41 protein-coding genes (2 of these 41 cut by a window edge) are annotated in these 57,671 nt (G+C 60.7%); 28 read left to right on the forward strand and 13 right to left on the reverse strand.

The window, feature by feature from the left end; genetic code table 11:
- The 4 genes from ISP18_RS10200 to ISP18_RS10215 all read left to right on the forward strand — a co-directional run.
- Positions 1 to 1,399: the end of a GH36-type glycosyl hydrolase domain-containing protein gene (locus ISP18_RS10200; protein WP_380010380.1), read on the forward strand. Its footprint begins 7,217 nt before the window's first position; only the last 1,399 of its 8,616 coding nucleotides appear in the window; the start codon falls outside the window, past its left edge; it ends in the stop codon at positions 1,397 to 1,399.
- The gene (locus ISP18_RS10205) at positions 1,396 to 2,082 is read left to right on the forward strand and encodes an HAD family hydrolase (protein ID WP_380010383.1); all 687 of its coding nucleotides are present in this window, start codon (positions 1,396 to 1,398) and stop codon (positions 2,080 to 2,082) included. Before ISP18_RS10200 ends, ISP18_RS10205 begins: the two co-directional genes overlap by 4 nt.
- 225 nt (positions 2,083 to 2,307) lie before the next feature.
- Entirely contained in the window at positions 2,308 to 3,957 is a 1,650-nt protein-coding gene (gene pgm, locus ISP18_RS10210) for a phosphoglucomutase (alpha-D-glucose-1,6-bisphosphate-dependent) (RefSeq protein WP_380010386.1), read from the forward strand.
- 309 nt (positions 3,958 to 4,266) lie between these two features.
- On the forward strand, positions 4,267 to 5,289 hold the full coding sequence (locus ISP18_RS10215; RefSeq protein ID WP_380010389.1) for a cupin-like domain-containing protein: 1,023 nt from the start codon (positions 4,267 to 4,269) through the stop codon (positions 5,287 to 5,289).
- Between the two features lie 93 nt (positions 5,290 to 5,382).
- Here the strand turns inward: ISP18_RS10215 and ISP18_RS10220 are convergent, their stop codons facing one another.
- Positions 5,383 to 6,951 carry a DUF2334 domain-containing protein gene (locus ISP18_RS10220; RefSeq protein WP_380010392.1) on the reverse strand — a complete coding sequence of 523 codons (1,569 nt, stop codon included), beginning with the start codon at positions 6,949 to 6,951 and terminating at the stop codon, positions 5,383 to 5,385.
- A gap of 632 nt (positions 6,952 to 7,583) precedes the next feature.
- On the opposite strand from ISP18_RS10220, the gene wecB reads away from it, so the two are divergent.
- The 4 genes from wecB to ISP18_RS10240 are packed head-to-tail and all read left to right on the forward strand — an operon-like array spanning position 7,584 to position 14,754.
- Complete coding sequence (gene wecB, locus ISP18_RS10225) at positions 7,584 to 8,696, forward strand: non-hydrolyzing UDP-N-acetylglucosamine 2-epimerase (RefSeq protein WP_380010395.1); 1,113 nt, start codon at positions 7,584 to 7,586, stop codon at positions 8,694 to 8,696.
- A 27-nt stretch (positions 8,697 to 8,723) separates the two neighbouring features.
- Positions 8,724 to 10,949, forward strand: coding sequence for a glycosyl transferase family protein (locus ISP18_RS10230; RefSeq protein WP_380010398.1), 2,226 nt, complete (start codon positions 8,724 to 8,726; stop codon positions 10,947 to 10,949).
- A complete protein-coding gene (locus ISP18_RS10235; RefSeq protein WP_380010401.1) occupies positions 10,946 to 13,858 on the forward strand; it encodes an NfrA family protein in 2,913 nt (970 codons plus the stop codon). Before ISP18_RS10230 ends, ISP18_RS10235 begins: the two co-directional genes overlap by 4 nt.
- A complete protein-coding gene (locus ISP18_RS10240) occupies positions 13,855 to 14,754 on the forward strand; it encodes a DUF4434 domain-containing protein (RefSeq protein ID WP_380010403.1) in 900 nt (299 codons plus the stop codon). The genes ISP18_RS10235 and ISP18_RS10240 overlap by 4 nt, the downstream gene beginning before the upstream one ends.
- Positions 14,755 to 14,830: 76 nt before the next feature.
- On the opposite strand, the gene ISP18_RS10245 is transcribed toward ISP18_RS10240, so the two are convergent.
- Positions 14,831 to 15,811, reverse strand: a complete 981-nt coding sequence (locus ISP18_RS10245) for a hypothetical protein (RefSeq protein ID WP_380010406.1) — start codon at positions 15,809 to 15,811, stop codon at positions 14,831 to 14,833.
- Between the two features lie 583 nt (positions 15,812 to 16,394).
- On the opposite strand from ISP18_RS10245, the gene ISP18_RS10250 reads away from it, so the two are divergent.
- Complete coding sequence (locus tag ISP18_RS10250) at positions 16,395 to 17,393, forward strand: LLM class flavin-dependent oxidoreductase (RefSeq protein WP_380010409.1); 999 nt, start codon at positions 16,395 to 16,397, stop codon at positions 17,391 to 17,393.
- A gap of 47 nt (positions 17,394 to 17,440) precedes the next feature.
- On the opposite strand, the gene ISP18_RS10255 is transcribed toward ISP18_RS10250, so the two are convergent.
- A complete protein-coding gene (locus ISP18_RS10255) occupies positions 17,441 to 18,841 on the reverse strand; it encodes an MFS transporter (RefSeq protein ID WP_380010412.1) in 1,401 nt (466 codons plus the stop codon).
- A gap of 349 nt (positions 18,842 to 19,190) precedes the next feature.
- Between ISP18_RS10255 and ISP18_RS10260 the strand changes: the two genes are divergently transcribed.
- Positions 19,191 to 19,850, forward strand: coding sequence for a response regulator transcription factor (locus tag ISP18_RS10260; RefSeq protein WP_380010415.1), 660 nt, complete (start codon positions 19,191 to 19,193; stop codon positions 19,848 to 19,850).
- Complete coding sequence (locus ISP18_RS10265) at positions 19,847 to 21,253, forward strand: HAMP domain-containing sensor histidine kinase (protein ID WP_380010418.1); 1,407 nt, start codon at positions 19,847 to 19,849, stop codon at positions 21,251 to 21,253. Before ISP18_RS10260 ends, ISP18_RS10265 begins: the two co-directional genes overlap by 4 nt.
- An 82-nt stretch (positions 21,254 to 21,335) precedes the next feature.
- Here ISP18_RS10265 and ISP18_RS10270 read toward each other — a convergent pair whose 3' ends face one another.
- Positions 21,336 to 24,299, reverse strand: a complete 2,964-nt coding sequence (locus tag ISP18_RS10270; protein WP_380010421.1) for a TonB-dependent receptor plug domain-containing protein — start codon at positions 24,297 to 24,299, stop codon at positions 21,336 to 21,338.
- A gap of 146 nt (positions 24,300 to 24,445) precedes the next feature.
- Positions 24,446 to 26,275 carry a YncE family protein gene (locus ISP18_RS10275; RefSeq protein WP_380010423.1) on the reverse strand — a complete coding sequence of 610 codons (1,830 nt, stop codon included), beginning with the start codon at positions 26,273 to 26,275 and terminating at the stop codon, positions 24,446 to 24,448.
- A 439-nt stretch (positions 26,276 to 26,714) separates the two neighbouring features.
- On the opposite strand from ISP18_RS10275, the gene ISP18_RS10280 reads away from it, so the two are divergent.
- The 5 genes from ISP18_RS10280 to ISP18_RS10300 are packed head-to-tail and all read left to right on the forward strand — an operon-like array spanning position 26,715 to position 32,039.
- Positions 26,715 to 27,206, forward strand: a complete 492-nt coding sequence (locus ISP18_RS10280; RefSeq protein WP_380010426.1) for a MarR family transcriptional regulator — start codon at positions 26,715 to 26,717, stop codon at positions 27,204 to 27,206.
- Between the two features lie 13 nt (positions 27,207 to 27,219).
- Entirely contained in the window at positions 27,220 to 29,346 is a 2,127-nt protein-coding gene (locus tag ISP18_RS10285) for an FUSC family protein (RefSeq protein ID WP_380010429.1), read from the forward strand.
- A complete protein-coding gene (locus ISP18_RS10290; protein ID WP_380010432.1) occupies positions 29,336 to 29,533 on the forward strand; it encodes a DUF1656 domain-containing protein in 198 nt (65 codons plus the stop codon). Before ISP18_RS10285 ends, ISP18_RS10290 begins: the two co-directional genes overlap by 11 nt.
- A gap of 27 nt (positions 29,534 to 29,560) precedes the next feature.
- Entirely contained in the window at positions 29,561 to 30,583 is a 1,023-nt protein-coding gene (locus tag ISP18_RS10295; protein WP_380010435.1) for a biotin/lipoyl-binding protein, read from the forward strand.
- A gap of 7 nt (positions 30,584 to 30,590) precedes the next feature.
- On the forward strand, positions 30,591 to 32,039 hold the full coding sequence (locus tag ISP18_RS10300) for an efflux transporter outer membrane subunit (protein WP_380010438.1): 1,449 nt from the start codon (positions 30,591 to 30,593) through the stop codon (positions 32,037 to 32,039).
- Between the two features lie 203 nt (positions 32,040 to 32,242).
- Here ISP18_RS10300 and ISP18_RS10305 read toward each other — a convergent pair whose 3' ends face one another.
- The 4 genes from ISP18_RS10305 to ISP18_RS10320 all read right to left on the reverse strand — a co-directional run bounded on the left by ISP18_RS10305 (position 32,243) and on the right by ISP18_RS10320 (position 36,481).
- The gene (locus ISP18_RS10305; protein ID WP_380010442.1) at positions 32,243 to 33,685 is read right to left on the reverse strand and encodes a hypothetical protein; all 1,443 of its coding nucleotides are present in this window, start codon (positions 33,683 to 33,685) and stop codon (positions 32,243 to 32,245) included.
- Between the two features lie 31 nt (positions 33,686 to 33,716).
- A complete protein-coding gene (locus tag ISP18_RS10310) occupies positions 33,717 to 34,289 on the reverse strand; it encodes an acetate uptake transporter (RefSeq protein WP_380010445.1) in 573 nt (190 codons plus the stop codon).
- Positions 34,290 to 34,754: 465 nt separating this feature from the next.
- On the reverse strand, positions 34,755 to 35,390 hold the full coding sequence (locus ISP18_RS10315; protein ID WP_380010448.1) for a nucleotidyltransferase family protein: 636 nt from the start codon (positions 35,388 to 35,390) through the stop codon (positions 34,755 to 34,757).
- Positions 35,390 to 36,481: an XdhC family protein gene (locus ISP18_RS10320; protein WP_380010451.1), complete on the reverse strand. Its 1,092-nt coding sequence runs from the start codon at positions 36,479 to 36,481 to the stop codon at positions 35,390 to 35,392. The genes ISP18_RS10315 and ISP18_RS10320 overlap by 1 nt, the downstream gene beginning before the upstream one ends.
- A gap of 259 nt (positions 36,482 to 36,740) precedes the next feature.
- Between ISP18_RS10320 and ISP18_RS10325 the strand changes: the two genes are divergently transcribed.
- The 4 genes from ISP18_RS10325 (at position 36,741) to ISP18_RS10340 (ending at position 43,178) form a co-directional block, all read left to right on the forward strand.
- Positions 36,741 to 37,244 carry a (2Fe-2S)-binding protein gene (locus tag ISP18_RS10325; RefSeq protein ID WP_380010454.1) on the forward strand — a complete coding sequence of 168 codons (504 nt, stop codon included), beginning with the start codon at positions 36,741 to 36,743 and terminating at the stop codon, positions 37,242 to 37,244.
- Positions 37,241 to 39,517, forward strand: coding sequence for a xanthine dehydrogenase family protein molybdopterin-binding subunit (locus tag ISP18_RS10330; protein ID WP_380010457.1), 2,277 nt, complete (start codon positions 37,241 to 37,243; stop codon positions 39,515 to 39,517). Before ISP18_RS10325 ends, ISP18_RS10330 begins: the two co-directional genes overlap by 4 nt.
- Entirely contained in the window at positions 39,514 to 40,818 is a 1,305-nt protein-coding gene (locus ISP18_RS10335; RefSeq protein WP_380010460.1) for a c-type cytochrome, read from the forward strand. Before ISP18_RS10330 ends, ISP18_RS10335 begins: the two co-directional genes overlap by 4 nt.
- Positions 40,819 to 41,129: 311 nt before the next feature.
- On the forward strand, positions 41,130 to 43,178 hold the full coding sequence (locus ISP18_RS10340; RefSeq protein WP_380010463.1) for a M13 family metallopeptidase: 2,049 nt from the start codon (positions 41,130 to 41,132) through the stop codon (positions 43,176 to 43,178).
- A gap of 129 nt (positions 43,179 to 43,307) precedes the next feature.
- Here the strand turns inward: ISP18_RS10340 and ISP18_RS10345 are convergent, their stop codons facing one another.
- From ISP18_RS10345 to ISP18_RS10355, 3 genes are all read right to left on the reverse strand, one after another.
- Positions 43,308 to 44,333: a glycoside hydrolase family 16 protein gene (locus ISP18_RS10345; RefSeq protein WP_380010466.1), complete on the reverse strand. Its 1,026-nt coding sequence runs from the start codon at positions 44,331 to 44,333 to the stop codon at positions 43,308 to 43,310.
- A 160-nt stretch (positions 44,334 to 44,493) separates the two neighbouring features.
- Positions 44,494 to 45,852 carry an alkaline phosphatase family protein gene (locus tag ISP18_RS10350; protein WP_380010469.1) on the reverse strand — a complete coding sequence of 453 codons (1,359 nt, stop codon included), beginning with the start codon at positions 45,850 to 45,852 and terminating at the stop codon, positions 44,494 to 44,496.
- A 143-nt stretch (positions 45,853 to 45,995) separates the two neighbouring features.
- Positions 45,996 to 47,339, reverse strand: a complete 1,344-nt coding sequence (locus ISP18_RS10355; protein WP_380010472.1) for a hypothetical protein — start codon at positions 47,337 to 47,339, stop codon at positions 45,996 to 45,998.
- A gap of 186 nt (positions 47,340 to 47,525) precedes the next feature.
- Between ISP18_RS10355 and ISP18_RS10360 the strand changes: the two genes are divergently transcribed.
- From ISP18_RS10360 to ISP18_RS10390, 7 genes are all read left to right on the forward strand, one after another.
- A complete protein-coding gene (locus ISP18_RS10360) occupies positions 47,526 to 48,086 on the forward strand; it encodes a hypothetical protein (protein ID WP_380010475.1) in 561 nt (186 codons plus the stop codon).
- 225 nt (positions 48,087 to 48,311) lie between these two features.
- On the forward strand, positions 48,312 to 49,421 hold the full coding sequence (locus ISP18_RS10365) for an S-(hydroxymethyl)glutathione dehydrogenase/class III alcohol dehydrogenase (protein WP_380010478.1): 1,110 nt from the start codon (positions 48,312 to 48,314) through the stop codon (positions 49,419 to 49,421).
- Positions 49,422 to 49,431: 10 nt separating this feature from the next.
- Positions 49,432 to 50,265 (forward strand): S-formylglutathione hydrolase, encoded by an 834-nt coding sequence (gene fghA, locus ISP18_RS10370; RefSeq protein WP_380010481.1) that lies wholly within the window; start codon positions 49,432 to 49,434, stop codon positions 50,263 to 50,265.
- 203 nt (positions 50,266 to 50,468) lie between these two features.
- Positions 50,469 to 51,887, forward strand: coding sequence for a GGDEF domain-containing protein (locus ISP18_RS10375; protein WP_380010484.1), 1,419 nt, complete (start codon positions 50,469 to 50,471; stop codon positions 51,885 to 51,887).
- Between the two features lie 89 nt (positions 51,888 to 51,976).
- Complete coding sequence (locus ISP18_RS10380) at positions 51,977 to 52,384, forward strand: GFA family protein (protein ID WP_380010487.1); 408 nt, start codon at positions 51,977 to 51,979, stop codon at positions 52,382 to 52,384.
- Positions 52,385 to 52,758: 374 nt separating this feature from the next.
- Positions 52,759 to 54,966, forward strand: a complete 2,208-nt coding sequence (locus tag ISP18_RS10385; RefSeq protein WP_380010490.1) for a penicillin acylase family protein — start codon at positions 52,759 to 52,761, stop codon at positions 54,964 to 54,966.
- Positions 54,967 to 55,087: 121 nt separating this feature from the next.
- The gene (locus ISP18_RS10390; RefSeq protein ID WP_380010492.1) at positions 55,088 to 55,930 is read left to right on the forward strand and encodes a class I SAM-dependent methyltransferase; all 843 of its coding nucleotides are present in this window, start codon (positions 55,088 to 55,090) and stop codon (positions 55,928 to 55,930) included.
- A gap of 373 nt (positions 55,931 to 56,303) precedes the next feature.
- Here ISP18_RS10390 and ISP18_RS10395 read toward each other — a convergent pair whose 3' ends face one another.
- On the reverse strand, positions 56,304 to 57,203 hold the full coding sequence (locus ISP18_RS10395) for a LysR family transcriptional regulator (RefSeq protein WP_380010495.1): 900 nt from the start codon (positions 57,201 to 57,203) through the stop codon (positions 56,304 to 56,306).
- Between the two features lie 119 nt (positions 57,204 to 57,322).
- Between ISP18_RS10395 and ISP18_RS10400 the strand changes: the two genes are divergently transcribed.
- A protein-coding gene (locus ISP18_RS10400) for an NmrA/HSCARG family protein (protein ID WP_380010498.1) crosses the window boundary here: on the forward strand, positions 57,323 to 57,671 show its 5' end (the start). Its footprint extends 533 nt past the window's final position; the window shows 349 of its 882 coding nt (coding positions 1–349); its start codon is at positions 57,323 to 57,325; the stop codon falls past the right edge of the window.

Below are 57,671 nucleotides of genomic sequence, written 5' to 3' on the forward strand. Positions count from 1 at the left end.
CTTCTGGGGGCGCAGCGGTTATTACCAATCCGGCGGCGCATTCGGCTTTCGCGATCAGCTGCAGGATTCCATGGCGATGATCCACGCAAGCCCGTACAGCGCGCGGCAGCATTTGCTGCTGTGCGCGGTACACCAGTTTGTGGAGGGCGATGTGCAGCACTGGTGGCATCCGCCTTCGGATCGCGGCGTGCGCACGCATTGCTCCGACGATTACCTGTGGCTGCCGCTGGCGCTCAGCCGCTACGTGCATACCACGCACGACACCGGCGTGATGGACGAACGTATTGGCTTCATCGAAGGCCGCCCGGTGCGGCCCGACGAAGAATCCTATTACGACCTGCCGCTGCGTTCGCAACAGAGTGCCACGCTGTACGAGCACTGCGTGCAGGCGATCGAGCGAGGCATCAAGGCGCATGGCCCGCATGGTTTGCCGCTGATCGGCACCGGCGACTGGAACGACGGCATGAACAAAGTCGGCGAGAAGGGTACCGGTGAAAGCATCTGGCTGGGCTTCTTCCTGTGCGAGGTGCTGAGCTCGTTCGCTGAAACCGCGCGCCGCCATGACGACGAAGCATTCGCACAACGTTGCGAAGACGAGTCCCGCAAGCTCGCTGCCGCGCTGGATGAACACGGCTGGGACGGCGAATGGTACCGCCGCGCGTATTTCGACGACGGCACGCCGCTCGGTTCCAAGCAGAACGAGGAATGCCGCATCGATTCCATCGCGCAGAGCTGGTCGGTGCTGTCGGGCGCCGCACCGCAGGAGCGCCGCCGGCAGGCGCTGGAATCGCTGGACAAGCACTTGGTGAAGCGTGATGCCGGCATCATCCAGTTGCTCGATCCGCCGTTCGACCGCTCGTCGCTGGATCCCGGCTACATCAAGGGCTACGTACCCGGCGTGCGCGAGAACGGCGGCCAGTACACGCATGCGGCGGTCTGGGCGACGATGGCTTTTGCTGCCATGGGTGATGCGCGGCGCGCGTGGGAACTGCTGCACATGATCAGCCCGATCAGTCACGGCAGCGGCGAGCGCATCGACGTCTACAAGGTCGAGCCCTACGTGATCGCCGCCGACGTGTACTACGGCGGCATCCATGACGGCCGCGGCGGCTGGACCTGGTACACCGGCTCGGCCGGCTGGATGTATCGGCTGATCATGGAGTCACTGCTGGGCCTGCGGGTGGAAGGCGAAAGTCTGTACATCGACCCCGTGCTTCCGCCAGACTGGACGGAGTACCGCCTGAGCTACCGGCACCGCGAGACCGATTACCAGATCGTGGTGCACGCGCAAGGGCAGGGCGATTCGCGTCGCATCTTGTTCAACGGCACACCGGTCGACGGCGACCGGTTGCCGCTGATCGACGACGGCGGCGAGCACCATGTGGATGTCTATTTGTGACTCAAGCCAAGACGAACCCTTCGCACGTATTCCTGCTGGATGTCGACAACACCTTGCTCGACAACGACCGCTTCGCCGCCGACCTGCGCGCGCATCTCACACGCGAGTTCGGCTTGTCCGAATGCGAACGCTACTGGGCGATCTACGAACAGCTGAGGGATTCGCTGGGCTACGCCGATTATCTGGGCGCCGCACAGCACTTCCGCCAGGACAACGACACGCGACCGGGTATGTTCACGCTCGCGTACTGGCTGCTCGATTATCCGTTCGAGCAATGGGTATATCCGAAAGCGCTGGAAACCATCGACGAATTGAACAAGCTCGGAAAGGCAGTGATTCTTTCCGACGGTGACATCGTGTTCCAGCCGCACAAGATCGAGCGTGCCGGCATCCACGCCGCGGTGCGTGGCGAAGTGCTGATCTTCGTGCACAAAGAGGTGGCGCTGGCCGCGATGCAGGAACGCTATCCCGCCCCTCATTACGTGATGGTCGACGATAAGCCCAACCTGCTCGCAAAGATGAAGCGCGTGCTTGGCGACCGGCTCACCACCGTGTTCGTGCGCCAGGGCCACTACGCCCTGCAGGCCGATCTGACCGGCCTCCAGCCTTCGCTGGATTACACCATCAACGCGATTAGCGATCTGCCGGCCTTAGCAGCCGAGCTGGTGCGTGCGGCGGCCTGAACGCTGGGCGATCGCCTGGGCGGCGCAGACAAAGGATTGATGTACCGTCGCGGATAATTTGCCGTTGCCCGTAGCCCCCCCTGGGCCGTCATTCCCGCGAAAGCGGGAATCCATCTTGCTCTTGAACGAAAGGCTGAAAATGGATTCCCGCTTTCGCGGGAATGACGGCCTCAGGGCGGGTGGGACGCACCCGTATCCAACTGCTCACTCGAGGACCTTTCGTACGTGAACCCCAACGTCGACGCGCTTGCCGGAAAACCCGCTCCAGAAACCCTGCTGGTGGATGTGACGAAGCTGCTGGATGCCTATACCGCGCTTCGCCCGGATCCTGCCGAACCCGCCCAGCGCGTGAGTTTCGGCACCTCCGGCCATCGCGGCTCCTCGTTCGAGCGCAGCTTCAACGAATGGCACGTGCTGGCCATCACTCAGGCTATCTGTGACTACCGCCGGCAGAAGAGCATCGGCGGCCCGCTGTACATCGGCATCGATACGCATGCGCTGTCTCAACCCGCCTTCGAAAGCGCACTCGAGGTGCTGGTGGCCAACGACGTGGCGGTGGCGATCTCCGCCGGTGGCGAATACACGCCTACACCGGCCATCTCGCACGCCATCCTGGTGCACAACCGCCAGCGGTTGGATGGCCTGGCTGACGGCATCGTGATCACGCCGTCGCACAATCCGCCCAACGACGGCGGCTTCAAGTACAACCCGCCCAACGGCGGCCCGGCTGAAACCGACGTCACCAGTTGGATTCAGCAGCGCGCCAACGCCTTGCTGGAAAGCAAGCTCGATGGCGTTAAGCGCATCAGCTATCGGACGGCGCGGCACTCCAGCCTGGTGCAGGAATATGACTTCCTCGGGCGCTACGTCGACGATCTGAAGAACATCATCGATTTCGACGTGATCCGCGGCTCCGGTTTGCGCATGGCGGCTGATCCACTCGGCGGTGCGGGCGTGCATTACTGGCAGCCGATCGCGCAGCGCTACGGTATTGACCTTACCGTGGTGAGCGACGCGGTCGATCCCACCTTCCGCTTCATGACGGTGGACTGGGACGGCAAGATCCGCATGGATCCCTCGTCGCAGTACGCCATGCAGCGTCTGATCAGCCTGAAGGATCGCTACGACGTGGCCTTCGCCTGCGACACTGACCACGACCGTCATGGCGTCGTATCGCGCAGCGCCGGCCTGATGCCGTCGAATCATTACCTGTCCGTGATGGTGGATTACCTGTTCCGCCATCGTCCGCAATGGACCGACAAGCCCAACGTCGGCAAGACGGTGGTCAGCAGCTCGCTGATCGATCGCGTGACCAAGCGCCTGGGTCGCCGGCTATACGAAGTGCCGGTCGGCTTCAAATGGTTTGCCGACGGCCTGTTCGACGGTTCGCTGGGCTTCGGCTGCGAAGAAAGCGCGGGCGCATCCATGCTGCGTCATGACGGCAAAGTGTGGACCACCGACAAGGACGGCATCGTGCCCGCGCTGCTCGCCGCGGAGATGACCGCGCGCACCGGCAAGGACCCCGGCGAGCTGTATGTCCAACTGACCGAAGCGCTGGGCAAGCCATATTCCAGCCGCGTCGACGCCGCCGCGAATGCACAGCAGAAAGCACGGCTCGCCAAGCTTTCGCCGCAGCAATTACAGAGCAAGGAACTGGCCGGCGAAAAGATCGTCGAAGTGCTCGACCGCGCCCCCGGTAACAATGCGCCGATCGGCGGCATCAAGGTGATGGCCGAAAACGGCTGGTTCGCCGCACGGCCTTCGGGCACGGAAGAGATCTACAAGATCTACGGCGAGAGCTTCCGCAGCGAGGCGCATCTGAACGACATCCTGCGCGAGGCGCAGGGCATCGTGGATGCGGCGCTGGCGGGCTGACACTGGCGATCGCTGTAGCCCCCTCTCCCAGTGTCCTGATTAGCGTCGAATCTCAGTTACACCTCATCGTCGCCCCGGCGAAAGCCGGGGCCCAGTGTCTTCTGCCTTAAAGTCGCTAGGCCCCGGCTTTCGCCGGGGTGACGGGAATTTTGCTGAGATTCGATGCTAATCAGGTCCCGGTGGGAGAGGGCGCAAGTTGCCGGCCCCTAGACATCGTTGTCATTTCGTCGACACAATCCGCAAACGGGGCGGGTGGGCCTGCGCTAGGCTTGCCTTCCAACACGGCCAGGCAATACGCGAGGGGATGTCATGGCGAACGTCGAGTTGAGGCCGGTGGTCCACGTCGACAACGAGTGGCGCCGGTGGATTGCGGAGAACCTGCTGCTGGACGGCCCACCGCAGGGCATCTACGAACAGATGCTGCTCGCCGGTATTGCGCACGAGGAAGCGGTGCAGGAAATCCAGGCAGCCATCGCCAGTCCGTACCTGGCCGGCGCGCAACGTTTGCGCAACCGTTTGGCGAAACACGATTGGATACTGGAAGCGCAGCGTCACATGAATCGCCTGCGCAGTACCGAAGTGCCGCGTCGACACAAGCTGTCGCGCGAGGAATTTCTCGACGCTTACTACACCGCCGGTCGCCCGGTGATCATCACCGGCATGATGGATAACTGGCCCGCGATGACGAAATGGGGCCTCGATTACTTCAAGCAACGCTGCGGCGATCGCGAAGTGGAGATCCAGTTCGGTCGCGATGCGGACGCGCAATACGAACTGCGGAAAACCGCGCATCGCAAGACGATGCCATTCGGCGATTACGTGGAGATGGTGCGCAACGCCGGTCGCAGCAACGACTTCTACATGACCGCCTACAACGAGGGAAAGAACCGCGCGGCGTTGACCGAACTATGGCAGGACATCGTGCAGATCCCCGAGTACTTGAACGGCGAAGGCCCCACGCAGGGTTTTCTGTGGTTCGGCCCGGCCGGCACCATCACGCCGTTCCATCACGATCTCACCAACAACTTCATGGCGCAGGTGCTCGGTCGCAAGCGCATCCTGATGATGCCGGCCTGCGAAATCGCGCACGTCTACAATCACGAGCACTGCTTTACGCACGTGGATGGACGGCAGATCGATCTGCAGCGCTATCCGCGCATGGCGGACGTGCAGGTGCTTTCCTGTACGTTGAATCCGGGCGAGATACTGTTTCTGCCGGTCGGCTGCTGGCACTTCGTGGAAGGCCTGGATATCTCTGTCACTGTGTCGTTTACCAATTTCCTGTGGGATAACGACTTCACCGCGGAGTATCCGCAGCAACAGGCGTTTTGAACGTTTGCAGCGCGGTTTGCAAGGGAGCCCCTTTCCCGAAGGAAAGGGGCTTTTCATGCCGGGGCCTGCAGGGCGGCCGGCGGCGATGAATCATCAATTCTGCATAACCACGCTAACGGGCACGAAGGTATAACCCATCGCCTGCAATCCCTGCACGATCTGCTTGAGGTAGCTGATGTCCAGGGTCGGGTCGATAAAGAAGCTTTGCACGGAATCCTGGATCACCGTGTTGCAGTTGGCGCTGTACAGGATGTCGGCCGGAAAACGAGGTGGATTGTTGTTGTATTCCACCAGTTCGACATCGCCAAGCTGTTCGGGCAGCACCACGGAGCCGAAGATGTTGCGCACCAGGTATGGGTAGAACTGGCCGTAGATTCGGGTGTAATCCGGTGTTCCCGTACCGCAAGCTCCATTCGGGCACCAGCCGATGGCATACAGATCGCGCTGGGAGAGCGCCTTGAATTCTGATTGGAATACCTGGTAATCGATGGCCGAGGCGGCATAGTGCGGCGGTACGAAGATCGTGGGAGGGAAAAGGCCCGCCTTGCTGAATTCCTGGAAGCCGCTGGTGATGCGTCCCTGCGCCCATGACATGGAATCGACCGGCACGGGGTTATCGAAAATCACGGAATTGGTCGAGTTGATGTGCGCCGTATAGAACTCGAAATCGTCACCGCTGACGGCGGTGTAAGGATTATCGATATTCGAATACTGATGCGAGTAACCATGCATCATCATGGTGCCGCCCCTGGCCTGCATGTACTTCAACGCACTGACTAGGCCCGTGGCCTGGTACAGATGGATCGATACCGGCACGCCGTTGTTGTAGAAGCCGTTCGGATCCACGTAATACGGAATCAACGCGACGCTGAAAGGCACGTTCTTGCTGTATAGGTAATTCGCGATCGCACGCAGTTGGGCAGGACTGTCTTCCGCGTCCACGTCCTCAATGCGCACCAGTGCGCGTTTGCGCGCCAGCATGTTGGGATTGGATACCTTGCCGATCAGATCGATCGCGGCCAGATAGCGATCGTTCGGACCGGTATAGCTGAAGGGGATCTCGCCGATATAGGTGAGGTTGGCGCCCTTCGTGGCCCAGTTGACGGTGCCACCGGTGTCGTTGGTAGCGATGGCGATTGCCTGCGCCTTGGTGGGGTCGTTGATCGCCGTCTGCAGCAGACCGGAAGGCACGGACAGCGCATTGCGTTGCAATGCCACGCCTTTATAGGTCACCGTCAACGTGTTGGAGAAGTCGAAGTACATCGGCGTGAAGCCGTATTGCCCCGCGAAATTCGCAGCGCGTGCGGACAGCTGCCAGATGTTGTCGTTCATCCATAACACCGGCTTGGTCGTGGCCAGCACATCGTCCAGCAGTGCGGTCGGCAACGGCTCGTCGTAGGTCGAGCCGATGTAGATCAATCCCGTATAGCCGTTGAGTTCACCAGCAACGTAGTTCACGGCTTCATGCATGGTGTACTTGCTTCCATGCGTGACTAGGTTGCCGGCCATCACGCCATAGGCTTCGCCCAGCCAGCCCCATTGACCGGTGCTGTCGTATAGGACAAGCGTGTTCTGATTTGCGTTTGCGCTCGGCGCACCAGCAAAAGCATTCGGCGCCTGTACCAGTGTCGTTATCACATTGCGGGTTAGTGTCGGCGACAAGCGCGACGTTTGTTTGAGCAGCGCCTGTCTGATTGTTATTCCGCTTGGAAGGATGGCTCGTGGTGGCGGTGGCGGTGCGGGAAGTGCGCTGGGACTGACGGGAGGAGTAAACAACGCCTGAGCTGCTACGGGCATCGGACCTGATGCCGCAATAAGCGCCAGTGCAACGCCGGCGACGAAGGATTTGAGACGGGATGGCCCGCAGAGTGTTGGCCTGATCATAGGATTCCCCCACATGCAGTGACGGAGTAGACGCGCAGTAGCCGTCGTGCCGCTCTCGCGCGTGCCGGTACATGCGATTCACTTCCCGAAAGCCCAGGCCCCTGTCCCGTGAAAAAGGAACGCCTCGCCGTGGGTGAGCTTACGGCGAGGCACCTCATTTGTCGACTAGCAAAATTATAAGATCGAGTCAAGTATCAATTAACAAAAATTATATGAATTTAATGTGTATGTTTAACTTATAGTTGGCAATATTGAACATGACGCAGTTCTTTACGCTGCTGACGCCAACGCATCCGCCGATCTCCGTCCATCGGAAATGCGCAGGTCCGCTGCTCGCGACTGAGCATTAGGGGGTGAGGACAGGAGGTCCGAAAAGCAGGATGGCATCGCCATTCTGCAAAGGGGGATGTATGCAAGACATCCTGATCATTTCCGGCACGCGTCCGGAAATCATCAAGCTGGCACCGCTGTATCACTGCCTGCTTGCAAGCGGATGGGCGCAGCCGCATTGGCTGCACACGGGTCAGCACGGCGAGATGGCGCGACAGATGCTCGCTTGCTTCGACATTGTTCCGGACGTCTCGCTTGAGCGAGGTGGCGATGCATTGTGCGAATTCAGCACATGCTGCCGCAGCCTGCTCGACCAAGTGATGTTGAGGACATCATGGTCACTGGCGGTGGTGCAGGGCGATACCGAGAGCACCTTCATCGGCGCGCTGTGCGGCTTCTATCACCGCGTTCCGGTTGCGCACATCGAAGCGGGCCTACGTACTTACGATTTGGAACGACCGTTCCCGGAAGAAGGGGTGCGCCAGATGGTCAGCCGCATCGCGCGTTTCCACTTCGCGCCGACCGAACGTGCCGCGATGGCCTTGCGCAAAGAGGCGATTGCGCCCGAGCACATCAGTGTGACCGGCAATACCGTGATCGACGCGCAGCATTGGGTGGTGCGGCGCCATCACATCAAGCGTCGCGTGGAAGGGCGCGGCCATCTGCTGGTTACCGCGCATCGCCGCGAGAACTGGGGCAGCGATTTGCGCGAGATCTGCTACGCGATCGCCGACGTCGCGCATCGTCATCCCGATTTGCAGGTGATGTTTCCGGTGCATTTGAATCCGGTGGTGAGCCAGCCGGTGCACGCGATTCTCGGCGAGCTGGCCAACGTGCACCTGAGTCCACCGCTGGATTATCTGGACATGCAGCAGGCGCTCATCGATGCCTGGCTGGTGCTCACCGATTCCGGCGGCCTGCAGGAAGAAGCACCCACCTTCGGCGTGCCGCTGCTGGTGCTGCGCACAGAAACCGAGCGGCCAGAGGCGATCGAAGCCGGCTGTGCGCGGCTGGTTGGTACGCGTCGGGCATCCATCGTGAATCAGATCGAAGCGTTGTGGTCGGACGCGGACGCATACCAATCGATGGCGCGCGCTGGCAATCCGTTCGGCGATGGAAAGGCATGCGTGCGCGTATCCAATCTACTCAAGGACGCGCTGGCAGGAGAGGAACGCCAGCGCGAAGCAAGCTAGCAAGCGATCTACGCAACGGAGGCGCCTATGTGGTGGCTGGATGCATTCTCGACCTATCTCTACGGCTTGAGCGTGGTCGTTACCGTGATCGCGGTGCTGATTTTGTTCAGCGGGCTGGACGATTTTTTCATCGACATCGTGTACTGGGTGCGGCGGCTGTGGCGCGCGCTGTTCGTCTACCACACGCGCGAGCATACCCGTTACCACGAGCTGTACCGTCCGCTAGAAAAGCCGCTGGCGATCATGGTGCCGGCATGGCAGGAAACCGGTGTGATCGGTCACATGGCCGAACTGGTGGCCACCACCCTGGACTACGAGAACTATCACATCTTCGTAGGCACCTATCCGAACGATCCGGATACGCAGCGTGACGTCGACGAAGTGTGCGCGCGCTTTCCCAATGTGCACAAAGTGATTTGCGCGCGGCCCGGGCCGACCAGCAAGGCCGACTGCCTTAATAACGTGCTGGATGCGATCCTGCAGTTCGAACGCCGTGCGCATCTCAACTTCGAGGGATTCATCCTGCACGATGCCGAAGATGTGGTGTGCGAGCACGAGCTGCGGCTGTTCAACTACCTGGTGCATCGCAAGGACCTGATCCAGATCCCGGTCTATCCGTTCGAGCGGCAGTGGAACAACTTCACCAGCCTGCATTACCTGGACGAGTTCGCCGAGCTGCACGGCAAGGATATTCCGGTGCGCGAGGCGCTGGCCGGGCAGGTGCCAAGCGCCGGCGTCGGCACCTGCTTCAGTCGTCGCGCCGTGCTGGCGCTGATCGAGGATGGCAACGGCATCGCGTTCGACGTGCAGAGCCTCACCGAGGACTATGACATCGGCCTGCGCCTGAAGGCACGCGGCATGGCGGAGATCTTCGTGCGCTTTCCGGTGCTGCGCTACCAGCGCCATGCCACGCAGCGCGGACAGCTCGGTCAGAGCCGGCGCGATTCAAGCGTCATCTGCGTGCGCGAATATTTTCCTGATCGCCTGGCGACAGCGGTGCGGCAGAAATCGCGCTGGATCATCGGCATCGTCTACCAAGGCTATCGCACGCATGGCTGGAGGCATGGACTGGTGCTCAATTACTTCCTGTGGCGCGACCGCAAAGGGGCGATCAACAACTTCGTCAGTTTCGCCGCCATGCTCATCATGTTGCAGCTCGCCGTGATCCTCTTGTTGCAGATGGTGTGGACGGGCATGCCGCGTTTCGTGTCGATCTTCGAAGGGCAGCGGTGGTTCGATGTGATCCTCGTGGCGAACATCGCGCTGATGGGCAATCGCATGCTGCAGCGGATCATTTTCGTTTCTGGCTACTACGGTGTGAAGCAGGGGCTGCTGTCGATACCGCGGCTGCTGTGGGGCAACCTGATCAATTTCCTTGCCAACTGGCGCGCGATCCGCCAGATCATCAAATGCGGCGATCCGCGCCGCGTGGCCTGGGATAAAACCACTCACGATTTCCCCAGCATCGGCGGCGAGAACCGCGCCAAGCGCTCGCTGGACGACATGCTGGTTGCGAACGGCGCAATCTCGGCGGCGGAGCTGCACGAGGCGCAGCTGCATCGCATCGATGGCCTGCAGCTCGGCAGTTCGATGATTCACGAGGGCCGTATCACCGCCGAGCAACTGGCCACGCCCATCGCCGAGCAGATCGGCGTGAGCTGCGAATCGGTGGATCCGGCCACGCTTTCGTGCGAATTGTTGAATGCGGTGCCGCGAAACATTGCGCTGCATTACGCGGTGCTGCCACTGCGTGTCGAAGGCGGCGTCTTGGTGCTCGCCAGCGAGTCGTACATCGATCCGGTTTCGCTTGCCGCGATCGCGCGCCAGCTCGGCCGGCGCGTGCGCTATGTGATCGCGTACAAGGGCCAAGTCACCGTCGGCCTGCGCCGCTGGTACGCGCACGGGCACCATAGCGATCGCGATCCTTGCCATCTACTGCAAATGGCTGCGGACCGTGGACTCATCACTCACGATCGCGTGCCGCAGTTGTGGAATGACTACACATCTCGCCAGGTGATGCTGGGCGAGATACTGGTCGCGCAAGGTCATCTGGATGAAGTCGCTTTCCGCGCGCTGCTGCTCAGTCACGCACGTAGCGAGCAACGGCTGGGCGAATTCCTGACCGGGCAGGGCGTGATCAGCCCTGAAACACTGCATCGCTTGCTGAGATTGCAGGCGTCATTGCAGCCGAGCGTGACGAGTCTGCTCGAACAGGAATGCGCGACATTCGAGCCGCTGGAGCGAGCGTCATGAAACGGCCATCGCCCAGCCGATGCGCCCTGGCGCTGTTCATCATGATGCCGGCGTGGCCGCTGTGCGCGGAGAGCCAGGAGTCGCCCGGCGACGGCAGTCGCTACCAGCATTTCATGGTGTATCCGCACCGGCAGGCCGGCTATGCGGCGATGCGTGCTGGCGACGAGCGCACCGCCATCGCCGAATTCACACGCGCGCGTGAACTGGCGCCGAAGAATCTCGGCACCGCGTTGGACTTGGCAGAGGCCTATCGGCATTTCGGCCATGCGGCACGTGCGCAGGCCGTGTTGGACGAACAGAAACGCTACACGCCGAACGATCCGCGGCTGCTCGCCGCCATGCCCGCACCCGCAGCACCAGCTGTCGATTGCATGCGCGACAACCGGCCGGTATGCCGAGCCCAGCGCGGCTTCAACGACTTGCAATCCGGCGAGCTTGCGCGTGCGCAGGAAGAACTGGATGCGCCGGATTTTGCGCGCAGTCCGGAAGGCCGCGCCTTGCGCCATGCCCTGGCGCAGCGCGCGATCTATCTGGGCGACGATCAGCGAGCCGATGCGCAATTGGCCGAACTGGATGCGCATGACACACTCAGCGCCGACGAGCGCGGCCAATGGTTCATGCTGCTGCTCAAGCTTGGCAAGCTGGATGCGGCACGTCAGCTGCAATCGCGCAGCGGACTGGATGCGCCGGCGCAGGATCTGGCCATGGCGCAGGCGATCGGCAACGGCCGCGATCGCGCGCTGCTCGCGCAATACATGGCTTCGCGCAAACCCGTATTCGCCGGTGAGAAGGACGAGCGCCAATGGGTGAATCTGCTGGCGATGGCGGCGCGTGCGCAGCCGGCGTTGCTTGATCGCTACGTTGTGCAGTATCCCGCCAACGCTATATGGCAGGCTCGATTTTCGCTTTCACTGGCGATGGCGCGCGGCGACCGCGCCGTGGCACAAAGCATGCTGTCGCGCCTGCCGGCCAGCGATTTTCGCGAAGACCGCTTCAGCTTGGATCTGGAGCAGGGCAGGTATCTACAAGCGAGAGAACAGGCGGAGGCATTGATCGCGCAGCCGGAAGGTTATCGTCTGCTCGACCCGCTTAGCTATCGACTGATGGAAGCGGGCGCAAGCGTAGAGGCCAAGCAGCTGCTACTCGATGCGTACCCATTTGCCGGCAATCCGCATTTGACGGCTTTGCTTTCGCGTTTGGCCGTGCTGGCCAGCGAGCAACCGGCTTTGTTTTCGCCCGATGACCGCGCACGTCTGCGCCGTCCATTGGAAAACGTGCCGTTGCGCATTGCGCAGGTGCATATCCTCGGCGCGTTGCACGATTGCGATGGTATCCGCGCGGTGATGGCCGATTTGGCGAAGGACTATCCCGCCGAGCTGTGGCGTCAACTCGGTGATTGCTACGGCAATGCGCAGCCTGGCCTCGCCGAATATGCCTATGCCGAAGCCGGCAAGCGGCAGCCCGACAGCGAAACCACGCGTGCATTGGCGTATCAGGCCTATAGCGCGCAAGACTATGAAACGGCCTTGCTGGCCTGGCGTTCCGTGCCGGCGACACACATGCAGCAGGCCGACCTGATTGCCGCGGCGACCACCGCGCTCACCATCCACGAAGCCGCCGTGGCGCGCGCATGGCTGGATACCTATACAGCGCAAGGTGGACGGCAAGACGGTACTTACTGGTGGCTGCGAGCCCAAGCCGACGAACCGCATGATCCGGCGCTGGCCCGCACGGATCTGGAAAGCGCTGTTGCCCTGCAACCCGACGCGCGCTACTACGCACGCCTCGCTGCACTGCAAGCGCAAGCCGGCGACTCACAGCAGGCGCTGGCTTCATGGCAGCACGCGAGCGCACTCGCTCCCGATGACAGCCGGCTGTCGGCATCACTCGGCTATGCCTATCTGCAAGCAGGCGAGCCACAGCAGGCTCTGGTGGAATTCGCGCGCGCGCATCAGGCCGATCCGGACAACCCTGCAGTGACGCGCCAACTGCTGTACGTGAACCAGCAGCTGGGCAACAACGCACAGGCGCGAATCTATGCCGAACAGGCCATCGATCAAATCGACAACCTTAACGCGGCCGATCCTGAAGGTACCGGCGGCGATGCGAAACAAGACCAGGACGAGCTCTACAGTTTGCGGCGGCTGCATGAAAATCTCGGCCGCAGTTGGAGCTTCAATGCCGACATGTCGCTGGGCGATACCGTGTCCTCGGCGGCCAACACAGTGGCGCCGGGTGTTTCCTATCGAAGCTATGCGCAGTTGGAGGCGCAGTACCATCTTGACCCGCAACTAACCGGCGGGGATCTCAATACGCTGGCCGCCTATGCGCGCCTGTTTGCCGGCAGTGGCGCCAGTGGTGCGGTATGGCCGCTGCATGCGGCGATGCTTGGCGTGGGCCTGCATTGGAAGCCGTTGATCTCGCAAAACATCGTGCTGTCCGTGGAGCAGCAGACACCGGCCGATAATAATCGTGATACGCGTAACGACACCTTGCTGCGCGCCAGCGGCTCATGGTCGTTTGGTCCAAAGCTCAGCGACGACTGGCACGCGAGCGGCTGGGGCTGGCCTACTCAGAACTTCTACGTCGACATCGCGCATTATCTGCGCGCCAAGCAAAGCGTAATCACCCTCGACTACCGGTTCGGCCTGCACGACAAAATCGCCAATGGTCAAACCATCGAGCCCTACGTCCATCTGCAATACACCGGTATCGACCGCACGCAAGGCTTGAGCTATTTGCGCGATGGACGCGCTGGGCTCGGCCTACAGTGGAACGTCTGGTACGGCGAAACGCGTTACGACGCCTACCCGCATCGCTTCAGCGTAGCCATTGAAGGGCAACATGCCTTCACCAGTTATCTGCGCGAGAGAAACGCGGTGTTCCTGATCGTGAGGACACAGTGGTGAGGCGCGCGCTGCTCCGCTTCGTTGCATTGCTGGCGCTGTTGACGCCCTGGCTGGCTGGTGCGGCGACGGCGATCATCTATCAACCTCAGCTGCGTGATCGCGACATCTCACCGGCACAGTGGCCGGCGTTGTTCGCGCACGTGCGTGCGCAAGGCTTCGACACGCTGGTGGTGCAGTGGACGCAATACGGTAATGCATTCGGTGACCACGCCGGACACGTGTGGCTGCTGCAGCGTGTGCGCGAAGCGCATGCTGCCGGCTTGCGCATCGTGCTCGGGCTGCACAGCGATCCTGCGTTCTTCCAGCGCCAGGAAGCGTCATCGGTCGCCTTGGGAAATTATCTGCACACGCTCTCGCAGCGCGACGCGACGGTGGCCAGCCAATGGGCCGATGAGCTGGGTACGGACACGATCACCGCTTGGTATTTGCCTATTGAGATCGACGACAAGCGCTGGCGCGATCCGGACGCGCGCAAACAGTTGCAGGACTATCTCGCCGCTGAGCGCGGGCAGCTCGATCGCATTGCGCGGCGGCCGGTCTATGTCACCTCGTTCTTTGCAGGCAACATGGTGCCGTTGCGTTATGCGGAACTGCTCGAAGACGTCCAGCTCAGCGGCGTACGCGTCTGGGTGCAGGATGGGGCGGGAACTGGGCGTCTGGGAGAGGGCGAGCGCAAGCTGTATCTGGATGCGGCCAGCCCGTGCGAGGCGAGGCGCGCACGGGGCGTCGTCTATGAAATCTTCCGCCAGACCGGCGAGGACAAGGCATTCACTGCTGCGGCGTTGTCTGCTGACGAAGCGAGCGCGGCATTGGCACAACGCGCGCCGTGCGAGGGCGATAGCGTGTTCTTCGAGTTGCGTTATTTGCCGGAATTGAAGGGGGTAATGAAGCGCTAGGACTGGCGCGGGCAAACAACTGCCCCTCCCCTGTACGCAGGGGAGGGGACGGTCTGTTACATGATCTAGGCGTTCGTTACTGCGGCACCTTCAATGGCGCGATCGTCTGGTCCAGCGTGCTCCAGTACGTCTTGGTGTACGGCACCATCTCCTCGGCGTAATACCACCAGAAAAATCCTCCGATGAACTTCGGATCGTTAGAGCTCTTGACCATCGGGTAGTACGTTTTGATCAGGCCAGTCTGCACCGAACTGGGCGCGCCGGTGCTCGACGTGCCGATTTCGCCGAAGCCCACTTTCGCGTTCGGGAAGATGCTTTCCAGCGCGCTGAAATCGGCGTTCCACGACGGCGACAGTCCCGGGCAATCCTGGTACGGGTAGTAGCTGAAGAGTGCGTAGTCGGTGTTCTGGCGCACGGTGGCGGGTAGGAAGGTGGTCGGCCAGGTCTTCCAATAATCCTGCGGTTTTTCCCAGCAATTGTTGCCCTTGCTGTCGTCGTTGTAGTACAGCGTGACCGCCGTCTTGCCACCGACGCTTTTTACGATCGAGCTGGCCGCGGCGACCATCTGGCCGATCGCGGTCTCTTCTGCGTTCACCGTGGCGTTGCTGCCGTCCGGATTCTGGCGCAGCCATTCGCCGTTGATCTCGTTGGCGATCTCCCACACGTCGACGGTGCCGTTCAAGCCGTAGACCAGTTCCTTGGTGCGGGCTGTGTAGGTGTTGAGGTTGGTCGGGAAGTAATACGAATCCATGATCTCGCCCATCACGTAGGCGACCGTGTGCAGCTTGACCAGGGCAGGGTAGTACTCGGCGGCGCTGGTGCCGGGATCGAATACCACGCGTACCGTTGGCCGATACGGCAGCTTGCTCAGCGAGGTGATGATGGCGTTGATATTGGAAAGATCATCCAGCGTTACGCCGTAGATCGGCGCTTTGAGCGTGGCAGCGGCTTGTGCGTCTGCGTTCGACGACAGCGGTGCGGAAGCGGCAAATAGAGCGATGGATGCGGCAAGTGGAGCAAGGAGTTTTTTCGGAACGGGTGCAAGATTTTTTTTCATTGATTCAAGTTCACGTGCATTAGCGCTCCTTCGCCTGGTTTGAGTAGTGGCCACACAAGGCATGTGGTTCGCCACGACATGACAGCGGCGCCGCAAATAAAAGATGCGGAACCGGGCTTGGTCGTGCTTATCCGAGCACCAATGAAGGTCGTCCGTAGAACGGCCTATCGTCTTCCCCGTGAGCGCCTAGACGCGAAGATGATGTGCAGCAGCCGCTTGGTAGCCAGCGAAGACGTCCAGTACCGCGAGGATGATCGACATGCCGAAGCCATCCCGCCGTACGCCGGCCGGTTCCTCACTTGGACGAACCGCTCGGTACCAATCCTGGGAATGACGCACCTGGATTTCGCTGGCTGGTCGAGTCTAGCGACGGAGGGTTCAGGATCATCAAAATTTGGTTAGATTTGGCTATTTGTCTGCTTTTTTGTGATGCACATCACACTATAAGCTATTGAAAATGGTGCCAATTTTATTGCGCTGGCGGACAGGGATGGGTCATTGACGCAACTCGGCGGTCTTCACATGCCTCTGGGTTTGCGGGCAACCATCCCCAAATTGTGGGCTTCATTGCCGAGGCCCTTCCATGATCCCGTTCTCCGTACTCGATCTCGCCCCCGTCACCGAAGGCAGCACGCCTACGCACGCCTTCGCCAACACGCTGGACCTGGCGCGATGGACCGAGCAACTTGGGTATCAGCGCTACTGGCTGGCCGAACATCACAACATGCCCGGCATCGCCAGCGCAGCGACGGCAGTGCTGATCGGCCACGTGGCAGGCGGAACCTCGCGCATCAGGGTAGGTGCCGGCGGCATCATGCTGCCCAATCATGCACCGCTGCAGGTAGCCGAGCAGTTCGGTACGTTGGCGTCGCTTTATCCGGGGCGCATCGATCTCGGACTTGGACGCGCACCCGGCACAGACCAGCCGACTGCGCGCGCACTGCGCCGCTATTACGAAGGTGCGGAGACCTTTCCGAACGACGTGCAGGAACTGCTCACCTTCTTCGAACCGGCCGTACCTGGCCAAGCCGTGCGCGCTGTTCCCGGCGCAGGTGTAGATGTGCCGGTATGGTTGCTGGGTTCGAGCCTCTTCAGCGCTCAGCTTGCCGCCGCGCTCGGTTTGCCGTTCGCCTTCGCCTCGCACTTCGCGCCGGATGCGATGGACGAGGCGGTGATGCTTTACCGCCGCGACTTCAAGCCATCCGCACGCCTGGACAAGCCTTACGTCATGTTGTGCGCCAACGTGGTGGTCGCCGAAACCGATCATGAGGCGAAGCGGCTGTTTACGACGCAGCAGCAGAGTTTCGTCAATCTGCGCCGTGGCCGTCCGGGGCTGATTCCTCCGCCGATCGACGACATCGAGAGTTATTGGTTGCCTGCCGAGAAATACATGGTGGAACGTGCATTGGCCTGCGCGATCGTGGGTGATCCGGATACGGTACGGGAAGGGTTGGCAGCCTTCATCGATCGCCATCGGCCGGACGAATTGATGTTGACGGCGAATGTCTTCGATCACGCAGCGCGCAAGCGTTCATTCGAGTTGGCGATGCGCGCACACGAGGAGCTTCGTAGGCTGGGATGACAATCCCAGCATCCGTAAACCTCGAGCCGGCTTCCCGGCGCTGATCCTCAGTGGCTGATCCGCTCCAATGCGATGCCCTTCGTCGATGGCCCGAAGACGCCGATGACGATGATGCCCACCGTCATCGCGATGGCGATGAATGTCGCGACGGCCAGCGTGCCGCCAAGATTCAGGAAATAGCCGATGGCCAGGCCCGCGAAGGCAGCGGCGATGCGGCTCCAAGAGTAGACGAAGCCGACGGCGCGGGCGCGGATGCGGGTTGGATAAAGCTCGGCCTGATAATTGTGGTAGGCGTAAGACATGACATTGGCGGCGAGCGTGAACAGTACGCCGAGTGCAATCAGCACGATGGGCGCCGTGACGTGCGCGAACCCGAGCATCGATAGTCCCATCACGATCAAGCCTGCGACGATCTGTGTCTTTCTCTCGAAGTAGTCGGCAAAGAAGGTTCCGAGCAGCGGGCCGAACGGGTTGGCGATGGCGATGATGAAGGAATATTCCAGGCTATGCGTGACGGCAATGCCACGCGCTATCAGCAGCGTCGGCACCCACGCCGCGAAGCCGTAGAAGCCGATCACCTGCGCCATGTTGAAAACCGACAGCATCAGCGTGCGTCGCCAATAGCGCGACGAAAATATCTCGGAGAACCGGCCCTCGCCGTCGTCTTCTTCCGCCTCGACATGGGGCGAGGGAAGCGGCTTGCCGATTTCGGTTTCGATGCGACGTTCGATGTCGGCCGTGATCGCGTCGGCTTCTTTCATGCGCCCGTGCAACGCGAGCCAGCGCGGGCTCTCGGGCACGCGCCGTACGAGAAACCATGTCACGATGGCACCGCCCGAGCCGATCAGCACCACCCAGCGCCAGCCATCCAGTCCCAGCGGCGTCACCGGCACCAGCAGCCAGGCGAGTAGGGCTACGGCGGGAACGGCAGACAACGATACGAATTGATTCACCGAAAAGGAGCGACCGCGCAAAGCCAGCGGCGTGAGTTCGGAAATATACGTGTCGATGGTGACGAGCTGCACGCCGAATCCGACACCCGCAATGAAGCGCCATACATTGAGCATTTCGCCCGTGTGCTGAAAAGCCATGACGATCGTGCAGCATGCGTACCAGACCAGCGACCAGGTGAACACGGGGCGCCGCCCATAGCGATCGGCAAGCTGGCTGAAAAGCGCCACGCCGACCCACAGACCGGCAAACGTGCTGAAGACGAACGTACCGAATCCGGCCACCTTGATGCCGGCGAGGCTGGCAAACACTCCAAGCGATGCCGGCGTAAACAATCCGGACCTGGTCATGCCCGGTGCAACGTAGCCGGTGAAGAACAGGTCGTAGTATTCAAACAGGCCGCCCAGAGAAATCAGCACGATGAGTTTCCACAGCGTGCGCGATGCGGGCAGCCGATCGAGACGGGCGGCAATCTTGATGGATTCGATGTTGGACATCGTGGTTGTATCCGCGGTTGGTGTCACGTTGTACGACCGCTCGCTTGCGGGAAGGGAACTGAGGTGAGGGGCTGGGCTTGCCGATAATTTCATGGTGGTCTCGAGATGGATGTCCGCACTTACGCGATGACGTCGCCAAGCATGTCCTAAACGTACCGGTTATAAGCCGTCAAGCATCACCCTAGAACTACTTCCTGTCTCGACCATGAAACTTCCCTTAAAAAATTTTCAGGTAAGCGAGTCTGCACGAGTGCATGGTCGCAGGCGAAAACAGGCTTGTGCGGCGCGTCAAGTAAGTATGGCCATTCGGCGTAGACTCCAATGTCGTTCGGGCTGGGGCGGCACGTAGATGAAAGTCCTGATCGTCGAAGACCAGTACAAACTTGGTCAGTTTTTGAAGCGTGGTTTTAGCGAACGTTCCTATACTGCATCCTGGGCACAGAGCTGCAAGGCAGCGCGAGACGTGCTTGCGGAAGAAAACTTCGACGTCATCATCCTCGATCTTGGTCTGCCGGACGGAGACGGCCTGGAATTGCTGTGCGAGTGGCGTCGGTGCGGATTCAACGAACCGGTCTTGATCCTCAGCGCACGTGATGCGGTGGAGGACCGTATCGCAGGCCTGAACCTGGGCGCCGACGATTACCTGCCCAAGCCTTTCAGCTTCGAGGAATTGCTTGCCCACGTGCGCTCGCTGATGCGCCGGCAATCGGCCATCAAGCAAACGGTGCTTGAATACAAATGCATCAAGCTGGACCTGCTGGGTCGCACCGTGCGATTGCGCGGCCAAGTGGTGGAGCTGACCAGCAGGGAATTCGCATTGTTGGAAGTGTTCATGCAGAACGCAGGGCGAACCCTCACGCGCTCTTATATTTCCGAACGCATATGGCCCGGCCTGGTCGAAGACAATCTTCTGGATGTCTACATGAGTCGTCTGCGCACCAAGCTTGAGGACAACCCCGCCATGCCGTTGTTCAAAACGCTGCGCGGAATAGGTTACCAGTTGGTATGAAGTCACTGCGGGCGCGCATCGGCTTGTGGTATGCGATGAGCGCCACGATCACCCTGGCGGTGCTGTTCGTGGTCGGGTACCTGTTGCTGGAAACCTATATTCAGCGCGATCTGGATTTTCTCAACAAGACGGAATTCGAGCAGATCCGCGCGCGCCTGGGTACGGATTACCGGGCGTTGACGCCGCAGATCGTGGATCGGCGCATACGCGAAACCACCAATTATGCGTCGGTGCTGTTCTACATCAACATCGACCAGCCGCCGCACGACATCCTGTTCTACTCCAACAACCTGGACGGCACGCCGATTCCCGACGTGCCGGGCAAGCACGTCTACAATACCTTCGTGCCTGGAGTGGGGGAGTTGCGCGTCGGTGAATTCATCATGCCGCCGTTCGACGTCACGATCGGCACACCGACGAGACAGATGCGGCAGGGCCTGACCGCATACATCGAAGTATGCATTGCGTTGTGGACAATCATGCTGCTAACCAGCGGTTTGATCGGCATCGCTACGAGCCGTTTGATTCTTCGTCCGGTGCGAATGATCGGCGAAACCGCCAATCGGATACGTTCGGACAATCTGGCTGAGCGCATCGCCGTCCCGAGCGGCAAGGACGAGCTCTTCGACCTGGTGCGGCTGCTCAATCAGATGTTCGATCGCCTGGAGGCGTCGTTCCGGCAAGCCCGTCAATTTTCCGAAGAGGTGTCGCATGAATTGAAGACGCCGCTTTCGCTGGTGCGTCTGCATGCCGAACGGCTTCTGGTCGAAGGCAGGCTCGAGCGGCGGCACGAAGACGCAGTGCTGGTGCAGATCGACGAACTGGCGCGCATCAATCAGATGATCGACGAGCTGCTTTTCATATCGCGCGCCGAAGTGAATGGCGTCAAGCTGAATCTCGTCAACCAGCACCCGGAGCATTTTCTGCGCAGCATCGAACCGGATCTGCGCGCGCTTGTCGAGCATCGCGGCCGGTGCCTATGCTGCGTGCACCATGGCGATGGGCTGGTGGCGATGGAGGAGAAGTGGCTGCGACAGGTGATCTTCAACCTGCTGACTAATGCACTGCGCGTATCGCCGCCGAATGGAACGATCGTCATGAAATCCATCGTCGGTGACGGGAACTGGTGCCTCAGTATCGAAGACGAAGGGCCGGGGCTGACGGAAGAACAATGCCGGCGCGTCTTCGACCGCTTCGTGCGTTTCAATGTGCAAGCGGGGGAGGATCAGGGAAGCGGTTTGGGCCTTACGATTTGCCGCAGCATTATCGAGCTGCACGGTGGCAGCATTCGCGCACAGCCGCGTGAAGATGGGCCTGGATTGCGCGTGAGTTTCGAACTTCCTGTTGCGCCACCGGTTATCGAGCCATCGCAGGTGGTGGCTCAGCCTCTCCTTGGGATTTGAACGGCAGTAGTGCGCGAGACGAGCGATTCAGGCTGAGGCTCTGGGGTGGAGCGTGAATCGCCCGTCTCGACGCGGTCAACGGTTAGAACTTGATCGTTGCCGTTCCGTAGATCAGCCGTCCAATCGGCGAATACGTCGCCACATCGGCGTTGTTGTCGGTAAATGCCTGCGGTGCGAGTGGTGGCATACGGTTGGCGATGTTGTTGACGCCCAGCGCTACCGACCATCCCTTTACGATGGAGTGCGATGACGACCGATCGACGCCATAGCCGAGACGCAGGTCCCAGGTGACATAACTGCTGACGGGAAGGCGCTTGAGTGTGGTGCTTTGCGCATAAACGATGCCGCCAGGGCCGATGTCCGTCACCGACGAGATGTAATGATTGCCGAGGGTGAGGTCCCAGTTGCCGTATTGCCAATCGGCGGTGCTGTAGAAGCTGAATCTCGGGATGGTTCCCTGCACGCCGGTGCCGCCGTTGGTGACGAATCCGGCGTAGTTGTAGTACTGCTGGCCAGGAAGCGCCTGGAACTGGTATTTGAAGAACATCGCGCCGTTGGTGGAGAACGTGAACGTGCCGGCGTGATCGCTGACGAAATAATATTCCGCTGTCATGTTCGCGGAACGCACGTGCAAGCCGCCAAGATTGGTGAAGCGATCGATGGCGTACAGATTCAACGGATTGCCGCCGGAGCGCAGATAGGCTTCGACCTGACCCGGCGTGGTGAATGCAGTCGCCCCAGGTAGGCCTGGGAAATTGCCAAGCGCCAGGTTGGAGGCAAATGGTGATGCCGCGCCAAGCTGATTCACGCTTTGCAGGATGTTGGTAAACCCGATGCCGCCGGGATACCCGCGCTGATCCACCGAGGAATAATCGATCGATGCGGTCAACCCCGGAAGGGCTTGTGGCGTGAACGTGATGCCCATCGAGCGCGTGACTGCCGTGCTCGGTTTGAGGTGCGGATTGTTGCCGTCTTCGCCATTGAACCCGAGTCCTGTAAGACCGAAGACCGATTGAATGACACTGCTACCCACCAGCCGCGTATCGGTAGGGCCGTACATGGCATACAGCGTCGGCGCGGTATATGACCGCGAGAACGACCCGCGCAAGGTAATCTGGTTGTCGATCGGCTGCCAGCGGAATCCAAACTTGGGCACCAACGAATTACCGGCGTCGCTGTAATGCTCATAACGCGCGGCGGCGATCAGGTCGAAGGCGTGAAATCCCAGTATCGACCAGCTTGAGCTGGTGATGGGCACGCGCACCTCGCCATAGCCGCTGTCGATGTCACGCCCCCTTGAGAAGGGATCGGCCGAAGTGCCACCGATCCAATCGTGCGCGGTGGGTCCGGTGTTTCTGCCGTTGATGTCGGTATACGCAGAGAGAGATTCGCGACGGGCCTCGACACCGAAAGCAACGCCTATCGTGCCCGCTGGCAACGTGAATGCCTTGCCCACCAGCTTGGCGTCGAATGCATCCAGCGTGCTTTTGGCATGAATCATTTCCGTGCCGTACAGATTCGCAAGCATAGCCGGTGTGATGCCTGATGCAACGGCTAGCGGATTCAGCGCAGGCTGGATGACGAACGGACCGGTGCTGGAGAAGCCGGTTTGCACGCGACTGTAGGCCCCGCCGGCGACAGGATTGCCCTGCGCGTCGTAGCCGCCGGCAATCGCACGAGCAACGTTGGGCGCGTAAATGACGTTGAGCTGATCCTGGTCTAGCGTGTTTTCGCTGTGGTCGACCGTGCTTTCCCAATTCCATCCGCCGCCGAGGTCGCCGCGCAAGCCGGCGACTATCCGAAGACCTTCCGCGCTGTTGATGAACTGCTGGGGATAGGGAAGGTAGCCGAACACCACATTATTGAAAGTAGTGGTCAGCGGGTTGTAGGGGGAGCCAGCCGGCAGCGATACGGTAGTCCGGATCGGGAGCCACTGGGTGAAGCTCTTGGTGCGTGAATACAGGATGTTGCCGAAGGCGGTAAGTTTGTTGTTGTCCAGCAGATCGGCGGAAAGATTGGCACTGAGACCTTTTTGATCCTGGCGCTCCAGCAAGGTCTGGTATCTGGACACATCGAAGCCGTTTGCCACCGCGCTCGCTGTCGTCGGCAAGTAAGTGCCGTTGGCGATCAGGCTATTGACGCTTGCGGCGGTTGCCTGCGTGCCAGTTGGATTGTCTTGGGCAGGAGAACTGAGACCTGGAGCGAGAATGGCGCCGGGGAATTGGCCGTTAGCGCCGACCGTTCCCGGTATGTTCGAAATGCGGCCGGTAAGCGGGCTGGTGAAATTCCGGGCATCTTGATAAAGCGGGTCGGTCTTGGACTCACTGCCGGTAACCGTGATGTGCACGCCGTGAAGCGTAGTGCCGGCCACGAAATAGCCCGATTTTTCGCGGTAGTCGCCGCTGGCAGCGCCATATCGCACGCCGACCTCCGCACCCTGGTAATCCTTTTTCAGAATGATGTTGACCACGCCGCCGATCGCGTCGGAGCCGTAGATGGCCGAAGCGCCGTCGGTCAGTACTTCGATATGGTCGATTGCCGAGATAGGAATCTGGTTCACGTCGACGAAGTTCTTGCCGCCTATGCCGTTGATGCCGCTGGTTGCCACGCGGCGACCGTCGACCAGCACCAGGGTGTCGAGATTGCGCAGCTGCAACTGCGAACCGCCGGCGGTATTCTGGTTGTTGTTGTTCGCATTGCTGGTGCCGGTATTGCTGCGTCCGGCAAACGATGGCACGACCTTGCGCAACAGATCGAGCACGTTGGCGTTGACGCCGGCTGCCTTCATCTCGTCGCTGTCAACAGAGACCACGGGTACTACGACTTCGTCAGGCGCGACCGGCAAGTTGGAGCCGGTGACTACCACTGTTGCCAGAGTGGCCGGTTTTTCAGGTTGGTCCGTTTTTTTTGTCGTGCCCGAGGACGTGTCCGGCTTTTGCTGCGGGGTATCGTCAGCGTACAGATTGGTGGATACGGTTGCGGCGCAGGTAGCGCCCATGGCCATGAGTAATGCGCCAAACAATGGTTTTACGGTCAAGCTCTGCATAACGTCTATCCCTCCCCGGATGACACGTTAGCTACTGAATTCAACAGGCAGTCATGAAAGGCTCGCTTCGATTTGAATGTGATGCATGGCCGTTGACTGTCGTTGTTCGTAAAGACCCGTACATGAGTGTTTGATTGGCTCGCTCCTTACGGATGGAGCGCAAACCATAGGATCTCTCCACCTTTGTTGTTGTCGCCGGGTGATGAAGCCAGATAGATGCGATCGAGGGGCTTCCACAGCATGCCGGACTTGGCGCCTTTCGCACTGGCCACTCGCGCCAGTTCCGTATAGTGATCGGCGTCATTCTGCTGGAACACGCCGAGGTAGCCGTCGCCGCCGGGTATGTAGATGCGCTTGTGCACGTTGTCGTAAAAAAGGCCGTCCGATGTTGCTGGCGCATCGAGACTTGCCACCGACTTGCCAGTGTCGGTATCGAGCACGATCAGCTTGCTGGGATTGCGCGTGCCCACGAAGAGCCGATGATCCGCCTCGTCCAGGCCCATGCTTAGGTTTGTCTGTGCACCCGTCAGCGGCCAATGAGCAATCACCTGCAGCGTCTTTTTGTCCACCACGTCGACTCGGTTCTTGTCGGCCACATTGACGAACAGGCGATTCCCGTGTTCTTCCACCCGCACCGCCTCGACATGATCGGAATCGAAGCGCAGCTTTCGATACACTTTTCCGGAGTAAGGATCGACCTCGTTGAGGTAGCACTCCTTCATGTCCACGTCTTTGCCACCACTGACGATGTAGAGCAGGTTGGTGGCTTTGTCGTAAGCCATCGAATCCGCGCCGGGCGCCAGGTCGATGTAGCCGAGCACCTTGTACGTGGCGGCATCCAGCACGCGCGTACCGCCTTTGCCGCTATCGGTCACGATCAGCCGATCCTTCTCCGGCAGGTAGAGAATCGCGTGCGGCGTACTGAACGTGGTGAGCGTCTGTTCGTGCGCACCCGTGTCGAGATTGAAGACTTCCAGCGTGCCGTGGTCTTCCGCTGCAAGCAGCAGCTTGTTGCGTTTGGTATCGACGCCGAAGTGGTCGAAATCGCCCGAGTATTGCGGTTTCCATGACGTGCTGCGCCCAATCAGGGTGGCAGGGGCCGCTGCCGAATCGGGCGTGACTGGCGGCGCCATCAGCTTGGCGAGCGAAGGAATCTTGGCGGCCAGCTCGTCGCGGACGGCATAGCCGCGGCGCTCCAGTGCTTTTTTGTCGTCGCCAGGTTTGTAGCGGAAAACGATGCCCACTGCGCCGATGGTTTGCTTGTTGGCATCCAGCAGGCGTGTTTCGACTTCGAAGCGATTGCCGTTCACTTCAAGATTCGGAATGCCGGTGCGAATGGCGCGCAGATCGTCATCATCGGCTGCCTTGCCGATTCGCCCAATGCTCGAGCCGACGATCATGTTGGTGCTGCCGCCCAGCGGAGTGGCATGCAAGGCAAGGATGATGACTTCCGGATGCGCGACCATGGCCTCGTCGACCAATTGTTGGGCGAGGGTGTTGGTAGGAACGCTTGCGTCGAATTGATACGGCTGCGTCAGGTTGCTCGGATTGGAAATGCGCCGGGCGAGCTGATCGCGAATCTTCTCGGCCCGCTGTTGCAATGCTTGCTTGTCGTCCCCGTTGTGATACGGGTAGACGATGCTGAGCGCGCCGAGCGTGTCACCCGTGACGTCGAACAAAGGCAGTTCGACCTCCAGCCGGTCACCGGCCTTGTTGACCTCCACCAACGGCTTGCCGGTGTTGACCACACCCATATCGTCCGAATCGGCCTTCTTGCCGATGCGGCCGATGTTGGAGGCGATGATGACATTGTCCTTCTGCTTGGGCGGTGTGGCGTGGATGGCCATCACGACGATGTCAGAATGCGCCGCGATGGTCTGGTCAACCAGTTCCTGCGCGTAGATCTTTGGGGCGTTTTGGGCGTAAAGCGGCAATGTCGAAAGAGCGATCGCAACAGCGAGAACGCGACGAATCATGGTCTGTATGTTCCAGGTTGGTTGGTGGTTATGGTTCTCTGCAAGCCGTAGTAGATGCTGGGCATACACATAAACCTCCAACCTGACGTCTCCCTGTAAGGCGTCTTAAGAAGCATTAAGGTTGCAATGCAGCATCGTTGAGCGGTTGCACGTCGCTGTCGTAGGTGGGTGATGAGGCGAAGCCGAAACCCAATATCGCTTGATGTCGGAGCATTTCGCAGATTGAGCCATGGTTTGCGGCGTTCGCTGTAGCGCGATGCTTTTGCCGCCTGCAAGAAGGGGAGGGAATGTTGTCGCCGCTGTGACAGTGTGCAGCTTCGGCGTCACCTCACTACCAGCCTACAAAAATCCGCGCTCACGCCTACGCCGATATTCATTTACAACTAAATAGTACATTTATATACTATCTATAAGTATGTTGGATTCCCGGGAGCCAACCATGGCCGATTTCGCCCTCACCGAACAGCGCCTTGCTGTCACCTGTCGCCGCTACCCCGACTTCCCCCGCCGTCCGGCCACACTCGTGCGCCTGATCAAGCACATCCACAAGCAACTGCACGACGATGCGAACCTGACGCTCAAGCCGTACGGCATCAATCATCCGGAATACAACTTGTTGATGATGCTGTATGGCTCGTCCAGCGGTACGATGTCGCCGTCGGAGCTGGCGGATGCGGCGGGTGAGAAATCGGCCAACATCACGCGACTTACCAACGAGCTGTGCGATAAAAAGCTGATCGCTCGCAGCGGTAGCGCCGATGACCGTCGCAGGATCGAACTGAGTTTGACGCCGCAAGGACAGGCGTTGCTTGAGAGTCTGCTTCCGGATATCTGCAAGCTGCTGGCGAGGGAGGGGCGTCAGCTGACGGTTTCTGAGCAGGTTCAGCTCGAAAAGCTGTTGAAGAAATTCCTGATCGGATTGGCCGACTGAGGACGTCAGCATCATGTCTGTAACCGATGTCCAGGCAGCAACGCCCGGTACGCGCGAAGTCATCGTGACGACCCTGCGCGAGGAGACCACCACCTGGCTGTTCGTGGTGAAGTCGCTGCTCGCCTTCTACATCACCGCCTGGCTGGCGATGCGTCTGGCGCTACCGCAGCCTTCCACGGCGGTGCTTACCACCATCATCGTTGCCAACCGCCAGACCGGCATGGTGCTGGCCAAGAGCTTTTACCGCGCCATCGGCACGCTGGTCGGCGCGCTGGCGGGCTTTATGATCGTGGCCTTGTTTCCGCAGGAGCGCGTGCTGTTTCTCTCCGCGCTGTCGCTATGGATCGGCGCGTGCGCCGGCGGCGCCACGCTGTATCGCAATTTCAAATCCTATGCCTTCGTGCTGGCTGGCTATACGGCCGCGATCGTGGCGTTGCCGGTGATCAATAGTCCGCTGGAAGTATTCAACTCGGGGGTATGGCGCCTGAGCGAAGTGCTGCTGGGCCTGGCCGTTTCGGGCGCGGTGAGCGACGTGGTGTTCCCCAGCCGCATCCGCGACGATCTGCGGCGCCTCTGCCGCGCACAGTTCGCCAACTTCATCGACTTCGTGCAGCGTGCGATGAGCGGCAAGGTAGCGCGTGCCGATATCGAGAATGCGCATCTGCGCTTTGTGCGCGACGCGGTAGCGGTGGAAGACCTGCGCAGCACGGTGATTTTCGAAGATCCGGAGGCGCGTGCGCGCAGCGGTCACATGCTGCTGCTCAATCAGCGTTTCATGGCGACCTCCACCACGCTGCAGACCCTGCACCACCTGATCAATCGCTTGAAGCGCAGAGGGCACGAGATTGCGGCAAACGCGCTGATCGAACTGTACCGGCCGTTGGCCGGCGCGCTGGATGCGCCGATCGAAGGGGGGGCTGCGGCGCGTGTGCTGTTGCCGCGGCTAGATAGCGCGCGGCAGGCGATCAGGGAACGCAAGGCGGCCCTTCGCGCTGAAATGATTTCCGCTTACGACATGCTCGATTTCGATACCGGCGCCACCCTTGTCGATCGTTTTGTCGATGAACTTTATGCGTACGCCGAAACGGCATCGGCGCTACAGGCGCCCCGGCTTTTTGGCACGGTTGCGGAGCGTGTGCGCTTCGAGCGCGGCAACGATTTTCTCGGTGCAGGCTTGGCGATGTTGCGTACCGCGCTGACGATGGGGGTCTTGAGCCTGTTCTGGATCGTCTCGGCGTGGCCGTCCGGTTCGTCGACGATGTTGCTGGCGACGGTATTTGCCGGCCTGTTTGCTTCCGCGCCCAATCCCACCCAGTGGGTGCAGCACACCTCTCTGGGTTTTCTGGCGGGCATGTGCGCGAGCTTCATCTGCCAATTCTTCGTGCTGCCGCTGATGGATGGTTTTGGGCTGCTGGTGGCCGGGTCCGCGCCGTTCCTGATGATCGGCATGGCGATGATGGCATGGCCCCTCACTGCTCGCGCCGGCGTGGGCTACTGCATGGGCTTTGCCCTGACCCTCGCCATGCGCAACGAGATGAGTTACGACGTGGTGTTTTTCTTGAACGACTCGCTGGCCCAACTTGCCGGGCTGGCCGCCGTAGGCGCGGCCTTCTTGCTGATACCGTCGGCCATCGGCAGCCCGTGGCTGCGCCGCCGCCAGCTTGAGCGCTTGCGCCGTCAAGTACGCCTTGCGGCCACCGCGCCGTTGCCTGGCTTGCGTGCCCGCTTCGAAAGCGTCAATCACGATCTGTTCGGACAGATCGTGGCGCAGACCGAGCGCGGAAGTCAGGCGTCACGCAGCCTGGTGGCCTGGACGCTGTCCGTGCACGAAGTAGGGCGCACCTTGATCGAGCTGCGCAATGACATGGCCGGCCGGCCGCTGCCCGAGGACGTGCGCGAAGCTGTCGAGCGAACCATCGATGCCATCGCCCAGCTTTACGAGCATCCCGATACAGCAACCTATGCCTATGCGCGCGATGCCCTTGCCGCCGCCACGGCAATGATCGACGGCGACGAAGCCATGTCGCCGTTGCTGAGTCATCTGCACGTGCTGCGCCTGGCCATGCTGGACGAACAATCCGTACTCGGCGCTTACATGCAAGCTCACCCCAACGCACAAGGAGTTGCTCATGCCACGTGAAATCGCCATCGGCGGCGTGCTGGTTCCCGGACTGCTCGTCTGGTTCCTGGTGGCCGTGGTGCTGTTGCTGCTGTTCGACTGGGTGGTCGGCCGTTACGGCCTGTACCGCTACGTGTGGCATCCGGCGCTGTTGCGCCTGGCTTTCCTCGTTTGCGTATTCGGCGGCTTCGCCTTGTTGACCATCTAAGCGGCGCTAGGCGTCCTCCATACTCTTATGAAAAACACTCTCTACATCCGCATCGCCATCACCGCCGTCATCGTGCTGTTCGCCGTGTTCATCGGCTACGGCATGTGGCGGCATTACATGTATTCGCCCTGGACGCGAGACGGACGCATTCGCGCCAACGTGGTGCGCATCGCGCCGGACGTATCGGGCCTGGTCACGGCCGTGAACGTGATCGACAACCAGCCGGTGAAGAAAGGCGACGTGCTGTTCGTGATCGATCGCCCCCGTTATGCAGACGCCCTTGAGCAGGCCAAGGCGAACCTCGCTGCGGCGGAAGCGGCAGTGGCCGCCGCGCAAGCCAACATCGACGCCGCCAAGGCGGGCACCACACAGAGCAAGGCGAATTTCGTGATGTACGAGGCGCAATCCAAGCGCCGGCAGGGCTTACGCGACGTGGTTTCCAACGAAGATCTCGCTAACGCCAGTGCCACGGCCGACGCCGCGCGCGCCGCCTGGGACAAGGCGCGTGCGGGCGTGGAGCAGGCTGTCGCCGCACAGCTGCAGGCGCAGGCGTCGGTCAAGCAAGCGCAAGCCGCGCTGGCCACGGCGGAACTCAATCTGCAGCGCACCGAAGTGCGCGCGCCGGTGGATGGCTACATCACCAATCTGCTAGTGCGTGTGGGTGATTACGCCAGCGCCGGTGCGCCGCGGCTGGCACTGGTCGACAGTCATTCGTTCTGGGTGGATGGCTATTTCGAGGAAACCAAGCTGCCGCATCTGCGCGTCGGTGATCCGGTGGATATCCGCCTGATGAGCGGCGGCGTGCATCTGCACGGCACGGTGGAAGGTGTGGCGCGCGGCATTGGCGGCGCGGTCGATCCGACCGGCGGGGATCTGCTCGCCAACATCAATCCCACCTTCAACTGGGTGCGGCTGGCGCAGCGTGTGCCGGTGCGCGTGCGTATCGACACCGATCACATGCCGGCCGGCACGGTGCTGGTGGCGGGGCAGACGGCAACGCTGATCGTGCATCCAAGCGGCGATGGCGATGCTGCAACGGCACAGCGGTGACGATGCCATGCGTGCGACCATGAACAAGTTCTCGATAGCGATGGTGTTTGCGCTGAGCGTGTCGCTCGTCGGCTGCGCAACACCGGGCGGCTTGCATCCCACCGGCAAGACGCTCGACGCGGATAGCCTCAAGAGCAAGCAGAGTTTCGCCAACGTGCCGCTCAGCCCCACGGCGTGGCCGGCGCAGGATTGGTGGGTGAGCTTCGGCGATCCGCAGCTGAGCGCGCTGATCGAAGAGGCACTTAAGACCAATCCAAGCCTGGCCGAAGCCGAGGCGCGCGCAAAGCAAGCACAGGCGGTGGCCGACAGCGCTTACGCGGCGCGTCTGCCGCAAGCAGATCTGGAAGCCGGCGCCAGTGGCACGCGCCTGTCCGAGAAAGATCCGATCTATCCGCAATACGTGCTGGGCCATTTCGCCTGGGGTAAATCCGTTACCGCGAATCTTTCGTGGGACATCGATCTGTGGGGCGGCAAGCGCGACGCGTGGGAAGCTGCGCTGGGACGCAGCCGCGCCGCGGAAATCGAAGCATATGCGGCGCGCATCCAACTTTCCGTCAACGTGGCGCGCGCGTACGTAGCGCTCGGTTACGCCTTCGCAGAGAAGGATGTCGCCGAAGGCGAACTGCAACGCACCACGCAAACGCTGACGTTGACACGTCGCCTGGTGGCCGGCGGTCTCGGCACGCCGCAGCAGGAGGCATTCGCCGACTCGCAAGCGGCCAGCGCAGAACAGCAGATGGCGCAGGCCGATCGCGCCATCGATGCCGCGCGAAGCAGTCTTTCCGTGTTGCTGGGGCAGGGGCCCGATCGCGGGTTGAGCATCGCGCGACCGAATTTGCTCGATCCGGGTCTGGTGGCTGTGCCCGACAAGCTGCAAGTGGATCTGATTGGCCGTCGCGCCGACCTGGTGGCCGCGCGCTGGCAAGTCGAAGCGGCCTCGCAGGACATCAAGGCCGCCAAGACCGAGTTTCTCCCGAACATCAGCCTGAGCGCGATGGCTGGCCTGGTTGCCGTCGGCGACAACGTCAATGTATTCCAGTTGCCTGCACGCACGTATTCCGTAGGCCCTGCACTGAGCTTGCCGATCTTCGATGGCGGCCGCTTGCGCGCGAATCTCGCCGGTGCCGATGCACGCTATGACGAAGCGGTGGCGCACTACAACAGCTTGCTGATCGGTGCGTTGAACGATGTGTCGGATCTGGTTTCGGCTTTGTCCTCGGTGCGCACGCAGATCACGTTGGAGCAACGCGCCAAGCAGGATGCCGAGAGGAGCTGGCGCGACGCGATGTCGGCATACAAGGGTGGCGTCAGCGGGCCGCTGACGCCACTGGCAAGTCGTCAGCAGTTGCTGCTGGTCGATCAGCGGCTGGCGACGTTGCGGAGTCAACAGGCGGATCTTTCTGTTCGGTTGATTGATGCGTTGGGGGGCGGGTATGGGGTGTCAGCCGAGCGGTGATGGCTTGCGAAAAGACTTCCTGAGTGAACCCCTCTCCCTTCGGGAGAGGGTGCCGACAGGCGGGTGAAGGTTCGTGCGAAGCGCGGTGATGACGTCTTGCACAAATGTTTGTGATCGCGCGCTGATCGTACCCTCACCCCAACCCCTCTCCCGGAGGGAGAGGGGCTCGCCTGAACGTCAGTGGGCACACATGAGAGACTTCGTCAAAACTTGTAATACGCACTCAAATTCACCTGATTGCCACTCGTCGTCACGCGATTCGTGCCCGTCGAGGTGGTATTGAGAATCGCGTGGATCAGCTCCAGCGCGAAGGCGTAGTCGCCCACGGTGTACTGCACGTTCGCGGCCATCTGGCGATCCTTCAGCAGGCCGGTGGAGCCATGGCTCAACCAGCGGATCACATCATTGGCGTTCGGCTTGCTCTCCGCGTAGAACAGGTTGGCGCTCCAGTTCGACGTGAACTTGTAGCCGCCCATCACGTAGGCGCCGGTGTCTTTGATGTCACCGAACTGCGAGAGATCGCCGAAGATTTCGCCGATGCCCTTGCCGGTATACGCCACGCTCTTGAGCACCCATTGGCCGGGCGTCCACTGACCGCCAATCTCGAACGCAGTGCTGGAGAACTGACGCTTGATCGGCGTTGCCTCGGTGCCGCCCACGCCGGCCAGGTTGATCTGGCTCCAGTGCCCGGCGGCGAACAACATCCATTCCTTCGGCTGCTCTAGGTGCAATTTGGCTTCGATCTGCGGACGGAAACCAGCGTTGCCGGCACTGTCGTAGTTCTCCGGGCTGGCCGGGCCGTTCCAGGCGCCTTCAAATGCGCCTACATCCAGCCGCCATTGCGGGCCGCTCGAACCGTGGTTGAGATCCTGCGAGAACACGATGCCCGGAAAGCGCCAGCCGATGATGCCGGTGCCATAGCCCAGCGGGAAGGCGATGTGGCTGAGCGAATCGGGTAGGTCGTCCAGCGGGAACATCAGATCCCATTGTTGGCCGATCTTGAACGTGCTGCCGGTCACCGGATTGTTCAACACCATGTATCCCTGACGCAGACGGGGCAGCGGTTGCTGTTGTGAGTAAGCCCCGTACGTAGTCGGGCTGGCCGTGCCGATGCCGAAGCCGCCAAAGAAATCCATTTCCAGATGCGCGCCGCCGGTCCAGTCACCGGCGACTTTCGCGCCGGTCAGGTCGAACCAGAAGCGCGTGTTGCGGATGTCCACGCCACTGAGTTTGCCTTTCGCTTCGGGTACGGGATATTCGGCATTCTGGCCGTTGCCGTAGGTGAAGTTCTTGCTCTGCGAGAACGCCGTGGCATCGATGAAGCCATGCAGCGCCACCGATACCCCGGGCGCGCTGCTGAAGGTCGGCTTGGCTTGCTGCGCCGCCGTCACCTGGGTTTGCACCTGCACCTGGGCTTGCTGCGTTTGCTGAATCTGCGTCTGCTGTTGCGTTTGCTGGTTCTGCAGCTGGCTCAGCGTATCGTGTAATTGCTGCAGATCCTGTTGCTGTCGATTGAGTTGCTCTTGCTGTTTTTCGACTAGCGCTTTGAGCGCCTTGATTTCCTTATCCCGGCTGTTCTGCGCATAGGCGGGGGTGACGGCAAGGCCCAATACGGACAGGGCCAGAAACAAGGCATGTCGTTTCATGGAGTACCTCCTATCGCTATCGCTGGGCAGTTCAACCAGGCGCGCCGGTGGGCAGTACGACCCGCTTGTGCGCATCGTTGATGATTTCGGCCGCCGACAGATAGAAGGCGAACAGCGCCGTAAGCAGACCCACATAACCGCCGGCCATGTGCAGGCCGCTCATGCCGGTCCACTCGCCTGCGGCCAGCAGGAAGAAGGTGATCCACAACGCCAGGAAAATAAGCTGCAACGCACGTGCCGCGCGCAGCGTGCCGATCCACATGTAGAACGTGAACACGCCCCACATAAACAGGTACCAACCCACAAACGCGGCAGGCACCTTGTCGTGCAGAAACAATACGAATAACGCGAACGACCACCAGAATGCGCCATAACTCACGAAGGCCGTGGCACCGAAGGTATTACCGCGCGGCAGTTCCATCACGCCGGCGATCATCTGCGCCGTACCGCCGTAAGCCAGGGCTACCGCAAGCACCATGTTCATGGCGTCGCCGGTGAACCAGCCCGCGTTGATCATGCTCAACAACCACGTCGTCAATGCGAAACCCGCCAAACCCAACGGCGCCGGATTCGAGAATCGCGCAACAGCCTGTTCATTGCTCATGGCAGAATCTCCCCAAATTGAATTGGATGGAGTGCGTGCTCCGCATTGCCCGCAGCGTGCGGCTCCCTGATTCGAAGGACCGTGCGAGGTGCTCCTCGCGCTGATGCTGATGTCGATGAGCGTGTCGATGGAAAGTTCGCGGATGCGACGGCCACGGGCCATATCACGGGCGTTAGGCGCCGGCTAGGGTGCTCGTACGTCGTGAGAGCTCGTGCCCGTTGCGACCTCGTCCCCTCCTTCGAATGCCTGGGCCATGGCCAGGCTTCTGATCCGCACCTTCCGCGACCTGTTGCATGGCAGCAGGCAGCCGCGGCGTCAGGCGGATAATGAAACTTTACAGAAATGCGACAGAAAAAATAGATGTCTGAACGTCAATTCCGCGTATCAACGTCTTTTGCCGCGATCGACAGTGCTTGGCGACAACGGGGGGCTGCCCGGAGCGGATGGGGCGAGACCGGAGTGGCGCTAGTCCCTCGGCGTCGGATCCTGAGTGCCCTGGGCCAGTAGCGCCTGCACGCGTTGTAGATCTTCCTTGGTATCGACGTCGATGGAATCGTGTGACGTGAACAGTTCGACTCGCGACGCATTGCGTTGCAGCAGGGCGCGTGCGCCGTGTGACCCGGACAGCTTGGCCAACGCATCGAAGCAGTCGCGCGGAAACAGAGCGGGTGGTCCCTGCGTGCCGTGCTGCTGCGTTGCGAGCATGCGGTCGGGTACCAGCGCATGGCGCTGCAGCATGCTGCGCAGTGATTCGATATCCAGCAAAGGCTGGTCGGCCAGCACGACCAGCACGCTCGATGCATGCGGGAACAGGTGCATCAATTCGCGCGCGCCGGCAGCCAGCGACTGGCCCATGCCGAGATGCCAGTCCTCGCAACGCACCAGGCTCAGCGGCAGATCGTCCAACACCGCTTCCACCTCGTCGGCATAGGCGCCGGTAACTGCGAGGACGGGCGTTTCGGTATCCAACAGCATGCGTGCCACGCGCCGCACCATCGGTTCGCCGCCGACGTCCGCCAGTTGCTTGGCGCCGCCGAAGCGGCTGCCTTCGCCGGCCGCAAGCAGCAGGATCACCGGTGAAGTGGTGCCTGCCGTGCGCATCAATGGATGGCGCCGTCGTTGTCGCGCAGGTGTCCGCCGCTGCGGTGATTGATCACGGCCGTGATCTCGGCGGCGATTGCCAGCGCGATTTCCTCCGGCGTTTCCGAGCCGATGTCCAGGCCCGCCGGTGCGTGCACGTGCAGCCCATCGAGTGCGGGATGGTTGCGCATGCGTGCGACGCGCTCGCGCGAACCCAGCGCGCCGACGTAGGCCACCGGTGCGCCACGCAGCGCGCCCAGGTAGGCGATGTCGTGTTCCAGGTTGTGTGTCATCACCACCGCGGAACTGTGCGTATCCAGTGCGACGGCCTCCAGAAGTTGCTCCGGCGTGGCACAGGCGGTATGCAATCCGGCGGGCAGATCGGCGGCGCGCAGGCGAGCAGGGTCGTGATCGACCAGCGTAGTGCGCCAGCCCAGCGCAGTGGCCAGCGGTAGCAATGCGCGCGCAGCCGCACTGCTGCCGATCACCACCAAGGCATGCGGTGGCGCGATGGCTTCCGTCAGCACATCGGCCGTACCTTGTGCAGATGGATGGCTGAATGTGTTGGCGCGGCGTATCGGCGAAGCAGGTGCATGCGTCATGATGGCGTGCACGAGCGGTGTATCGTCGATGGTGTCGTAAAGCACGTCGTGCCCGTTCCATACCAGGCGCCGCGGCATGATGGCCTGGTCGCTCATCGCGAACAACGTGGCCATGTGGATGGTTCGGCGTTCGTCGAGGCAGCGCGCTAGCGTGTCGATGAAGTCCGTATCGTGGATGGCCAGCAACGGTTCGATCAGTACTTCCAGCTCGCCGCCGCAGCCCATTTCGATCAATACGTCCAGGCCGGATTCCGCGTTGTAGCGGACCAGCCTAGGTTCACCGCTATCAATCACCTCCAGCGCACGCGCCACGATGTCGCGTTGCGGGCAGCCGCCGGAAAGCTCGCATACCACTTGACCATCGCCCAGCACGAGCATGCGCGTACCAGGGCGGCGAAAGGTGGAGCCGCGCGTGCGCGTGAGTGTGGCAAGGGCGGCTTTCGGCGCGGCATCGCGATGCAGGTCGCGTAGTGCCGCTATCAAGATGCTTAGCTCGTGGGCCGAATTCATCTTTGCTGTCGAAGGAAAAGGGAGCAGAATCGCAGGGCGTGATGGTGTCACGTATATGGCGTTTGATGCCATCCTGCTATGTACGGCATGAAACTAAAGTTGCCGGCAAGCCATCGTGTCTGTTCGGCACACGGGATTTTTACGTTAGTTTTGATTTGCTGGCGGTTTCGAGTTGTGTGCATGCAAGCGCGGCAGTTTTAGGCAAACACCTGCCGAATCGTGCAATACACATCGTTTCTGACGCAGTACGGAGGCTCTCATGGTGTCCTTGTCCGTCAACGGTCAGTCGTACCCGGTCGATGTACCCGATGACATGCCGCTGCTGTGGGTGTTGCGCGATGTCATCGGTCTGACCGGTACCAAATTCGGTTGTGGTATCGCGCAATGTGGTGCATGCACCGTGCATCTGGACGGCCAGGCAGTGCGCTCGTGCGTGCTTCCGGTCGGCGCCATCGGCAACCGTGCCATTACCACCATCGAGACCGTGGGCAATACGCCCAGCGGACAGAAGATCCAGCAGGCATGGCTGGATGTAGACGTGGTTCAATGCGGTTATTGCCAGTCCGGCCAGATCATGGCGGCCGCGGCACTGCTGGCGCGCACGCCTAATCCCAGCGATGCGGATATTGACGCGGCGATGTCCGGCAACATCTGCCGTTGCGCCACCTATGTGCGCATTCGCGCGGCGATCAAGCAAGCCGCCACCGGCAAGGCGGAGATGTTGCAGACGATCGTCAGCGCGCCGGAAGGAGCTGCGTCATGAGCACCGAACTTTCGTTGCCGGCCTCCCATCAAGACGAAAACGTCGACCTGCGCCGTCGCCACGCGCTGAAGGCTAGTGGCCTGGCGATCGCCTTTCTATGGCTGGGTGGCACTGGCGTGGCATCGGCCATGATCAGTGCGCGCCGCCAGCCGGGCGATACCGCGGCTGCCATGGCTGATGGTAGTCCGCCGTTCGCACCCAATGCCTTCATCCGCGTCGACAGCGAAGGTCCAGTGCGGCTGGTCATGCCCAGCGTGGAAATGGGGCAGGGCATCTACACCGGCTGCTGCATGCTGCTAGCCGAAGAACTTGGCGTGGGACTGGATCAGATCAAGGTGGAACACTCGCCGCCCAGCGACGAGCTTTACGGCATTCCCCTGCTGGGCGGACAGATCACCGGCGGCTCCACCAGTACACGCGGCACCTGGTCGGTGCTGCGCGAAGCGGGCGCCGTGGCGCGCAGCATGTTGGTGAGCGCAGCAGCGGTGCAGTGGCATGTGGATCCATCCACCTGCACAGTAGATCGCGGCGTGGTGCATCACCTGCGGTCGGGTCGCAGCGCCACCTTCAATCAATTGGCCGATACGGCGGGCAAACTGCCCATGCCGGACAAGGTGCAACTCACCGATCCGAAAGATTTCAAGCTGATCGGCAAGCCGATGCGGCGCGTGGATTCGGCGGACAAGATCAAAGGTGCCACGCAATTCGGTATCGACGTACGCGTGCCGGGCATGAAGGTCGCCACAGTGATGGCGTGTCCCACCTTCAACGGCAAGCTTGCTTCGGTGGACGACAAGGTCGCGCGCAAGATCCCTGGCGTGGTGGATGTTTTGCGTCTGGACGATGCCGTGGCCGTGGTCGGCGAGCATTTCTGGGCGGCGCGAAAAGGCCTGGACGCCTTGGTGACCAGCTGGGATCGCGGCGAGAACGCCAACCTCACCACTCAACAACTGCGCGATGCACTGGCCGACACCGCGCGCAATGGCAAAGGCATCGTTGCGCGCAATGACGGCGAGCGTCCGCAGGGCACGCTAGTGCAATCGGAATACCAATCGCCGATGCTCGCCCACGCGACGATGGAACCGATGAACTGCACCGTGCACGTCACGCCAGATAAATGCGAAATCTGGACCGGCTCGCAAGTACCCATGCGCGCCGTGCAGGAAGCGGCCAAGATCACAGGGTTACCGGAAAACAAGGTCATTCTGCACAACCAGTACCTGGGCGGCGGCTTCGGGCGGCGGCTGGAAACCGACTATGCGGAACAGGCAGTGGCTTTCGCCAAACAGGTGCCGTATCCGCTGAAAGTGGTGTGGACGCGCGAGGAAGACATTCGCCACGACCGCATGCGGCCGATGTATCACGATGTGATCTCTGCCGTTGTCGACGCCACCGGTCGCCCCGTGTGGTACGGCTATCGCACCAGCGGCGGTTCGGTGCTGGCGCGTTTTGCACCGGGCGCGATGGGCAAGGACGGCCTCGACAGCGATGCGGTGGAATGCGTGGCCGAGCTGCCGTACGACATTTCCAAGGGCCATGTGGAGTGGATACGCCACAACATGCCGCCCGGCATCGTCGTGGGCTGGTGGCGCGGCGTCGGTCCTACACACAACCTGTTTGTGATCGAAAGCTTCATGGACGAGTTGGCGCATCGCGCTGGCAAGGATCCGCTCGAATATCGGCGTACCTTGCTGCAGAAAAGTCCACGCGCGTTGGGCGTGCTCAACCTTGCGGCCGAGAAAATCGGCTGGGGCAGCCAGCCGCTGCCGGCTCGCGTGGGACGCGGCATTGCGCTGGGCGAGCCATTCGGCAGCAACGTATGCGCGATCGTCGAGGCCGAAGTCACGCCTCAGGGTGAAGTGCGCTTGCGCAAGGCGGTGTTGGCAATCGATTGTGGTATCGCGGTCAATCCCGGTTCCATCGAAGCGCAGTTGCAAGGCGGCCTGCTGTTTGGCCTTAGCGCGGCCATGTACAGCGACCTCACCATCAAAGGGGGCGCGGTCGAGCAGAGCAACTTCAACGATTACCGCGTGCTGCGCATCAACGAATCGCCGGTGGTCGAGGTATATCGCGTGATCAATGCGGAGCCGCCGGGTGGCATCGGCGAAGTGGGCACCGCCATCGCCGCGCCCGCGCTGGCAAACGCCATCTTCGCCGCGACGGGTGTGCGTTTGTACAAGCTGCCGGTGAATCGCGATCTGCTGGTGCAGAGCCCCGAGGCACTCAAATCGGTGGCTTCGGCTGTCGGGCATGAGAGGAGGGACATCGCATGAGACGCTTCCTGCTCATCGTCGTGATCCTGCTGCTGCTTGGCACGGGCGCGTACTTGTATTTGAACCGCAGCGACAGCGCCGACGGCATTGCACCCGCTATTTCCGGTGCACCGCCTTCGGCCGATGTGATCGCGCGCGGCGAATACCTCGTCAAGGCCGCCGATTGCGCCGCCTGCCACACCGTTCCTGGTTCCGGCCAAGCGTTTGCCGGCGGCGTGCCATTCCGACTGCCGTTCGGCACTATCTATTCGTCCAACATCACTGCGGATGAAGCTACCGGCATCGGCAGCTGGAGCGATGACGAGTTCGTACGCGCGGTGCACGATGGCATCGGCAAGCGCGGCGAACATTTGTATCCGGCGTTTCCCTACACGTCGTACACCCAGCTGAGCCGTGGCGATGTGCTGGCGATCAAGGCGTATCTTTTCAGCTTGCCTAAGTTGTCGCAGCCCAACCGAAAGAATGATCTTTCGTTTCCCTACAACCAACGCTGGACGATCGGCTTCTGGAATGCGGCGTTTTTCAAGAGCCAGCGCTTCCAGCCCGATGCTTCGCAGTCGCCGCAATGGAATAGCGGTAAATACCTCGCCACCGCCTTGGGCCATTGTGCCGAATGCCACACGCCAAGAAACTTCGCGTTCGCCATAGATCACAAGCAAGAGTTGGCGGGTGAAGTACTGCAAGGCTGGCGTGCCTACAACATCACTTCTGATCAGGCGCACGGCATCGGCGCGTGGAGCGACGCCGACCTTGCCAGCTATCTCACCACCGGCCATGCCGACGGTCGCGGTTCCGCATCGGGCCCGATGGCCGAAGCGGTAGAAAACAGCCTGCGTTTTCTGCAGCCAGTCGATACGTCGGCGTTGATTGCCTATCTGCGCACCGTGCCTGCGCGTGCGGGCAAAGATCCCATCACTGTCGACCCCAAGCCGGCACCGGTCATGGCTTCCAGCGACGTTGCTCCCGCGGGTGATGCAAACGCCGATTCACAGGGTCTGAAGCTGTTCGAGGGTGCCTGCGCAAGCTGCCATCAGTGGAACGGCAAAGGCCAGCAGACACCGTATGCCTCGCTGCTGGGCACGCGCGGTGTCAATGACGTGCGTGGCGCCAACGTCACGCAGATTCTTCTGCATGGCTCCAGCCTGCGCGGCGAAAATGCAAACATCTTTATGCCAGGCTTCGGCAATGCGTATTCGAATACCGAAATCGCGGAGTTGAGCAACTACGTGATTGGGCATTTCGGCAACAAGCAAGGTACGGTCACGCCGGATGATGTGGCCGAGCGACGAAAGCAGTTGTAGTCGGTATCTACCTAGGAGCTAGGTCTGATCTTGCCCAGTCGTCATTCCGGCGAAGGCCGGAATCCAGTTTGAATACGTTGTGCGAAGCATTCAAAATCAAGTGCTGTGTCCTTCGGACGCGAATTTGAACTGGATTCCGGCCTTCGCCGGAATGACGAGCTTCGCTCGCAACTCCATCCAACCCTCCTTTGCTTTGAAGGGAAGCAGCAACGCGAGCGTGTAATGGTGCGCCAGTAGCCCAAATGTCATCTCCCTGATCGGGAGCTCCCAGGCTATCCTTTCGCGCATCTTCTTCCTGCGAGGGCATCGCCATGCGTCCATTACCCCGCATTCTTGCATTGGCCCTACTCGGCAGCGCATCAGCATTGATCGCCGCGCCAGAGATAAATAGCGGCATCGATCTCGCCGGCATGGACCATATGGTGAAGCCTGGCAACGACTTCTTCAGCTATGCCAATGGCACATGGGTCAAACACACGGAAATTCCCGCTGATCGATCCAGTACCGGACCTACGCAGGATCTGGAGGAGCTGACTGAGCAGCGCACGGCGGACCTGATCCGCAACATGGCGAAAACACATCCCGCCACGGGTTCCAATGAGCGCAAGATCGCCGATTATTACGCCGCCTTCATGGATGAGGCGGACATCGAAAAGCGTGGCTTGGCGCCGGTGAAAGCAGACCTCGATCAGATCGAGGCGATCAGTACACGCGACGATCTCGCTCGCGTACTGGGTAGCGAACAACGGGCCGGCGTCGATCCCGTCAATGCCACCAACTTCCACACGGAGAACCTGTTCGGTTTGTTCGTGGCGCAGGGGTTGGAAGATCCTGCGCACAATATGCCGTATCTGCTGCAGGGAGGCCTGGCCATGCCAAGTCGTGATTACTACCTGTCGCAAGATGCGCAGATGGCGGCGGCGCGCGCCAAGTACCAGACGTATGTCTCTTCGCTGTTGAAGCTGGCTGGTACGCCGGATGCAGAGACACAGGCCAAAGCCATCATCGCGCTGGAAACCAAGCTTGCGCAGGCGCAGGAAAGCCTGCTGGACAGCGAAGACATCCACAAGGCCAATCATGTGTGGAACTTGGCCGACTTCGCACGGAATGCGCCCGGGTTGAACTGGAAGGTTTATTTCAATGCGGCGCAGCTCGGCGACCAGCAGCGCTTCCACGTATGGCAGCCCGCCGGTACGACGGGTCTCGCGGCGCTGGTCGGCAGCGAACCCATCGACACTTGGAAAGCACTATTGCGTTATCACGCGCTGGATAAAGCCGCGCCACTGTTGCCCAAGGCGTATGCGGAGCTGCATTTCGATTTTTACGGTACCGCGCTGCAAGGCACGCCCAAGCAGGCCGAACGCTGGAAGCGCGCGGTGGATGCCACCAGCGTGGACTTAGGCGATGCGGTGGGCCAAGTCTATGTGAAGCACTATTTTCCGCCTTCGTCCAAGGCGAAGGTGCAGGCGATGGTGAAAAACCTGATCGCCACCTTCGACCAACGCTTAGATTCACTGGCGTGGATGACGCCGGCTACGCGCGCCAAGGCCAAAGAGAAACTGTCCACGCTCCGCGTGGGCGTAGGCTACCCCGAGACCTGGCGCGATTATCGTGATCTGCTGGTTCGCTCTGACGATGCGCTGGGCAATCATCAGCGAGCCGTTGCGCAGGAATATCGCCACCAACTGGCGAAGCTTCATCAGCCGGTTGATCGTGGCGAGTGGTGGATGACGCCGCAAACGGTTGATGCCGTAAACCTGCCACTGCAGAACGCGCTCAATTTCCCTGCCGCCATATTGCAGCCGCCGTTCTACGACCCGAGCGCTGATGATGCCGCCAACTACGGTGCTACCGGCGCGACGATCGGCCATGAAATCAGCCATAGCTTCGACAACCTCGGCTCAGATTTCGATGCGCAAGGCAGGCTGGCGAATTGGTGGACACCGCAGGATGCCGCTCATTTCCATGCCGACACGCAAAAACTGGCCGAGCAATACAACCATTACGAAGTGCTGCCAGGTATGTACGTCAACGGGCAGCAGACGCTGGGCGAGAACATCGCCGACGTCGCCGGTCTTGCGGTGGCGTATGCGGCTTATCACCGCTCATTGAATGGTAAGCCTGCGCCGGTGATCGATGGTCTTACCGGCGACCAGCGCTTCTTCATCGCTTATGCGCAAAGCTGGCGCGCAAAGACCCGCGACGAAGCCTTGCGCCAGCAGCTCGCCACCGACGTGCATGCGCCTGAAGCCATTCGTGCACAGGCAGCGCGCAATATCGACGGCTGGTATGCGGCATTCGATGTGAAGCCGGGCGAAGCGCTGTATCTCGTTCCCGAGCAAAGGGTCAAGATCTGGTAGCGCCGGTCAGGGCTTGGGGAGCCATGAACGCACGTCAATTCGATTGGCTCGATGTGATCGCGCGCTGATCGTACCCTCACTCCAACCCCTCTCCCGAAGGGAGAGGGACTTGCTTAGCGAGGGAAAACCTCAGCCCTTCGCAACCGGCTTCTGCCCCGGTTTGTTCGCATCCGCCGCCATCTCCGGCTGCACGGGCGCCGGCACCTTCTTGCCGTTGCCGGGCTTGGTCCACACTCCCACGTAATCCACGATCATCGGATGCCCGGGCTCGGTGTCGGGCGTCGGTGTGGGTTTCCAGCCGGCCATCACGAACGAGAAGCCGCCGCCCACCGCGACATCAAGCAACAGGAAGTAGCCGCGCTGCTCGGCGAGTTGGTGCCAGGTTTCGGCAGGAAGCTGGTTTTCGGCCACCTGGTTGATCAGCTGACCATCCACGAACCAGCGCATCTGTTCCGGGGTGACGCTGCGGTTCCACTCGAAAGTGAAAGTGTGCGGGCCGGCGGTGCATGCCTCGTGCGGGCAGGGCAAACGGGCGCCGATGCCGATGGGTTCGCCGCACGGACCACCGGGATTCATGCCGCAGTGCAGGATGCCCCACGCAGCATCCAGGCCGTTGACGCTTTCCATGATGTCGAACTCGCCGGAATTCGGCCACGCCATGGTGGTGCGGTAATTGCTGCCCAGTGCCCAGAAGGCGGGCCAGTAGCCCAGCGCATTCGGGCCGGTCACGTGGGGCATTTGAATGCGCGCTTCCATGCGCAGCATGCCGCCGTCGGGCGCGGTGAAATCGTCGCGGATGGTTTCGACACGCCCGGACGTCCACTGACCGCTGGCATCGCGTAGCGGCGTGATCAGCAGATGGCCCTGGCCATCCAGGTGGAGGTTGGCCGGATCGCTGGTGTAGTTCTCGACCTCCGACGTACCCCAGTTCACCGGACCGTTCGGATAACCATGCCCGGTGTCGATGCGCCAGTTGGCGGACGAGGGCAGGGAGCCGGCAGGGCCAGCGAACGAGTCGCCCCATTGCAACTGCCAGCCTGGCGGAGATGGAAGGTCGATGGCTTGCGCACGATTGGCAAAGCCGATGAGGCCCACGCCGAGCGCACATGCTGTGACGGTGGCGAAAGCGCGGGAAGGAATGTTCTTGATCTGCATAAACTACCGAAGGTGGGGCGCGGCACGCTCCCTGCTGTGCCGGCCCGGCGTTGCCGGATCGGCGGACGAAAAACACGGGGAGGATACATCCCCTGCATGCGTTTTTAATGTGTTCGGCTTCCAGAAGCAAATCTGTAGCGCAGGTCTCATTGCGGCAACATCATTGCAGTATCTGCGCGAGAGGCGGCTGTGTGGCTGCTGGCAATGACACGTCGAGAAGCTTCGCAATCGTCGGCGCCACGCTCAGATTGCTGATGGCGCCTAGTTCGACACCACGCCGGATATGCGCGCCCGAGGCAATGAAAAGCGCCTGCATGTCTGCATCGATATTGAGATAACCATGCGCGCCGCGCGCCGGTGCCACGTCGGTGATCAGCGGCTCGTTGGTGCCCTCCATGAAGGCGTAGCCAGGCTTCGGCACGAGGTAGAGATCAGGCGCCTGGCTGCTGGAGCCCGACAACGGTATGCCCAGCCGCTTCGCCTCGTCGCCGGAGTACGCCGCTGCCACGCCGGGCAGTTTTTCGAAATACGCCTTGAGCTTCGGCAACAATGTTGCGCGTTTGGCGTTGTCGCGAATGTACAGGGATGCTTCGCCGCCTTCCGGCAGTATCCACACATCGCCGCGATAGCTGCCGTTTTCCATGTGCAGCAAACCTTGCCGCATCAATGCGACGTTCGGGTGGATCACGTGCGTATAGTCGGTGAAGCCATGATCGGAAGCGATGATGAAAGTGATGCGATCCAGCAGGTCCGCCTTGCGCGCTGCCTCCATCAGCCTGGCGATGTTCGCGTCCGCATCGGCGTAGGCCGCGTAGGCTGCGGGCGAGAGCGCGCCATATTCGTGCTGCAGCGTGTCGGTCTGCAGTAGATGGAACAGCAGTAGATTCGGCGTATGACGGGTCAGGATGTCGATGGCGGCATCGGTCCAGATCTGATCGCGCCAGGCAGGGCTGCTGTCGTCGCCGAACGTCTTCAGCTCATCCCGTGTAACAAGGCCTTGTGCGATCAGTTCCTGGGCGACTTGGCCATCCGCATCGGGCTCCTCCGCGAATGTCCACTGCACTTGCTTTGCGTCGTAGATTGCCACCCAATCCACCTGGCCGGTGCTCATGCCTTTTTCTGGCAGTGCGTCGTAAAGCGTGCGGGCATGTACGAGTTCGTTTCTGGGCGTCCAGGGTTTCACTTCAGGCGCGCTGCCGTCGGTCGGAAACGTGATGAGGCCATTGGCCATCACATGATGCTCGGCGGCATTCACACCGGTGATCAGCGTGGTGTGATTGGGCCAGGTCACCGATGGATTGATCGGCTGCATGGCCTGCGCATATGCACCTTCCTGCTGCAGCTTGCGCAGCGTGGGCATCGGCAGGCGCGGGTCTTTCAGTGCGCGTGCGGGAAACCCGTCGATCGTGATGAGCACCACGATGGGGCCATGCGTGGCGGCCATGCCGTCATTGGAAAGATGCGATGCCTGGCTGCGAACCGGCGCAGCGAGTACGACGGCCAGGAAGAAAGCAAGCATGGGAAGTTTGCGCATGAATTACCGGAGCGGAACAAAGCGGGCCAAAAAATCAGGGTGATTAATCAGGGTGATTCTAGCGGAGGAGTTTTTCAAAACCGCTATCGATGCAGGGTTCAGCAGGTAGGCGGGAATTGCATCCCAGCCTACGGCACCGTGATGGTTTCCCGGTGCAGCACCTTGTCGCCATCAACGATGAAGCTCAACTGATAACTGCCGGGGCGCAGATAGAGATCGCCGGAAGGCACACCCTGCATGTTGCTGTACGCGGCCACGCCCGATATGGATACCGCGAGCGGCACCACGTCGAGCAGCACGCGATCGGCAGGTACCGCGTCCGGTCCTTCATTGCTGTAACGCGCTTCGACCAGGCACGGGTAATGGGCGCGGCAGTCTTCTCCATCCACCAGGCGTGCATGGCGCAAACCGCCAAGGCTCAGCCATGTGGGACGTTTTCGCTCCAGCTTTTCGGGCGGAAAGAACACGGTGACATCGTAACCCGAGCGCAGCGACCACGGTTTGCCTTTTGCGTCGACGAACACGATGGGAGCCTCAGGTTTTATCTGATTCATCGCGGCGGTGTAGTAGGGATGATCGCCCTTGCTATCCGGATGCGGATACATCGAGATCTGGTCGACGGACAGCATCGTCGCGCCGGTGAGCTTGGCCAGATGCTCCGCCATCGACTGGCCACCGAGAAAGCTGCCCGCCTTGATGATGTGATCGAAGCCAGCGTTGACGACCAATCGTGCATGCGGATCCTTCGCGAACACGCGCTCGTACAGATGACGTGCCTGCTCGGCCTCGCGCGCGTCGGCGCTGGCCGTATCCGATGTGGCTTCGTATGCAACTATCTTGAAGCCAAGCTTCAACGCCGTGCGCACCATTTCTCCGTAGATGGGCTCTTCGGTGTAGAAGCCGCTGTCGTCGGTGGGATAGCCGCGTGCTTGCAGGCCAGTATCGTTTTCCACCAGTGTTTCAGCGGCGAAGTAGCGGAAGCCCTGCGCATACAGGCGGCTCAGCAATGGCACGGTAAGGCTGCGCGTCAACGCAATGTTGTGCGCTTCGTTGAGCAGCACGATCTGGCGATCCTTGGCGAGATCAGGAATGGCGTCCAGCGCCGGACGCGCTGCGTAATCGCCCTCTGCCAGCGGCGAGGGGCGATCATCCGGCTGCGGTAGCTGCTTGATCGAGAAGCTGTCCATGGCGGCGGGGTAATCGCCGATGAAGCTTTCGTACCAGGCGACGTACTGCCCGAAGATCATGCGGAATGCCGGTGAATTGTCCCTCGCATAGGCCTGGCGCAGCACCATGTATTGCGCCAGCAGGCCCTTGTGCTGCTTTGCCTCGGCGAAAATCTTGTCGGCCTTTTCTTCTGCCGCCGCCTGCTGCGCCTGCCATGTTGCGGACGATTGCGCAGAAGCTGCCGAAGGTGCCAAGGCAAGCCATAGTGCAGATTCCAGGATGGCGGTGGCGCGACGCATCGTCATGGCATGTTTGAGACTTCATCCCAAAGACTCGTTCCCATCATGCGCTAGCCGGCGCTTCGCCACCAATAGCCATTTTGGCGCAGCGCAATACAGCCATTGCGTTGTCACGTGCCTTGCACGGCGCTTCAACGCTTTCCGCCGGCCCGGCACGGCATGCTTTCGACACGCTGCAGCGAGGCATGCTCGATGATCCACGATCCCGCGCTTTTCGTCCTGATGTACATCGTGATGCCGCTATGGCTTGCCGCCGGCTTTATCGATTGGCTATGCCATCGCGCCACGCATATCGAGGTGACCAGCGGCGCACGGGAATCGCTGATTCATTTGCTGATGTTTGCAGAGGTAGGCATTCCGTTGCTGGCTGCGCTGTTCCTTCAAGTGAATGCCGGCATCATTTCGCTAATGATTTTGGCGTTCTTCATTCACGACCTCACGGCGCTGTGGGACGTGAGCTATGCCGTGACCGCGCGTTGGGTCAGCCCGATCGAGCAGCACGTGCACAGCTTTCTGGAAATGGTGCCGTTGATGGCGCTGCTGCTGGTGATCTCGCGGCACTGGGGACAGTTTCTGGCGCTGTTCGGGTTTGGAGAGGAGCAGCCTTCGTACCAACTGGTCTGGAAGCAGGAGCCGTTACCGGCAGGATATGTCGTTACGATTCTGGTGCTGATTGTTTTGCTGGAGTTGGCGCTGTATGCGGAGGAGTTGTGGCGGTGTGTGAGGAATAGGGAGGAGCGCAGTTTTTATTGAAGGTTGTTCTCGCCTCATCGTCATTCCGGTGAAGGCCGGAATCCAGTTAAACATGCTGTGCGAAGTACACGACATAAATAGGATATGTGTGCTTCGCACGACGTATTTAGACTGGATTCCGGCCTTCGCCGGAATGACGGAAGGGCACTGTTGGAGCTTTGTGTATTTCGACAACAGCCGGCCATGATCGATAATCAATCCTTCATTCGCCTGCAGGAGCACCCCATGAAATCCCGCGCCGCCGTAGCCTTTGCACCGGGCAAACCGCTGGAAATCGTCGAGATCGACGTCGCGCCACCTCGCGCAGGCGAAGTGCTGGTGCAGATCACGCACACCGGCGTATGCCACACAGATGCGTTCACGCTATCGGGCGATGACCCCGAAGGCATTTTCCCGGCGGTGCTGGGCCACGAGGGCGGCGGCATCGTGGTGGAAGTAGGCGAGGGCGTCACCACGCTCAAACCCGGCGATCACGTCATTCCGCTGTATACGGCCGAATGTGGCCAATGCAAATTCTGCCTCTCCGGCAAGACCAATCTCTGCCAGGCCGTGCGCGCCACTCAGGGCAAGGGGCTGATGCCGGACGGCAGCACGCGTTTCTCCTATCAGGGCAAGCCCATCTACCACTACATGGGCACCAGCACCTTCAGCGAATACACGGTGGTACCGGAAATTTCCCTGGCCAAGATCGATCCGCAGGCACCGCTGGACAAAGTGTGCCTGCTCGGCTGCGGCGTCACCACCGGCATCGGTGCCGTGCACAACACTGCAAAAGTAGAACCGGGCGCGACGGTGGCGGTATTCGGATTGGGCGGCATCGGCCTGGCCGTGATCCAGGGCGCAGTGCAAGCCAAGGCGGCGCGCATCATCGGCATCGACACCAATGCCGACAAATTCATACTGGCGCGCGAGATGGGCGCAACCCATTGCGTCAATCCCAAGGATTACGACAAACCCATCCAGGACGTGATCGTGGAGATGACCGATGGCGGCGTGGATTACAGCTTCGAGTGCATCGGCAATGTGGACGTGATGCGTGCGGCGCTTGAGTGCTGCCATAAGGGTTGGGGCGAAAGCGTAATCATCGGCGTGGCTGGCGCGGGTAAGGAAATCCGCACGCGTCCGTTCCAGCTCGTCACCGGTCGCGTGTGGCGCGGTAGCGCATTCGGCGGTGTGAAAGGGCGCAGCCAATTGCCGGGTATGGTGCAGCAGGCGATGCGCGGCGAGATACGGCTCGATCCGTTCATTACGCATCGCTTGCCGCTGGAGCGCATCAACGAAGCCTTCGATCTGATGCATGAAGGCAAATCGATCCGCACCGTCATCAACTTCTGAGAGCAGCATTATGGAGCGCATCGAACATCGCGCCTGCTTCGGTGGCTGGCAGGACGTCTATCGTCATCGTTCGCATGCGACGGATGGCGAGATGCGTTTTGCGATCTATCTTCCGCCGCAGGCCAAGGAACAGAAAGTACCGGTGCTGTATTGGCTTTCCGGGCTTACCTGCACCGAGCAGAACTTCATCACCAAGGCCGGTGCGCAGCGTTATGCTGCCGAGCAGGGTGTGGCGCTGGTGGCCTGCGACACTAGCCCGCGCGGCGAAGACGTTGCGGACGATGCGGCCTACGACCTGGGACAGGGCGCGGGGTTTTATCTCAACGCCATCACGTCGCCGTGGTCGCGGCATTACCGCATGTACGACTACGTGGCGCATGAACTGCCTGCGTTGATCGAGGAACATTTTCAGGTAACGGACAAGCGCGCAATCAGCGGTCACTCCATGGGCGGTCATGGCGCGCTGATCGTTGCGTTGAAGAACTCTGGCCGTTACTGCAGCGTATCGGCGTTTTCGCCCATCGTCGCGCCGTCGCGCGTGCCCTGGGGCGAAAAGGCGTTTTCCACCTATCTGGGTAGCGATCGCGAAACCTGGCGCGCCTACGACGCCATCGAGCTCCTGAAAACGTCCAACGAAAAGATCCCACTGCTGATCGAGCAAGGCGACGCCGACGAATTCCTGCATACCCAGCTCAAGCCGGAACTGCTCAAAGCGGCTGCCGATGCTGCTGGCCATCCGATCGAGTTGCGCATGCGGTCTGGCTACGACCACAGCTACTACTTCATTGCCAGTTTCATCGGCGAGCACGTGGCGTATCACGCGGCGGCCCTGCGATCGCCGTAGCACTTGCCACGACGCCGAAAACCCGCGCTCGGCGTCCTTTCTACACATACTTTTCACATTGCTGGGGCGCAACAAGCTGCGCTGGAAAACCGATGGCGTCGGTGTATGCTGGCGTCGCGATCCGGTTAGAAGAAGTAAATCGAAGGATCGTGTCAGTTCAAGCGTCCTGATGGAAATTGGCCTACCGCTTGTTCCGAGCCTTCATGAAAACAGCCGACTCGATCGCTCCTTCAACGAGCCAGTTGGATACCGCTTTCCTGAAGCGATTCGCTGTCGTGCAAAACGCCTGCATGACATTCGCCGCGCTGATCGCCGTGGCGATCCTGCTGGCCTGGCTCTTCAAGGACCTGCGCGCGGGCTATCCGGGTGGCTGGTATCTGATGAAGTTCGATACCGCTACGGGCATGTTGCTGAGCGCAGTAAGTCTCGCCTTGCTATCCGTCGATTCGTCGCCGGCGCGCGGCTGGGGCGGCCGTGCGGCAGCCTTTCTGGTGCTGTTGCTTGCCGTGGTGGCGCTGTATGAGCATGCCAGTGGGCGCCTTACCGGATTCGACACACTGATCGTTACCGATACCACCAGCGACGAGCCGGGGCTGATGTCGGTGCAGACCGCGGTCTATCTGTTGCTGATGGCGTTGAGCCTGCTTGTCGCCACTGTGCCTCATCGGCTGTCTGGCACAACGGTCGTGGTGTTGAGCGTGCTGCTCGCTTTGCACGCGCTGATTATTTTCTCTGGCTACTGCTTCGGCGCGGTGCAGCTGTTTGGGCAGAACCTGTCCACGCGCACCGCACCGCATACACTGGCATGCATGATGCTGCTGGCAGTGGCATTGATCGGCTGGCGTACGCAACGGGGTTATTTCCCCGCGTTAGCGGGGGCGGGACTGGGCAGCCGGCTGGCGCGCAAGGTGTTGCCTTTTGCGCTGCTGCTGCCGTTCGTACTGATGCTGGGCAGCACGCTTGTGGCTAGCGCTGGGTGGCTGTCTCCGCCGGTGGCGGTCGGCTTGACGGTGGCTGTGATGGCGGCGGCGCTGGGTGCGCTGGTGTCGCTGATGGGACGGCGCATCAACACGCTGGAAAAGCATCTACGCGAACTGTCGTTGACCGACGAGCTGACAGGCGTACTCAATCACCGCGGCTTCGAGTTGCTCGGCGAGCAAGCGTTCCGCGAAGCGCAGCGGAGCCAGGTCGCGCTGACACTGCTGGTTTTCAACGTCGAAGGCGTTAAGGAAATCAGTGAAACCTACGGGCAGGCCGCGGGATCGCAATTGATCCAGGACATGGCGCGCATGCTGCGTGAGAGCTTCGAGCCAGCGGATATCGTTGCTCGTACCGAGAGCGATGAATTTACCGTGATCACCAAGGACGAGAATACCCGCGGCGTGATTGCGCTAATGCGCATTGGCGAAGCGATGGAGGCGCTGAATGCCGCAGGCTGCCCCTATAAGGCGCGTTTCAGTGTTGGCGAGGCCACCAGCAGTCCGGATTCCAGCGATTCGTTTCGTGACCTGGTTGAGCGGGCCATCTTTGTGCGGCGCGAGCGCAGACGCGTGGAACGCGTTTTCAGCAATGAGCCCGAACGTGAAGTCAGCGGAGCGAAGCCTTCGTTCAACGAACAGTAGCGGCATTTCCACGATACTTTTTCGTAAGGTCATTCGAAACGCGGCACGTTACACTTCGAGACTCCCGAAAACATGATCGAGGGAGTGCCATGCAATTCGAAGGCGGATGCTATTGCGGCTCGGTGCGCTACACGGCGGAAGGTGAGCCCATGTTGAAAGGGCAATGCCATTGCCGCGAATGCCAGTACATCAGCGGCGGCGCTCCGCATATGTTTCTGCTGATGCCTGCTGACGGGTTTCGCTATACGCAGGGCACACCGAAAAGCTACTCGCGCGCCGACCTGGAGCATCGCGTCACGCGCGAGTTCTGCCCCGAGTGCGGCACCCACCTCATCACGCGGCGCCCGGATATGCCTGCGGTGATCCTGAAAGTGGGAACGCTCGATGATCCCCGCCTTTTCGGCGCCCCGCAGATAGCCATCTTCACCTGCGACAAACAGCCATTCCATCAGATTCCAGAGGGCATGCCGGCGTTCGAGCGGATGCCGGCACGCTGACTGTCGCGAATCGCTCCCTTTTTTGGGTACAGGTATCTACATATCTTGGAGGCAAGCTTGGTCTTGCCTGATCGTCATTCCGGCGAAGGCCGGAATCCAGTTCAAATATGCGTCCGAAAGGACACAACACCTGATTTTGAGTACTTCGCACCGTATTGAAACTGGATTCCGGCCTTCGCCGGAATGACGACTGGGCAATTTGAGGGCCTAAAATAATTGTGTAGTTACCCATGTCCTTCGGAGAAAGGCTGAGCTGGACCAATTCCACGGCAAGCTCGCCACACATGCATACCATGTAGCCCAAAGGTCAACTTACCCCCACCAGCCGCACTCGCTACCATGCCTCGATGTCCGTCGGAACAGGTCACGATGCAATGCAAGACAACCGTATTGCGGCAACCATGCGTGTGAAGCAGCGCACTTTCGCAGCAGCGATCACTCTCTCGCTCGGTCTTGCAACTACCGCACATGCGGACGACGAAGCACGCTGGCGCAGCGAGGCACAGGCTGTCACCATTACCCGCGACGATTGGGGCATCGCCCACGTACATGGCAAGACCGATGCCGATGCCGTGTTCGGCATGGCCTATGCGCAGGCCGAGGATGATTTCAATCGCGTTGAAACCAACTATCTCAATTCGCTGGGACGTCTTGCCGAAGCTGAAGGTGAATCCGCGATCTGGAGCGATTTGCGCCAGAAGCTGTTCATCGATCCGGCCGAACTGCAGCGGCAGTACGCGAAAAGCCCAGCATGGCTGCAGGCATTGATGAATGCCTGGGCCGATGGATTGAACGACTACCTCGCCAAGCATCCGCAAGTGCATCCACGCGTGATCCAGCATTTCGAACCGTGGATGGCGCTGAGTTTCAGCGAAGGCAGCATCGGCGGCGATATCGAGCGCGTGTCGATTAAGGAGCTGCAGGCGTTTTACGGCCATGACGGTGAAGCTGTCGCGATCGTCGAAACGCCATCGAGCTGGGCCGAGCCCTCCGGTTCGAACGGCATCGCCATTGCGCCCAAGCTCACCACGAATGGCCATGCGCTGCTGCTGATCAACCCGCACACCTCATTCTATTTCCGCTCCGAATTGCAGATGAGCAGCGATGCCGGCCTCGATGCCTACGGCGCGGTGACCTGGGGGCAGTTCTTCATTTACCAGGGCTTCAACCCGCACATCGGCTGGATGCATACCTCCACCACCGCCGATGCCGTCGACGAGTTCGCCGAAACCATCGTGCACAAGGACAACAAGCTGTTCTATCGCTATGGCAGTGAACTGCGTCCGGTATCTACGCGTCGGATCACTGTGCCGTATCGCAAGACCGATGGCTCGATAGCCGAGCGCACGTTCACTGCCTATTTCACGCATCATGGCCCAATCGTGCGCGAGAAGGACGGAAAGTGGATCGCCATTGCGCTGATGAACAAGCCGCTGGAAGCGCTGGAACAAAGCTGGTTGCGCACCAAGGCCACCGATTACGCCGGCTACATGAAGGTGGCCGAACTTCAAGCCAATTCATCGAACAACACCATCTTCGCGGACGACAAAGGCGAGATCGCCTATCTGCATCCGCAATTCATTCCGAAGCGCAATGATCGCTTCGACTACACCAAGCCGGTTGATGGCAGCGATCCCGCCACGGATTGGAAAGGCCTGCACGCGCTCAACGAGCTGCCGCACCTTCTCAATCCAGCCAACGGCTGGATCATGAACACCAACGACTGGCCTTATTCCGCCGCCGGCCCGTACAGTCCCAAGCGCGAGAATTATCCGCGCTATATGGATACCGTTGGCGAAAACCCACGCGGCGTACATGCCACCATGCTGTTGACTGGCAAGCAGGGCTTCACCATGGAATCGTTGATCAGCACCGCATTCGATTCTTATCTGCCGGAATTCGCGCGCCAGCTTCCGATCCTTGTACACGACTACGACGCGCTACCGGCCAGCGATCCGCTCAAGCAGAAGCTCGCCGGCCAAATCGCCATGCTGCGCAACTGGGACTATCGCTGGGGCATCGCCTCCATGCCTACCACGCTCGCAGTGTTCTGGGGTGACATCTTATGGGACAAGATGGACAAGGCCGATAACGCCGAAGGCTTGTCGATGTACGACCGCATGGCGGAAAAAGCCGGCGCGAAAGCACGCCTCGAAGCACTTGTCGAAGCCTCTGATCGCCTGCAAAAAGATTTCGGCAGCTGGGGCACGCCCTGGGGCGAAGTGAATCGCTTCCAGCGCCTTACCAGCGACATCGTGCAACCCTTCAACGACAGCAAACCCAGCATCCCCGTGCCTTTCACCTCATCGCGTTGGGGCTCGCTCGCCTCATTCGGTGCCCACCGCTGGCCCGGTACCAAGCGCTACTACGGTACCAGCGGCAACAGCTTCGTGGCCGTCGTGGAGTTCGGCGACAAGGTTCACGCCCGCGCCATCACCGCTGGCGGCGAAAGCGGCCATACGGATTCGCCGCATTTCAAGGATGAAGCGGAGCGTTATACGACGGGAAATCTCCGGCAGGTTTATTTCTGGCCGGAGGAGTTGAAAGGGCATGTGGAGCAGGTTTATCACCCGGGCATGTGACGGACTTTCTCTCTCTGATTGGCACCCGACGTGTCTGCTTGTGTTCGCCGCGAGATGTCGCAACAAAACAAAGTCGTTTCACCCAATCCGATTGCATATTTATTCCAGGAGATCACCCGTCGTGCCGCATTATTCCGGTCCATTGCTCACACGCCCCACAGCCGAGGCCATGTTGGCCGCACGCGATGCTGGTACGCGCGAATGGGCCGGCTCGCTGGACCTCGGTCGCTCGAATGGCGTCGCGTTGCTGGGGACGGACACTTGGCAGTGGAAGGACTGTAGTTATCCATATCCCCACAAACTGAAAGAACGCACGATCTATTACTGGGACGGCGACGAGTTCGCATCGGTGTCGCGCTTTTCCGGCTCGCTGATCAAGCTGGTGCCGACGGAGTGGGGTGCGCCTACCTTCGAGATCGACGGCATCAAGATGCTGCCCACTGCGAAGGAATCGCCGGTAGCGGACGCACGTCGCAAGGTGGCGTTGGTTGAGCCGCGCGGTAAGGTGTTGCTCGATACTTGCGGTGGTCTGGGTTACTTCGCTGCCTGCTGTTTGGAGACTGGCGTAGCGCGCATCTGCTCATTCGAGAAGAATCCAGACGTGTTGTGGTTACGCACGCTCAACCCTTGGTCGCCGGATCCGGACGATCCCGCCAGCGGCGGTCGCCTTGAGCTCACTCATGCCGATGTTGTGTCGGCGATTGCGCAAATCGAAGACGCCTCGGTGGATGCACTGCTGCACGATCCACCGCGTTTCGGCATTGCCGGCGAACTCTACTCGCAGGCGTTCTACGATCAGCTTGCGCGCGTGCTTCGCCGTGGCGGGCGCTTATTCCACTACACCGGCAGTCCCAACAAACTCACCAGCGATCGAGACGTTCCGCGCGAAGTGGCGAAACGTCTGGAGAAGGCGGGTTTCAAAGCGCAGCTGGCGCTAGACGGTGTGTTGGCGATACGACGCTAATGGTTTTGTCCAGGCCACCGAAAACGCGCGAAACGATTTGCATGATGAATTCTTTGTTCGAGGTAACGGTTCAGACGAGCATCGCGCCGAGAGTCGTTACGCAGATCACCAGGCAGGCAGCGAACAGGCTGTGCAGCATCAGGGTTTCGAATTTCATGGCGGTTCTCCGTGAGCGGTTGATTGAGGCTTTCGAGATAGGAATGGCAAGACCTGTGCCAAGCGCTCACACCTCCGGAAAGCCGCATTCCAGAGCCATTTTTCGATAATTGGAAAAAACAGAGCGAGTGTCCGCGGACGGTTGTCCGCGTTGTACGGACAGTCAGCAGATGGATTCGTGATCGATGTTGTGTCTCAGCAGGTTGGTGCTGCCAGCTCACTCTTCTCGAACATAGGCGCGATTGGGAAACGTTTGTTCAATCGCCTCGAGGAATGCCTTGACCTTTGCACCAATCAGCCGACGAGAATTGCGCAGCGCCCAGACTTGAACGGGTGGAGCCGCATCCACACCCCATTGCACGAGGCGCCCCGCGGCAACGTCATCCTCGACCAGGAGTTTCGGGAGAAGGGCTGCACCCGCTCCAGCCAATACGGCGTCCCTGACCATCAACAGCGAAGAAAGCCGAAGCGTGGGCTCGGGTTTCAACGCGTGCTCTGTTCCATCGGCGCTGGTGAACCGCCAAATGGTATCGCTCGGGGTTTGCGAACGAACCACGGCGGGTACGGATAATTCTGCGACTTCGCGTTGAGAAAGCGATGGCCTGGTCATGCCGGGAGCGGCCACGACGAGTCGTTGATCATCGAGGATGCGCCGTCCCACCAGGCGTTCGTCGACCGATGGATTCACACGGATCACCAAGTCGTAGCCGTCCTCGACCGGATCGACATTGCGGTCTTCTGCCACGATTTCCAACTGCACTTCAGGATAAGCAAGCGCAAAACGGGCGCTGACGCGACTGAGCGCGACATGCGCAAGCACAATGGGTGCGCTGACGCGAAGCCGGCCTTGCGGAGTGGTGGCACCCAAGCGCACGGCTTCCTCGGCCTCTGTGATTTCAGATAGCGGACCATGCGTACGCTCGTAAAGCACACGCCCCTCATCCGTCAGGCGCAGACTCTGCGTACCGCGTTCGATGAGCCTTACCCCAAGGCTTTGCTCGAGTTCGGCAACGCGTCGTGACAGCGTTGCCTTCGAACGTCCCGAAATTCGGCTCGCGCGACCAAAGCCGCCATGCGTGGCCACCAGCGAGAAGTCGGTCAAGGCCTGCAGATCCATGGGTGTTCCATTTTTGGGACAAGATGTCTAAATCATGGCGACTTCCTATCTGAAATAAAACACCTATCGTGTCTTCACCGCGGATCACCGCGAATTTTCAACCGATGAGGAGACTCGACATGGCTATTTTGGTAACGGGCAGTACGGGTGTGGTGGGTTCCCAGGTCCTGGCCCATCTGGGTGGCAAAAAGGGTGTAGAGGTCCGGGCGCTGACCCGATCACCGGACAAGGCGCAATTGCCTGCCGGAGTCAAAGCAGTGCAGGGCGATCTGGCCGACGTGGACTCGTTCCGCAAAGCACTGGATGGCGTCAGCACGCTCTTCCTGCTGGTGCCCAACGTCGCCGATGAACTGACGCAGGCCATGCAGGCGCTGACGCTGGCTCACGAGGCCGGTGTCAAAGGCATCGTTTACCTGTCCGTGTTCAAGGGCGACGCTTATGCCGACGCGCCACACTTTGCCAGCAAGA

Source organism: Dyella humi, from assembly GCF_044904605.1.
In the GTDB taxonomy this organism is placed as follows: Bacteria; Pseudomonadota; Gammaproteobacteria; order Xanthomonadales; family Rhodanobacteraceae; genus Dyella_B; species Dyella_B humi.

Bases quoted from the DNA above. Each gene is read 5' to 3' on its own strand.
- ISP18_RS10215 (WP_380010389.1), top strand. From the start codon at position 4,267: ATGGCGAACGTCGAGTTGAGGCCGGTGGTCCACGTCGACAACGAGTGG.
- wecB (WP_380010395.1), top strand. From the start codon at position 7,584: ATGCAAGACATCCTGATCATTTCCGGCACGCGTCCGGAAATCATCAAG.
- ISP18_RS10230 (WP_380010398.1), top strand. From the start codon at position 8,724: ATGTGGTGGCTGGATGCATTCTCGACCTATCTCTACGGCTTGAGCGTG.
- ISP18_RS10235 (WP_380010401.1), top strand. From the start codon at position 10,946: ATGAAACGGCCATCGCCCAGCCGATGCGCCCTGGCGCTGTTCATCATG.
- ISP18_RS10245 (WP_380010406.1), bottom strand. From the start codon at position 15,811: ATGAAAAAAAATCTTGCACCCGTTCCGAAAAAACTCCTTGCTCCACTT.
- ISP18_RS10250 (WP_380010409.1), top strand. From the start codon at position 16,395: ATGATCCCGTTCTCCGTACTCGATCTCGCCCCCGTCACCGAAGGCAGC.
- ISP18_RS10255 (WP_380010412.1), bottom strand. From the start codon at position 18,841: ATGTCCAACATCGAATCCATCAAGATTGCCGCCCGTCTCGATCGGCTG.
- ISP18_RS10260 (WP_380010415.1), top strand. From the start codon at position 19,191: ATGAAAGTCCTGATCGTCGAAGACCAGTACAAACTTGGTCAGTTTTTG.
- ISP18_RS10265 (WP_380010418.1), top strand. From the start codon at position 19,847: ATGAAGTCACTGCGGGCGCGCATCGGCTTGTGGTATGCGATGAGCGCC.
- ISP18_RS10270 (WP_380010421.1), bottom strand. From the start codon at position 24,299: ATGCAGAGCTTGACCGTAAAACCATTGTTTGGCGCATTACTCATGGCC.
- ISP18_RS10275 (WP_380010423.1), bottom strand. From the start codon at position 26,275: ATGATTCGTCGCGTTCTCGCTGTTGCGATCGCTCTTTCGACATTGCCG.
- ISP18_RS10280 (WP_380010426.1), top strand. From the start codon at position 26,715: ATGGCCGATTTCGCCCTCACCGAACAGCGCCTTGCTGTCACCTGTCGC.
- ISP18_RS10285 (WP_380010429.1), top strand. From the start codon at position 27,220: ATGTCTGTAACCGATGTCCAGGCAGCAACGCCCGGTACGCGCGAAGTC.
- ISP18_RS10290 (WP_380010432.1), top strand. From the start codon at position 29,336: ATGCCACGTGAAATCGCCATCGGCGGCGTGCTGGTTCCCGGACTGCTC.
- ISP18_RS10295 (WP_380010435.1), top strand. From the start codon at position 29,561: ATGAAAAACACTCTCTACATCCGCATCGCCATCACCGCCGTCATCGTG.
- ISP18_RS10300 (WP_380010438.1), top strand. From the start codon at position 30,591: ATGCGTGCGACCATGAACAAGTTCTCGATAGCGATGGTGTTTGCGCTG.
- ISP18_RS10305 (WP_380010442.1), bottom strand. From the start codon at position 33,685: ATGAAACGACATGCCTTGTTTCTGGCCCTGTCCGTATTGGGCCTTGCC.
- ISP18_RS10310 (WP_380010445.1), bottom strand. From the start codon at position 34,289: ATGAGCAATGAACAGGCTGTTGCGCGATTCTCGAATCCGGCGCCGTTG.
- ISP18_RS10315 (WP_380010448.1), bottom strand. From the start codon at position 35,390: ATGCGCACGGCAGGCACCACTTCACCGGTGATCCTGCTGCTTGCGGCC.
- ISP18_RS10320 (WP_380010451.1), bottom strand. From the start codon at position 36,481: ATGAATTCGGCCCACGAGCTAAGCATCTTGATAGCGGCACTACGCGAC.
- ISP18_RS10325 (WP_380010454.1), top strand. From the start codon at position 36,741: ATGGTGTCCTTGTCCGTCAACGGTCAGTCGTACCCGGTCGATGTACCC.
- ISP18_RS10330 (WP_380010457.1), top strand. From the start codon at position 37,241: ATGAGCACCGAACTTTCGTTGCCGGCCTCCCATCAAGACGAAAACGTC.
- ISP18_RS10335 (WP_380010460.1), top strand. From the start codon at position 39,514: ATGAGACGCTTCCTGCTCATCGTCGTGATCCTGCTGCTGCTTGGCACG.
- ISP18_RS10340 (WP_380010463.1), top strand. From the start codon at position 41,130: ATGCGTCCATTACCCCGCATTCTTGCATTGGCCCTACTCGGCAGCGCA.
- ISP18_RS10345 (WP_380010466.1), bottom strand. From the start codon at position 44,333: ATGCAGATCAAGAACATTCCTTCCCGCGCTTTCGCCACCGTCACAGCA.
- ISP18_RS10350 (WP_380010469.1), bottom strand. From the start codon at position 45,852: ATGCTTGCTTTCTTCCTGGCCGTCGTACTCGCTGCGCCGGTTCGCAGC.
- ISP18_RS10355 (WP_380010472.1), bottom strand. From the start codon at position 47,339: ATGACGATGCGTCGCGCCACCGCCATCCTGGAATCTGCACTATGGCTT.
- ISP18_RS10360 (WP_380010475.1), top strand. From the start codon at position 47,526: ATGATCCACGATCCCGCGCTTTTCGTCCTGATGTACATCGTGATGCCG.
- ISP18_RS10365 (WP_380010478.1), top strand. From the start codon at position 48,312: ATGAAATCCCGCGCCGCCGTAGCCTTTGCACCGGGCAAACCGCTGGAA.
- fghA (WP_380010481.1), top strand. From the start codon at position 49,432: ATGGAGCGCATCGAACATCGCGCCTGCTTCGGTGGCTGGCAGGACGTC.
- ISP18_RS10375 (WP_380010484.1), top strand. From the start codon at position 50,469: ATGAAAACAGCCGACTCGATCGCTCCTTCAACGAGCCAGTTGGATACC.
- ISP18_RS10380 (WP_380010487.1), top strand. From the start codon at position 51,977: ATGCAATTCGAAGGCGGATGCTATTGCGGCTCGGTGCGCTACACGGCG.
- ISP18_RS10385 (WP_380010490.1), top strand. From the start codon at position 52,759: ATGCAAGACAACCGTATTGCGGCAACCATGCGTGTGAAGCAGCGCACT.
- ISP18_RS10395 (WP_380010495.1), bottom strand. From the start codon at position 57,203: ATGGATCTGCAGGCCTTGACCGACTTCTCGCTGGTGGCCACGCATGGC.